Annotated in this window: 54 protein-coding genes and 1 pseudogene (2 of these 55 only partly in view); 34 read left to right on the top strand and 21 right to left on the bottom strand. The window is 63.9% G+C overall.

Translation table 11 applies throughout. From position 1 onward, the window contains the following. The 4 genes from proB to rplU form a co-directional block, all read right to left on the bottom strand. Positions 1–233: the beginning of a glutamate 5-kinase gene (proB, locus tag ACN8M7_RS16585; RefSeq protein ID WP_061240942.1), read on the bottom strand. It extends 886 nt beyond the left edge of the window; the window shows 233 of its 1,119 coding nt (coding positions 1–233); it begins with the start codon at positions 231–233; its stop codon lies off the left edge, out of view. Positions 234–314: 81 nt separating this feature from the next. Continuing rightward, positions 315–1,535 (bottom strand): Obg family GTPase CgtA, encoded by a 1,221-nt coding sequence (cgtA, locus tag ACN8M7_RS16580; protein ID WP_490261487.1) that lies wholly within the window; start codon positions 1,533–1,535, stop codon positions 315–317. Between the two features lie 215 nt (positions 1,536–1,750). Beyond that, positions 1,751–2,008: a 50S ribosomal protein L27 gene (gene rpmA / locus ACN8M7_RS16575; protein WP_061240940.1), complete on the bottom strand. Its 258-nt coding sequence runs from the start codon at positions 2,006–2,008 to the stop codon at positions 1,751–1,753. A 37-nt stretch (positions 2,009–2,045) separates the two neighbouring features. Beyond that, complete coding sequence (gene rplU, locus ACN8M7_RS16570) at positions 2,046–2,357, bottom strand: 50S ribosomal protein L21 (protein ID WP_004424548.1); 312 nt, start codon at positions 2,355–2,357, stop codon at positions 2,046–2,048. 246 nt (positions 2,358–2,603) lie between these two features. On the opposite strand from rplU, the gene ACN8M7_RS16565 reads away from it, so the two are divergent. Next, positions 2,604–3,572 carry a polyprenyl synthetase family protein gene (locus ACN8M7_RS16565; protein WP_490261486.1) on the top strand — a complete coding sequence of 323 codons (969 nt, stop codon included), beginning with the start codon at positions 2,604–2,606 and terminating at the stop codon, positions 3,570–3,572. Positions 3,573–3,736: 164 nt separating this feature from the next. Here the strand turns inward: ACN8M7_RS16565 and ACN8M7_RS16560 are convergent, their stop codons facing one another. Beyond that, complete coding sequence (locus ACN8M7_RS16560) at positions 3,737–4,495, bottom strand: SDR family oxidoreductase (protein ID WP_490261485.1); 759 nt, start codon at positions 4,493–4,495, stop codon at positions 3,737–3,739. Between the two features lie 108 nt (positions 4,496–4,603). Between ACN8M7_RS16560 and ACN8M7_RS16555 the strand changes: the two genes are divergently transcribed. The 8 genes from ACN8M7_RS16555 (at position 4,604) to ACN8M7_RS16520 (ending at position 12,294) form a co-directional block, all read left to right on the top strand. Next, positions 4,604–5,332: a HugZ family pyridoxamine 5'-phosphate oxidase gene (locus ACN8M7_RS16555; protein WP_061240937.1), complete on the top strand. Its 729-nt coding sequence runs from the start codon at positions 4,604–4,606 to the stop codon at positions 5,330–5,332. Positions 5,333–5,402: 70 nt separating this feature from the next. Next, the gene (locus ACN8M7_RS16550) at positions 5,403–5,852 is read left to right on the top strand and encodes an FxsA family protein (protein WP_061240936.1); all 450 of its coding nucleotides are present in this window, start codon (positions 5,403–5,405) and stop codon (positions 5,850–5,852) included. Positions 5,853–6,178: 326 nt separating this feature from the next. Then, on the top strand, positions 6,179–6,472 hold the full coding sequence (locus tag ACN8M7_RS16545; RefSeq protein ID WP_017675400.1) for a co-chaperone GroES: 294 nt from the start codon (positions 6,179–6,181) through the stop codon (positions 6,470–6,472). Between the two features lie 48 nt (positions 6,473–6,520). Then, positions 6,521–8,167, top strand: a complete 1,647-nt coding sequence (groL, locus tag ACN8M7_RS16540; protein WP_490261484.1) for a chaperonin GroEL — start codon at positions 6,521–6,523, stop codon at positions 8,165–8,167. A 212-nt stretch (positions 8,168–8,379) separates the two neighbouring features. Next, the gene (locus ACN8M7_RS16535; protein WP_490261483.1) at positions 8,380–9,084 is read left to right on the top strand and encodes a lipopolysaccharide kinase InaA family protein; all 705 of its coding nucleotides are present in this window, start codon (positions 8,380–8,382) and stop codon (positions 9,082–9,084) included. A 347-nt stretch (positions 9,085–9,431) separates the two neighbouring features. Then, positions 9,432–9,668: a hypothetical protein gene (locus tag ACN8M7_RS16530; protein ID WP_061240933.1), complete on the top strand. Its 237-nt coding sequence runs from the start codon at positions 9,432–9,434 to the stop codon at positions 9,666–9,668. Positions 9,669–9,966: 298 nt separating this feature from the next. Then, a complete protein-coding gene (locus tag ACN8M7_RS16525; RefSeq protein WP_490261482.1) occupies positions 9,967–10,698 on the top strand; it encodes a carbonic anhydrase in 732 nt (243 codons plus the stop codon). An 84-nt stretch (positions 10,699–10,782) separates the two neighbouring features. Next, a complete protein-coding gene (locus ACN8M7_RS16520) occupies positions 10,783–12,294 on the top strand; it encodes a SulP family inorganic anion transporter (protein ID WP_490261481.1) in 1,512 nt (503 codons plus the stop codon). Positions 12,295–12,359: 65 nt separating this feature from the next. Here ACN8M7_RS16520 and ACN8M7_RS16515 read toward each other — a convergent pair whose 3' ends face one another. Further along, complete coding sequence (locus ACN8M7_RS16515; protein ID WP_490261480.1) at positions 12,360–12,539, bottom strand: hypothetical protein; 180 nt, start codon at positions 12,537–12,539, stop codon at positions 12,360–12,362. Between the two features lie 170 nt (positions 12,540–12,709). Between ACN8M7_RS16515 and ACN8M7_RS16510 the strand changes: the two genes are divergently transcribed. Next, positions 12,710–14,500 (top strand): ABC transporter ATP-binding protein/permease, encoded by a 1,791-nt coding sequence (locus ACN8M7_RS16510; RefSeq protein ID WP_490261479.1) that lies wholly within the window; start codon positions 12,710–12,712, stop codon positions 14,498–14,500. A 90-nt stretch (positions 14,501–14,590) separates the two neighbouring features. Further along, complete coding sequence (locus tag ACN8M7_RS16505; protein WP_061240928.1) at positions 14,591–15,418, top strand: NYN domain-containing protein; 828 nt, start codon at positions 14,591–14,593, stop codon at positions 15,416–15,418. 214 nt (positions 15,419–15,632) lie between these two features. Here ACN8M7_RS16505 and ACN8M7_RS16500 read toward each other — a convergent pair whose 3' ends face one another. Further along, a complete protein-coding gene (locus tag ACN8M7_RS16500; RefSeq protein ID WP_061240927.1) occupies positions 15,633–16,460 on the bottom strand; it encodes an arylamine N-acetyltransferase family protein in 828 nt (275 codons plus the stop codon). 176 nt (positions 16,461–16,636) lie between these two features. Here ACN8M7_RS16500 and ACN8M7_RS16495 point away from each other — a divergent pair, with 176 nt between their 5' ends. Continuing rightward, complete coding sequence (locus ACN8M7_RS16495) at positions 16,637–16,843, top strand: hypothetical protein (protein WP_197432201.1); 207 nt, start codon at positions 16,637–16,639, stop codon at positions 16,841–16,843. 384 nt (positions 16,844–17,227) lie between these two features. After that, positions 17,228–17,623, top strand: coding sequence for a phosphatidylethanolamine N-methyltransferase family domain-containing protein (locus ACN8M7_RS16490; RefSeq protein ID WP_061240925.1), 396 nt, complete (start codon positions 17,228–17,230; stop codon positions 17,621–17,623). 214 nt (positions 17,624–17,837) lie between these two features. Here the strand turns inward: ACN8M7_RS16490 and ACN8M7_RS16485 are convergent, their stop codons facing one another. After that, a complete protein-coding gene (locus ACN8M7_RS16485) occupies positions 17,838–19,334 on the bottom strand; it encodes a CoA-acylating methylmalonate-semialdehyde dehydrogenase (RefSeq protein WP_490261478.1) in 1,497 nt (498 codons plus the stop codon). Positions 19,335–19,416: 82 nt separating this feature from the next. Continuing rightward, positions 19,417–20,763: an omega-aminotransferase AptA gene (aptA, locus tag ACN8M7_RS16480; RefSeq protein ID WP_490261477.1), complete on the bottom strand. Its 1,347-nt coding sequence runs from the start codon at positions 20,761–20,763 to the stop codon at positions 19,417–19,419. A gap of 189 nt (positions 20,764–20,952) precedes the next feature. Here aptA and ACN8M7_RS16475 point away from each other — a divergent pair, with 189 nt between their 5' ends. The 10 genes and pseudogenes from ACN8M7_RS16475 (at position 20,953) to ACN8M7_RS16430 (ending at position 30,892) form a co-directional block, all read left to right on the top strand. Continuing rightward, positions 20,953–21,870: a LysR family transcriptional regulator gene (locus ACN8M7_RS16475; protein WP_490261476.1), complete on the top strand. Its 918-nt coding sequence runs from the start codon at positions 20,953–20,955 to the stop codon at positions 21,868–21,870. A 123-nt stretch (positions 21,871–21,993) separates the two neighbouring features. Beyond that, positions 21,994–23,268: pseudogene (locus ACN8M7_RS16470) on the top strand (HAMP domain-containing protein); the annotation flags it as partial. Continuing rightward, positions 23,263–24,126 carry a methyl-accepting chemotaxis protein gene (locus tag ACN8M7_RS16465; protein ID WP_490261560.1) on the top strand — a complete coding sequence of 288 codons (864 nt, stop codon included), beginning with the start codon at positions 23,263–23,265 and terminating at the stop codon, positions 24,124–24,126. The pseudogene ACN8M7_RS16470 and the gene ACN8M7_RS16465, both read left to right, overlap by 6 nt. A gap of 154 nt (positions 24,127–24,280) precedes the next feature. Then, positions 24,281–24,943: a TetR/AcrR family transcriptional regulator gene (locus ACN8M7_RS16460; RefSeq protein WP_490261475.1), complete on the top strand. Its 663-nt coding sequence runs from the start codon at positions 24,281–24,283 to the stop codon at positions 24,941–24,943. Next, on the top strand, positions 24,943–25,527 hold the full coding sequence (locus ACN8M7_RS16455) for an IMPACT family protein (RefSeq protein ID WP_490261474.1): 585 nt from the start codon (positions 24,943–24,945) through the stop codon (positions 25,525–25,527). The genes ACN8M7_RS16460 and ACN8M7_RS16455 overlap by 1 nt, the downstream gene beginning before the upstream one ends. 104 nt (positions 25,528–25,631) lie before the next feature. Continuing rightward, entirely contained in the window at positions 25,632–26,318 is a 687-nt protein-coding gene (locus ACN8M7_RS16450; RefSeq protein WP_490261473.1) for an SDR family oxidoreductase, read from the top strand. A gap of 313 nt (positions 26,319–26,631) precedes the next feature. Beyond that, complete coding sequence (locus ACN8M7_RS16445; RefSeq protein WP_490261472.1) at positions 26,632–28,179, top strand: ABC transporter ATP-binding protein; 1,548 nt, start codon at positions 26,632–26,634, stop codon at positions 28,177–28,179. Between the two features lie 11 nt (positions 28,180–28,190). Further along, positions 28,191–29,288, top strand: coding sequence for an ABC transporter permease (locus tag ACN8M7_RS16440; RefSeq protein WP_490261471.1), 1,098 nt, complete (start codon positions 28,191–28,193; stop codon positions 29,286–29,288). Between the two features lie 84 nt (positions 29,289–29,372). Next, positions 29,373–30,299 carry an ABC transporter permease gene (locus tag ACN8M7_RS16435; protein ID WP_490261470.1) on the top strand — a complete coding sequence of 309 codons (927 nt, stop codon included), beginning with the start codon at positions 29,373–29,375 and terminating at the stop codon, positions 30,297–30,299. 143 nt (positions 30,300–30,442) lie between these two features. After that, entirely contained in the window at positions 30,443–30,892 is a 450-nt protein-coding gene (locus tag ACN8M7_RS16430) for an REP-associated tyrosine transposase (protein WP_490261469.1), read from the top strand. 60 nt (positions 30,893–30,952) lie between these two features. Here ACN8M7_RS16430 and ACN8M7_RS16425 read toward each other — a convergent pair whose 3' ends face one another. Next, entirely contained in the window at positions 30,953–31,369 is a 417-nt protein-coding gene (locus tag ACN8M7_RS16425; protein ID WP_490261468.1) for a hypothetical protein, read from the bottom strand. A gap of 82 nt (positions 31,370–31,451) precedes the next feature. Here ACN8M7_RS16425 and ACN8M7_RS16420 point away from each other — a divergent pair, with 82 nt between their 5' ends. The 5 genes from ACN8M7_RS16420 (at position 31,452) to ACN8M7_RS16400 (ending at position 37,231) form a co-directional block, all read left to right on the top strand. Then, on the top strand, positions 31,452–31,802 hold the full coding sequence (locus tag ACN8M7_RS16420; protein WP_490261467.1) for a MerR family DNA-binding transcriptional regulator: 351 nt from the start codon (positions 31,452–31,454) through the stop codon (positions 31,800–31,802). Between the two features lie 128 nt (positions 31,803–31,930). Next, positions 31,931–33,286, top strand: a complete 1,356-nt coding sequence (locus tag ACN8M7_RS16415) for an 8-oxoguanine deaminase (protein ID WP_490261466.1) — start codon at positions 31,931–31,933, stop codon at positions 33,284–33,286. A 336-nt stretch (positions 33,287–33,622) separates the two neighbouring features. Beyond that, on the top strand, positions 33,623–34,705 hold the full coding sequence (locus ACN8M7_RS16410; RefSeq protein ID WP_490261465.1) for a BMP family ABC transporter substrate-binding protein: 1,083 nt from the start codon (positions 33,623–33,625) through the stop codon (positions 34,703–34,705). 234 nt (positions 34,706–34,939) lie between these two features. Further along, positions 34,940–35,899, top strand: a complete 960-nt coding sequence (locus ACN8M7_RS16405) for a 2-oxoglutarate and iron-dependent oxygenase domain-containing protein (RefSeq protein ID WP_061240911.1) — start codon at positions 34,940–34,942, stop codon at positions 35,897–35,899. Between the two features lie 384 nt (positions 35,900–36,283). After that, entirely contained in the window at positions 36,284–37,231 is a 948-nt protein-coding gene (locus tag ACN8M7_RS16400) for an adenosine deaminase (protein WP_490261464.1), read from the top strand. Positions 37,232–37,306: 75 nt separating this feature from the next. Here the strand turns inward: ACN8M7_RS16400 and ACN8M7_RS16395 are convergent, their stop codons facing one another. The 9 genes from ACN8M7_RS16395 to ACN8M7_RS16355 form a co-directional block, all read right to left on the bottom strand. Continuing rightward, a complete protein-coding gene (locus ACN8M7_RS16395; RefSeq protein ID WP_061240909.1) occupies positions 37,307–37,843 on the bottom strand; it encodes a cytochrome b/b6 domain-containing protein in 537 nt (178 codons plus the stop codon). Further along, positions 37,843–38,109 carry a PepSY domain-containing protein gene (locus ACN8M7_RS16390; RefSeq protein WP_061240908.1) on the bottom strand — a complete coding sequence of 89 codons (267 nt, stop codon included), beginning with the start codon at positions 38,107–38,109 and terminating at the stop codon, positions 37,843–37,845. Before ACN8M7_RS16390 ends, ACN8M7_RS16395 begins: the two co-directional genes overlap by 1 nt. A gap of 219 nt (positions 38,110–38,328) precedes the next feature. Beyond that, positions 38,329–40,416 carry a TonB-dependent copper receptor gene (locus tag ACN8M7_RS16385; RefSeq protein WP_490261463.1) on the bottom strand — a complete coding sequence of 696 codons (2,088 nt, stop codon included), beginning with the start codon at positions 40,414–40,416 and terminating at the stop codon, positions 38,329–38,331. A gap of 43 nt (positions 40,417–40,459) precedes the next feature. Continuing rightward, on the bottom strand, positions 40,460–40,834 hold the full coding sequence (locus tag ACN8M7_RS16380; RefSeq protein WP_490261462.1) for a DUF2946 domain-containing protein: 375 nt from the start codon (positions 40,832–40,834) through the stop codon (positions 40,460–40,462). Next, entirely contained in the window at positions 40,834–41,328 is a 495-nt protein-coding gene (locus ACN8M7_RS16375; RefSeq protein ID WP_490261461.1) for a copper chaperone PCu(A)C, read from the bottom strand. The genes ACN8M7_RS16380 and ACN8M7_RS16375 overlap by 1 nt, the downstream gene beginning before the upstream one ends. 32 nt (positions 41,329–41,360) lie before the next feature. Then, complete coding sequence (locus tag ACN8M7_RS16370; RefSeq protein ID WP_490261460.1) at positions 41,361–43,385, bottom strand: TonB-dependent receptor; 2,025 nt, start codon at positions 43,383–43,385, stop codon at positions 41,361–41,363. Positions 43,386–43,480: 95 nt separating this feature from the next. Continuing rightward, positions 43,481–44,917: a PepSY-associated TM helix domain-containing protein gene (locus tag ACN8M7_RS16365; protein WP_490261459.1), complete on the bottom strand. Its 1,437-nt coding sequence runs from the start codon at positions 44,915–44,917 to the stop codon at positions 43,481–43,483. 78 nt (positions 44,918–44,995) lie between these two features. Next, on the bottom strand, positions 44,996–45,382 hold the full coding sequence (locus ACN8M7_RS16360) for a DUF2946 domain-containing protein (RefSeq protein WP_490261458.1): 387 nt from the start codon (positions 45,380–45,382) through the stop codon (positions 44,996–44,998). A 107-nt stretch (positions 45,383–45,489) separates the two neighbouring features. Next, on the bottom strand, positions 45,490–46,407 hold the full coding sequence (locus tag ACN8M7_RS16355; RefSeq protein ID WP_061240901.1) for a LysR family transcriptional regulator: 918 nt from the start codon (positions 46,405–46,407) through the stop codon (positions 45,490–45,492). Positions 46,408–46,513: 106 nt separating this feature from the next. Between ACN8M7_RS16355 and ACN8M7_RS16350 the strand changes: the two genes are divergently transcribed. The 3 genes from ACN8M7_RS16350 (at position 46,514) to ACN8M7_RS16340 (ending at position 48,253) form a co-directional block, all read left to right on the top strand. Further along, complete coding sequence (locus ACN8M7_RS16350) at positions 46,514–46,807, top strand: putative quinol monooxygenase (protein WP_061240900.1); 294 nt, start codon at positions 46,514–46,516, stop codon at positions 46,805–46,807. Between the two features lie 23 nt (positions 46,808–46,830). Further along, positions 46,831–47,847, top strand: coding sequence for a zinc-binding alcohol dehydrogenase family protein (locus ACN8M7_RS16345; protein ID WP_490261457.1), 1,017 nt, complete (start codon positions 46,831–46,833; stop codon positions 47,845–47,847). Between the two features lie 223 nt (positions 47,848–48,070). Further along, positions 48,071–48,253, top strand: coding sequence for a hypothetical protein (locus ACN8M7_RS16340; RefSeq protein ID WP_061240898.1), 183 nt, complete (start codon positions 48,071–48,073; stop codon positions 48,251–48,253). A gap of 34 nt (positions 48,254–48,287) precedes the next feature. Here ACN8M7_RS16340 and ACN8M7_RS16335 read toward each other — a convergent pair whose 3' ends face one another. Next, a complete protein-coding gene (locus ACN8M7_RS16335) occupies positions 48,288–48,944 on the bottom strand; it encodes a TetR family transcriptional regulator (protein WP_490261456.1) in 657 nt (218 codons plus the stop codon). Between the two features lie 179 nt (positions 48,945–49,123). On the opposite strand from ACN8M7_RS16335, the gene ACN8M7_RS16330 reads away from it, so the two are divergent. The 3 genes from ACN8M7_RS16330 to adeC are packed head-to-tail and all read left to right on the top strand — an operon-like array spanning position 49,124 to position 54,860. Continuing rightward, positions 49,124–50,272 (top strand): efflux RND transporter periplasmic adaptor subunit, encoded by a 1,149-nt coding sequence (locus ACN8M7_RS16330; protein ID WP_490261455.1) that lies wholly within the window; start codon positions 49,124–49,126, stop codon positions 50,270–50,272. Between the two features lie 14 nt (positions 50,273–50,286). Then, positions 50,287–53,430, top strand: a complete 3,144-nt coding sequence (locus tag ACN8M7_RS16325) for an efflux RND transporter permease subunit (RefSeq protein ID WP_490261454.1) — start codon at positions 50,287–50,289, stop codon at positions 53,428–53,430. Next, entirely contained in the window at positions 53,427–54,860 is a 1,434-nt protein-coding gene (gene adeC, locus ACN8M7_RS16320) for an AdeC/AdeK/OprM family multidrug efflux complex outer membrane factor (protein ID WP_490261453.1), read from the top strand. The genes ACN8M7_RS16325 and adeC overlap by 4 nt, the downstream gene beginning before the upstream one ends. Positions 54,861–55,051: 191 nt before the next feature. Here the strand turns inward: adeC and ACN8M7_RS16315 are convergent, their stop codons facing one another. Then, positions 55,052–55,477 carry the end of an MFS transporter gene (locus tag ACN8M7_RS16315; protein WP_490261452.1) on the bottom strand. Its footprint extends 906 nt past the window's final position, so only the last 426 of its 1,332 coding nucleotides appear in the window; its start codon lies beyond the right edge, outside the window; its stop codon occupies positions 55,052–55,054.

Raw genomic sequence — 55,477 nt, 5'->3', positions numbered from 1 at the left:
GCCTGCAGCTCGTGCATCGCGCTCGGTCGACTGGTCCAGCCGAGACGGCTCATGCCGGCCGCCACCGCGCCGGAGGACACCAGCACCAGCTCCACGCCCTGCTCACGCAGCGCCACCATCTGCTTGACCCACACGGCCATGGCCGCACGATCCAGGCCACGCCCATCGGCGGTCAGCAGCGCACTGCCGATCTTCACCACCCAACGCTTCGCGCCGGTCACCTTGTCACGCATGATCTTCCAACCTTAGCCAGAAAACGATGGGGTCCACCCCACCTACAAAAACGCCGCAATTAAGCGGCGTTGAAAATTTGCTTAATCCCGGACGTAAATGATTTCCGGGCCATCGTCGTCTTCATCGTCGAAGAAGTCATCATCTTCGTCGATGTCATCGACGCTGCGCACACCGGACTTGCGCAACGCACGCTGGTCGTCCAGCGCCTGCAGACGGGCACGCGCCTCGTCCTCGATGCGCTGATCCAGATCGGCCAGCTCCTCGGCGAACACCGGGTCCTCGGCGATACGCTCGGCGCGCACTTCCAGGTAATGCATGATGTCGCGGCTGATGCGCTCGGTACCGTCGCGGCTGATTGCAGAAACCACGTAAACCGGGCCCTGCCAGTTCAGACGGGCAACGATATCGGCCTTGCGCGCTTCACGCTCGTCCCCGGGCACCTGGTCCATCTTGTTCAGCACCAACCAGCGATCACGCTCGGCCAGCGCCGGGCTGAAACGGCCCAGCTCGTCGATGATCACCTGCGCCGCCTCGGCCGGATCGCTCTCGTCCAGCGGCGCCATGTCCACCAGATGCAGCAGCAGACGAGTACGCGCCAGGTGCTTGAGGAAGCGGATACCCAGACCGGCACCATCGGAGGCGCCTTCGATCAGCCCCGGAATATCGGCGACCACGAAGCTCTTGAAGCGGTCGACACTGACCACGCCCAGGTTCGGCACCAGGGTGGTGAACGGGTAATCGGCGACCTTCGGCTTGGCTGCGGAAACCGCGCGAATGAAGGTGCTCTTGCCGGCGTTGGGCAGGCCGAGCAGGCCGACGTCGGCCAACACTTTCAGCTCCAGCTTGAGGTCGCGCGACTCGCCCGGTTTGCCCGGCGTGGTCTGGCGCGGCGCACGGTTGGTACTGGACTTGAAGCGGGTGTTGCCCAGACCGTGCCAGCCGCCATGCGCGACCATCAGACGCTGACCGGCCTTGACCAAATCACCGATCACTTCCTGGGTCGCGACGTCGATCACCGTGGTGCCGACCGGCACCGGCAGGATCAGATCTTCGCCCTTGGCGCCGGTGCAGTCGGTGCTGCCGCCCTTCTCGCCATTCTGCGCGTTGAATTTGCGGGTGTAGCGGTAGTCGATGAGGGTGTTGAGGTTCTCGTTGGCCTCGAGGAACACCGAGCCGCCGTCGCCACCGTCACCGCCGTTGGGGCCACCCTTTTCGATGAACTTCTCGCGGCGGAAGCTCATCATGCCGTTACCGCCGTCACCGGCTTTTACAAAAATAGAAACTTCGTCGACGAATTTCATGGATATGCCTCCCGCGTCATCTGCGGGCTGGGGGAACGCTTGCCGGATCATCCAGAACTAGCGGATCTGGCAAGCGAACCAAAGATACACAAACGAAAAAAACGCCTGGAGCGTTTTTAACGTCGCCTGCGACGGCCCGCAGGGTTGCCGCCATGAATGGCGGGCCAATAAAAAAGCCCCGTCCTACGGACAGGGCTTTTCCAGCGCGCAGGCGATTAGGCCTGAACGACGCTCACGTAGCGACGGCCGAAAGCGCCCTTCACTTCGAACTTGACCACGCCTTCGACTTTAGCGAAGAGGGTGTGGTCTTTGCCCATGCCCACGCCGAAACCCGGGTGGAACTCGGTGCCGCGCTGACGAACGATGATGTTGCCGGCCTTGATGACCTGACCACCGTACATTTTCACGCCAAGGCGTTTACTTTCGGAATCGCGGCCGTTACGGGTAGAACCGCCAGCTTTTTTGTGTGCCATGAGTCAATACTCCTATAAAGGGATCGGGGCCGACGAATCAGGCCTGGATACCGGTGATTTTGATCTCAGTGAACCACTGACGGTGGCCCTGACGCTTCATGTGGTGCTTACGACGGCGGAACTTGATGATGCGCACTTTATCGTGACGACCTTGCGACACGACTTCGGCAACCACTTTAGCGCCGTCTACAACCGGAGCGCCGATCTGAACGTCGTCGCCATTGCCGATCAGCAGAACGCGATCGAAAGTCACGGCTTCGCCGGTGGCGACTTCGAGCTTCTCGATCTTGAGGAATTCGCCTTCGGTGACTTTGTATTGCTTGCCACCAGTAACAATTACTGCGTACATGGTAAATCTCCGTTGATCCTGCTCACCCAGCGCTTTAGAAAAGTCGTTATTGGCTGGCATGGCTGCTTGGGGCCGGAAGTGACACCCTTGCAATTGCGTAAGGCAGGGAAATGCCCAGGGGGAAGTTCAGGGTGCGCGATTGTACGCAAGCACCGAACGCTTCGCAAGGGCCACAGGCACTTGCCTTGACAGCCCCTACCCCGCCACCTAGCATGCCGCGCAACCTCAAAGGAGCACTAATCGCCGATGCAACCTCAGGCTTTCTACCGCGTGGTAGCGGACGATTTCACCGCCGTCGATGCCATCATCCGTCAACAGGTGGTCTCGCGCGTGCCGCTGGTGGAAAAGATCGGCGACTATATCATCTCTGCTGGCGGCAAGCGCCTGCGCCCGCTGCTGGTGTTGCTGAGCGGTCGTGCGCTGGGTTATCAGGCCGATGACCTGCGCCTGCTGGCCGCCACCATCGAGTTCCTGCATACCGCCACCCTGCTGCACGACGACGTGGTCGACATGTCCGACATGCGCCGTGGCCGCAGCACCGCCAATGCCCAATGGGGTAACGCGCCAAGTGTGCTGGTGGGCGACTTCCTTTATTCACGCTCGTTCGAAATGATGGTCGAACTCGGCTCCATGCCGGTGATGAAGATCCTCTCCAACGCCACCCGCGTGATTGCCGAGGGCGAAGTGCTGCAGCTGTCCAAGGTGCGCGATGCCAGCACCACGGAAGAGACCTATATGGAGGTCATTCGCGGCAAGACCGCGATGCTGTTCGAGGCCTCCACTCACGCCGCCGCAGCGCTGGCCAGCGCCAACGAAGCGCAGCGCGAAGCCCTGCGCACCTTCGGCGACCACCTGGGTATCGCCTTCCAACTGGTCGACGACCTGCTCGACTACAAGGGCGACGCCGCCGAGCTGGGCAAGAATGTCGGCGATGATCTCGCCGAGGGCAAACCGACCCTGCCACTGATCTACACCATGCGCGAAGGCAGCGAAGAGCAGGCTGCACTGGTGCGCCGAGCGATTCAGAAAGGTGGCATCGAAGACCTGGAAAGCATCCGCGCCGCCGTGGACGCCGCTGGCGCTCTGGACTACACCGCACAGCTCGCTCGCGACTACGCCGAGCGCGCCATCGCCTGCCTGGAAGCCCTGCCAGCCGGTGAGTATCGCGACGCCCTGATCGAGCTGAGCCGTTTCGCTGTCGCGCGTACGCACTAAGCCTGACAAGACCAGACAGGTAGCCCGGATGCAGTCCGGGGGGCGGGTTTACGGGATATAGCCATTCCCGGATTACATCCGGGCTACGGGCTCGCGATACACCGCGCTGGCAAAACAAAAACGCCCCGAACCAGTCGGGGCGTTTTTCATTTCAGCGCAGCAGATTACAGACGCAAGCCGCCGTCCAACTCCAGAATACGACCGGTGTAGTAGTCATTTTCCAGAATGTAGGCCACCGAGTGGGCGATCTCGGCCGGCTTGCCCATGCGCTTGAGGGGAATACCCGAGGTCATCTTCTCCAGGGCTTCCGGCTTCATGCTGCCGGTCATCTCGGTTTCGATGAAACCCGGCGCCACGCCCGCGACGCGAATACCGTAACGCGCCAGCTCCTTGGCCCAGACCACGGTGTCAGCAGCGACGCCGGCCTTGGCAGCCGAGTAGTTGGCCTGGCCCATGTTGCCCGCGCGGGAAATGGAGGAGATGTTGACGATCGCGCCCTCGTTATTCAGCTCGATCATCTTCGCCGCCACTTCACGGGTGCAGAGGAACACGCCGGTCAGGTTGACGTCGATCACCGCCTGCCACTGCGCCAGACTCATCTTGGTCATCTCGCCATCCTTCACGCGGATGGTCAGGCCATCGCGCAGGATGCCCGCATTGTTGACCAGGCCGTTGATGGCGCCGAAGTCATCGGCGACCTGGGCAACCATATGCGTGACCTGCTCTTCATCGGCGACGTTGCACAGATAGGCTCGAGCGTCGCCACCGGCAGCCTTGCAGGCGGCCACGGCTTCGTCGAGTTTTTCCTGGTTCAGATCGACCAGCGCCAGCTTGGCACCCTTGGCCGCCAGGTACTCACCCATGGCGCGGCCCAGTCCCTGACAACCGCCAGTGATGATGATGACTTTGTCTTTCAGTTGCATCGCTTTATCCCCTCAAGGTGCAGCATTTTCCGACCCCGCAGATGCCCGCTAACCGCTATGCTAGGGCGTCTGTCCGTTTCTGACGGATTCTTTGCGAGGAGTCATAAGGTGAGCGTGAAAGCCGGCAAGCATGCACGAGAATTGCTGCTCAAGGAATACCGTGGGGTGCTCAGCACCCACTCCAAGGCCATGCCGGGTTTCCCTTTCGGATCGGTGGTGCCCTACTGCCTGGACGCCGAGGGCCGGCCGCTGATCCTGATCAGCCGTATCGCCCAGCACACCCATAACCTCGGGCAGGACGCCAAATGCTCGCTACTGGTCGGCGAGCGTGGCGCAGAGGATGTGCAGGCGGTCGGCCGCCTCACTTTGCTCGCCGAAGCACGACAATTGCGTGACGAAGAGCAAATCGAAGCGGCCGCACAACGTTATTACCGCTTTTTCCCCCAGTCGCGCGACTACCACCGGGCGCATGACTTCGACTTCTGGCGCCTGGAGCCGGTGCGCTGGCGCTTCATTGGCGGCTTCGGCGCCATTCATTGGCTCGACCAGGTCGCCCTGGCCAACCCCTTTGCGACGGACGGCAGCGAAGCGAGCATGGTCGAGCACATGAACGAAGACCATGCCAAGGCCATTGCCCATTACGTCGAATTGGCCGGATTGCCTCAGCATGAGCCGGCACAGATGGTCGGCGTCGACCAGGAAGGCTTCCACCTGCGCATCGGCCAGAGTCTGCATTGGCTGGCGTTTCCGGTACCCTGCAACAACCCGGGACAGGTACGTGAAGCCCTGGTGACACTGGCTCGCGCCGAGAGCTGGCCGACCGACGGCGCCCCTTAAGCTTGAATTCAGGCCACGGCCCCATACTTTATTCCTACTGGAAGTCCACTTCCGCCAAGGACCCACTGAAATGCGCGCGTTTTTGTTTCTCTTCCTGCTGTTCCCGATCATCGAACTGGCATTGCTGATCAAGGTCGGTAGCGCCATTGGCGTGCTGCCCACCCTGCTGCTGATCATCGGCACTGCAATTCTCGGCAGCATTCTCCTGCGCGTCGCCGGGGTTGCCACGGCCTGGCGCGCGCGGGAAAAACTCGCTCGCGGCGAGCTGCCCGAGCAGGAGATGCTCGAAGGCCTGCTGATCGCCGTCGGTGGTGGCCTGCTGCTGCTACCGGGTTTCATCAGCGACATCTTCGGCGTGCTCTGCCTGATTCCTTTCACGCGACGCCTCATGGTCGGCAAGATTCGCCGCCGCGCCGAAGAACAAGCCCTGCGCCAGCGCGCCTTCTTCGATGACCAGGCGGCCCGCTCCGGACAGACCCGCCCAAACGTCCTCGAAGGCGAATACGAACGCCGCGAATAGGCATGCTCAACAATACTTGCCGGCGATCACCTCGAAGCCTGATCGCCGGTAGCCACAGCCTGCATGTGCCCCCCCCCCGCATAGGGCCGGCATCGGCCCGCCACCTGTAATTCCCCCCTTCTCCCGCGCAAAAAATTTCACTGCCGCCCCTTGAAATACCCTTGCCCGCCCACATGTACCAGTCACCGCAAGGTGCCTGCCCATCGAGGCAGTCCAACTTTCGCGGTGCGCCCAGCGTGCCGCGCCCGGCCTCGCCGGATTTTACAAACCCGCCGACCAAGCAAGAGTCGGCAAGTTGGCCATTCAATTGTTAGGAGAGATCGACAATGAAGCTTCGTCCTCTGCATGACCGCGTCGTGATCCGTCGCAGCGAAGAAGAGACCAAAACCGCAGGCGGCATCGTGCTGCCGGGTTCGGCCGCCGAGAAGCCGAACCAAGGTGAAGTCGTTGCCGTCGGTACCGGTAAGGTTCTGGATAACGGCGAAGTCCGTCCGCTGGCCGTCAAGGTCGGTGACAAGGTGGTATTCGGCCCGTACTCCGGCAGCAACACCGTCAAAGTCGACGGCGAAGACCTGCTGGTAATGGGCGAGAACGAAATCCTCGCTGTCGTCGAAGCCTGATTCCCACGAATCTCCGTTTAACCTTCAAGAATTTGAGGTCTGATCAACATGGCTGCTAAAGAAGTCAAGTTTGGCGATTCCGCCCGTAAGAAAATGCTCGTTGGCGTCAACGTACTGGCCGACGCCGTCAAAGCCACCCTCGGCCCGAAAGGTCGTAACGTGGTTCTGGCCAAATCCTTCGGCGCCCCGACCATCACCAAAGACGGTGTTTCGGTCGCCAAGGAAATCGAACTGAAAGACGCCTTCGAAAACATGGGCGCCCAACTGGTGAAAGACGTTGCCTCCAAGGCCAACGACGCTGCCGGTGACGGCACCACCACCGCTACCGTTCTGGCTCAAGCCATCGTCAACGAAGGCCTGAAGTCTGTCGCTGCCGGCATGAACCCGATGGACCTGAAGCGCGGCATCGACAAGGCCACTAGCGCCATCGTCGCCCAGCTCAAAGAGCTGGCCAAACCGTGCACCGACTCCAAGGCCATCGCCCAGGTCGGCACCATCTCCGCCAACTCCGACAGCTCCATCGGGGACATCATCGCCGAAGCCATGAACAAGGTCGGCAAAGAAGGCGTGATCACCGTTGAAGAAGGCTCGGGCCTGGAAAACGAACTGTCCGTCGTAGAAGGCATGCAGTTCGACCGCGGCTACCTGTCGCCGTACTTCATCAACAAGCCGGACACCATGGTCGCCGAGCTGGAAAGCCCGCTGCTGCTGCTGGTCGACAAGAAGATCAGCAACATCCGCGAACTGCTGCCGGTTCTCGAAGCCGTTGCCAAAGCTGGCCGTCCGCTGCTGATCGTGGCTGAAGACGTCGAAGGCGAAGCCCTGGCTACCCTGGTCGTCAACAACATGCGCGGCATCGTCAAGGTTGCAGCCGTCAAGGCTCCGGGCTTCGGCGACCGTCGCAAGGCCATGCTGCAGGACATCGCCATCCTGACCGGCGGCACCGTGATCTCCGAAGAAGTTGGCCTGTCCCTGGAAAGCGCCACTCTGGAGCACCTGGGTAACGCCAAGCGCGTCGTCCTGAACAAAGACAACACCACCATCATCGATGGTGCTGGTGCCCAGGTCGACATCGAAGCCCGCGTTGCGCAGATCCGCAAGCAGGTCGAAGAAACCTCTTCCGACTACGACAAAGAGAAGCTGCAAGAGCGTCTGGCCAAGCTGGCTGGCGGTGTTGCCGTGATCAAGGTTGGCGCTGCCACCGAAGTCGAGATGAAAGAGAAGAAAGCCCGCGTTGAAGACGCCCTGCACGCTACCCGCGCTGCTGTGGAAGAAGGCGTGGTGCCTGGCGGTGGCGTTGCCCTGGTGCGCGCTCTGCAGGCCATCGATGGCCTGAAAGGCGACAACGAAGACCAGAACGTCGGTATCGCTCTGCTGCGTCGCGCCGTCGAAGCGCCGCTGCGTCAGATCGTTTCCAACGCCGGCGGCGAGCCGAGCGTAGTGGTCGACAAGGTCAAGCAGGGTTCGGGCAACTTCGGCTTCAACGCCGCGACCGACACCTACGGCGACATGATCGAGATGGGCATTCTCGATCCGGCCAAGGTCACCCGTTCGGCTCTGCAAGCAGCTGCCTCCATCGGTAGCCTGATGATCACCACCGAGGCCATGGTTGCCGACGCGGCTGACGACAAGGCTCCGGCCATGCCTGACATGGGTGGCATGGGCGGTATGGGTGGCATGGGCGGCATGATGTAAGCCGACCGGCTCCCAAGCAGGAAAAAAGAACCCCGCGCCAGTCGCGGGGTTTTTTATTTGCGCAAGAAAGTGATACCGCTCGGAAACCCCGTGGACATTTCCTGTGGACTCGGGAACGTTGTTTGCTTATGTTTTGTTACAAGCTTGAACGACGCAGTACCGTTCACGAGACGAGTGCGGCGCAAACCCACCAATAGAAGAAGAACAACAACATGGCCCTATGCAGCACGAGCGAAATCCCTCAGCAGGCATTCCAGCAATGGTGGCAACAGCAAGGCGACTGGGTCGAAGAACCCAACGTTCGTCGCGGCGGTAAAAGCGGCGTGCAACGCCTGCTGGATGCAAACGGCGTGCTCTACGCCAAGAAACAGATCGGCCACATCTATCGCAGCCTGCTGCATCCGCAGGGGCGCCCCACCGTCTTGCGCGAACGCAAAGCCTTGCAGGCGCTGCCCTCTCTAGGGGTGCTGGTACCGAAAATGATCTATTGCGGCATCGACTACGATGCCCAGGAAGGCTGGCGCGGCCTGCTGGTCACCGAGGCCCTGGAAGGCTTCGAGAACATCGAGCACTGGTATGAGCAAGGTGGCCGGCAAGCCTGCGGTGAAGCCGTACACAACCAGCTGCTGCAACTTGTCGGTGTCACGCTGGCGCGCATGCACCTGGGCCGCTGGCAGCACGGCTGCCTGTATGCCAAGCACATCTTCGTACGCGTTGACGGCGAAACACCGCAAGTGGCCCTGCTGGATCTGGAGAAAAGCCGTCGTCGCCTGACCCGCGTCCAGGCCGCCCAGCACGACCTGCCCCAGCTGCGCCGCCACAGCCCCTGGTGCGACGCAGACTGGCAGCAACTGCTGCAAGGTTATCGCCAGGTCTTCGCCGACGGCGCCAAGGGCCTCGGCACAGAGCTTGCCTAGGTAAACGACTGCCGGCCCTGCACCGGTAGTCTTGTATCGGCAACATCCGTATCCCCCCACCAGGAAGTGGCTCTAGCGCGCGCCTTTGCGCCGGGCAAAGAGTGAGTCTGCAGGTGACTGCAGCTGCCAGGACCGGCCGTTACAGGGCGCCATCACGGGCACCTAAGGTTACGTTAAGACGTTACCCGCACCATGGTTGAACAAACCGACGCGGCCTGTGTCTCAGCACAGCCCCGGCGGGTGCCAGCCATGTGACAGAACCGTTCGTCGCACAGAACGGCAGTATCGAAATGGGTGATCTAGGTTTAGCGAACAGCGTTTGGCAGCGCTTTCAAGGGGTTAGGAAAATGAAGTTAGGAATAGCACGAGGTTTGTTTCTCGGCCTCGCCCTCAGCGTAACGGCGATTGCTGCCGCCGCCTGGCAGGAGCCCGGCCCGCGCGTACTGGAAACGCATGACTGCTCAGCCCTGGCCCCCTGCCCCATTGCGCCCCTGCGTAAACAGGGGCAACCAGTGGCCAAGCCCGACGCCAACCTGCTGGTGCTGATGTTCGGCCTCAGCGGCGCGCTGAAGGGCGAGCACTAAGCCACAGCACAGCCCACTGTTCGCCAGGTGATTCACCCGTATCTGCAGGTGAATCGCCTGGCGGCTCATACCCGCGCAACCCGAGCAGGCGCACCGTTCATCGATCCCCATCCCTCGCGAACGCCCTTTTGCTGCAGAAATTGCCCCCTGGAGTGGCCGGATAGTGGCGTTTTAGAGCCTCCCGTTCAGTTTTGATTAAGTAATAATCCTTATCGTTGCCCTGGAAGTGACCAATTGGTCACAGGCGTTTGGCTGGCAGTCGAGAACGTCACCGATGAAGATCACAGGAGATGCAACGATGAACTCAACCGCTTCCCGAACCGGCAACACCCTGCGTCCCGTAGCCAAGGACAATGCCCAGACCGCTCTGCACCAGCTGGTACAGGGCTTTCGGCGTTTTCGTCAGGAGGTCTACCCGCAGCAGCAGGCGCTATTCAAGCGCCTGGCCTCGGCACAGTCGCCCAGCGCGATGTTCATCACCTGCGCCGATTCGCGCATCGTGCCGGAGCTGATCACCCAGAGCGATCCCGGCACCCTTTTCGTCACCCGCAACGTGGGCAACGTGGTGCCACCCTACGGACAGATGAACGGCGGCGTCTCCACCGCCATCGAATACGCGGTACTGGCGCTGGGCGTGCAGCACATCATCGTCTGTGGCCATTCCGACTGTGGCGCGATGAAAGCCGTACTCAACCCGGCCAGCCTCGATGGCATGCCCACGGTACGTGCCTGGCTGCGCCACGCCGAAGTGGCGCGCAGCGTGGTGGCGGACAACTGCAGCTGTGGCAGCGCCCACGAAACCCTTGGCGTGCTGACCGAAGAAAACGTGGTGGCCCAGCTCGACCACCTGCGGACCCATCCCTCGGTCGCCGCGCGCATCGCCAGTGGCCAGCTGCACATCCACGGCTGGGTCTACGACATCGACAGCGGCGGCATTCGCGCCTATGACGCAGCCTCGGGCAACTTCCTGGCGCTGGACGGCGACGAGCAGCCCTGCGCCACCCCGCAACCGCGCTACGCCAGCGCCTGATCACTCGTTTCCCCCTGCCTGCGCCTGGAACGGCGCGGGTACGGGCTGCTTTTGTTCACGAGGTGGACAAGGAGAGATAGCACCATGAATGTATTTCGCACACTGCCACGGGACGCGCTGGCGTCCGTGGTGGTCTTTCTCGTCGCCCTGCCGCTGTGCATGGGCATTGCCATCGCCTCCGGCATGCCGCCGGCCAAGGGCCTGATCACCGGCATCATCGGCGGTCTGGTGGTCGGCTTCATCGCCGGCGCGCCACTGCAAGTCAGTGGTCCCGCAGCAGGCCTGGCGGTGCTGGTATTCGAGCTGGTACGCACCCACGGCATGGCCGCGCTCGGCCCGGTATTGCTGCTCGCCGGCCTGATCCAGCTGGTCGCTGGCAGCCTGCGCCTGGGCGGCTGGTTTCGCGTCACTGCGCCGGCGGTGGTCTACGGCATGCTCGCCGGCATCGGCATCCTCATTGTACTGTCGCAAGTGCACGTGATGATCGATGCCTCGCCTCAGGCATCGGGCCTGGACAATTTGCTGGCCTTTCCCAGCGCTGTGCTCGATCCCCTGAGCCTGGCCGGTGGCAATGCCATGATCGCCGGAGCGGTGGGTCTCGGTACCATCGCCAGCATCTGGCTGTGGGAGCGCTTTCGTCCGGCGCCGCTGCGCTTTCTGCCCGGCGCCCTGGTTGGCGTGACACTGGCCACGCTGATCAGTCTGTGGCTGACCCTGCCGGTCAAGCGTGTGGAGCTGCCGGCCAATCTTGGCGACGCCATCGACTGGATCACCCCGCAGGGGCTGGCCAGCCTGGCCGACCCGCAACTGCTGATCGCGGCATTGGCGCTGGCCTTCATCGCCAGCGCCGAGACCTTGCTCTCCGCCGCCGCCGTCGACCGCATGCACGATGGCCCGCGCGCGCGGTTCAACCGTGAGTTGTCGGCCCAGGGCATTGGCAACATGCTCTGTGGCGCGGTCGGTGCGCTGCCGATGACCGGCGTGATCGTGCGCAGCTCGGCCAACGTCCAGGCCGGCGCACGCGGCCGCGCCTCGACCATCCTCCACGGTGCCTGGTTGCTGGCCCTGGTCGTCCTGTTGCCCAGCGTACTGCAGAGCATTCCGGTGGCCAGCCTCGGCGCGGTACTGGTGTACACCGGCTGCAAGCTGGTCGATCCCAAGGCCATGCGCAGCCTCGGCCAGTATGGCCGCGCGCCTGTGTTCATCTACGCCGCCACGGCGCTGTGCATCGTCCTCACCGACCTGCTGACCGGCGTGCTGGTGGGCTTCGCCCTGACCCTGCTGAAGCTGGTGTGGAACGCCTCGCGCCTGCGCGTGAAGTTGGTAGCCACCGGCCCGGACAGCGCCGAGCTGCGCATGAAGGGCGCGGCGACCTTCCTGCGCGTACCGCAACTGGCGGCCGTCCTCGGCGAAGTCGCTCCGGGCACGCGCCTGCAAGTGAGCCTGGCCAACGTGCGCTACATCGACCACGCCTGCATGGAACTGCTGGAAGACTGGGGCCGCTCTGCCCGTGCCCAGGGCGGCGGGCTGGATATCGTCGAAGGCGCGGCGTTGAAGCGCCGGGTGGAAGGCCGGCAGCGCACCGCACTGGCCTGATCGCAACACATTGCGCATGGTGGCGCATACAAACCAGGCGAAATCGCCACTCTATTGAGTTGCTATCACTCGCTTGAGGCCCACCATGCGCTTGCCCCATTGCCCAGCGCCTCAACCTCGGCGCCCGTGGCGCGGGTAAAACCGCCGCCAGCGCCAGCCTGCAAGCCCAGCAGCCGATCGACCAGGCCAACGCGGCCAATACCCATCGCCTGCAACAGGCGCTGAAACAGGCGCAATAGCCACAACCGATTGCAACCTGAACGGCAGCCGTCCGACTTTCACAAAGGCCGTAGCCCCCGGAACCCACGAAGCGGCGAAAAGTCTGCAACACAGGCGTATAACTCACGCCTGCAGTCTCGGCAGCCGGCCCTCCGGCACCCCCCTCCCTGTCGAAGCATCGCGGAACCCACACCTTATGGACTGGCACCAAGCCCTTACCGACAGCCTGATCTGGCTGGCCATCGCTTCACTGTGCACCCTCGTCGGCTTCAGCCTCACCGCCCTCGCCCTGGTGCGATTCACCCGCTGGGGTCGGCAGTTCTGGCAGATCGCCGGGCCCTACCTCAACCCGCGCAACAGCTGGCGACCGCTGCTCACCTTCGCCCTGCTCCTGCTGCTGTCGCTATTCGCGGTGCGCATGAACGTGCTGTTCTCCTTCTGGTACAACGGCTTCTACAGCGCCTTGCAGGAGCTGGATCAGCAGGCGTTCTGGTTCATGCTGGGGATCTTCGCCATCCTCGCCGCCATCCATGTGACGCGGGCGCTGTTCGACTTCTACGTCAACCAGGCGCTGAGCATCCACTGGCGCACCTGGCTCAACCAGCGCCTGACCGATGACTGGCTCAAGGGCGATGCCTACTACCGTGGCCAGTTCCTCGACCAGCCGATCGACAACCCCGACCAGCGTATCGAGCTGGACGTCGCCGCCTTCGTCTCCGGCTCGCTGCGGCTCTCGCTAGGCGCGGTCAGCTCGCTGGTCTCGCTGGTGGCCTTCAGCGCCATCCTCTGGGGGCTGTCCGCACCGCTGACGGTGGCCGGCGTGGAAATCCCACGGGCCATGGTGTTCGCCGTATACATCTACGTGATCATCGCCACACTGATCGCCTTCCGCCTCGGCCGCCCGTTGATCCGCCTGAACTTCCTCAACGAGCAGCGCTCGGCCAACTTCCGTTACGCCCTGGTGCGCCTGCGCGAATACGCCGAGAACGTCGCCTTCTACCAGGGCCGCGACGTGGAGCGGCGCACCCTGCTGGGCCGCTTCGCCGCATTGGTGGAAAACCTCTGGGCGCTGGTCTACCGAACCCTGAAATTCGACGGTTTCAACCTCGGCGTCAGCCAGGTAGCCGTGGTCTTCCCCTTCATCATCCAGGCGCCGCGCTTCTTCAGCGGCGCCATCAAGCTCGGCGACGTGATGCAGACCGCGCAGGCCTTCGGCCAGGTGCAGGACGCCCTGTCGTTCTTCCGCAGCAGCTACGATGCCTTCGCCCAGTACCGCGCCACCCTCAACCGCCTGAGCGGCCTGCTCGACGCCAACCAGCAGGCCCGCGAACTGCCCCACGTCACCACCAGCGCCCAGGCCAGCGGCTTGTACGTCGAGAACCTGCACCTGCAACGCCCGGATGGCCAGTTGCTGGTCGACGGCCTCAACCTTGACCTGCACGCCGGCCAGGCCCTGCTGGTGCGCGGCCCCTCCGGTTGCGGCAAGACCACCCTGCTGCGCGCCCTGGCCGGCCTCTGGCCCTACGCCGACGGCCAGGTGGCGCGGCCCACCGGGCACCAGGCACTGTTCCTCGCGCAACGCCCCTACCTACCACTGGGCGACCTGCGCAGCGCCCTCGCCTACCCCGCCGAACCGGGCGACGACCGCGAACGCATGCAACAGGTGCTGGAACAAGTGTGCCTGCCGCACCTGGCAGGCCGCCTGGACGAACCCGGCGACTGGAGCCGCGTGTTGTCCCTGGGCGAACAACAACGCCTGGCCTTTGCCCGCCTGCTCTACAACCGCCCGGCGGTGGCTTTTCTCGACGAATCCAGCTCGGCGATGGACGAAGGTCTGGAGCAGTCGCTCTACACCCTGCTGCGCCGCGAACTGCCCGACACCCTGCTGATCAGCGTCGGCCACCGCCACACCCTCGCCGCCTTCCACAGCCACCAGCTCGACCTGGACGGCAAAGGCGCCTGGCAACTGAGTAGCCGCAACGGCTGATTCAAAGCAAAGCGCCATAGCCTTTCGGGCTATGGCGCAGAGCCTTCATTTCGCAGTAAGGTCGGTGCATCGCCCTCGCAAGGACGCACCATGGCCAGCAAACCCAGCAGCGCCCGCCAGCACAAGCACTTCGCCGTCCTGATCGATGCAGACAACGCCCCCGCAGCCATAGTCGAAGGCCTTTTCGAAGAGATCGCCAAGTACGGCGTCGCCAGCGTCAAGCGCATCTATGGCGACTGGACGCAGCCCAACCTCGGCAGTTGGAAGAAAGTGCTGCTCGAACACTCCATCCAGCCGATCCAGCAGTTCGCCTACACCAAGGGCAAGAACGCCACCGACAGCTCGCTGATCATCGATGCCATGGACCTGCTCTACACGCGGCGTTTCGAAGGTTTCTGCCTGGTTTCCAGCGACAGCGACTTCACTCGTCTGGCCGCCCGGATACGTGAAGAAGGCCTGGAAGTCATCGGTTTCGGTGAACAGAAAACACCCAAACCGTTCGTTTCGGCCTGCGACAAATTCATCTATACCGAGCTGCTGCGCAACGACGCACCGGCTGCGGAGCCTGAAAGCGCCATCAGCGACGCATCTGCCGCAGCACCGACACCTGCCGCCTCGGCGGAAAGCAAACCCGCCGCGCAACCAACACCGAGCAAGGTCAAACCACTGAAAGTGCCGGTGGACTTCATCGCCAAAGTGATCGACGACAACTCCGATGAGGACGGTTGGTGCCACCTGGGCCTGCTGGGCTCGAACATCAGCAAGATACGCTCGGACTTTGACGCGCGGATGTACGGTTTCAAGAAGCTGAGCGACCTGATCAAGGCGCAAAATGACCGCTTTGAGCTGCAAGTTCTGGGGGCGACCACGACCGGTGGTCAGGCTCTCGCCGTGCGAAATCGAAAACCGAGCAAATGATAGGAACTCACCACTCCCCCTTCGCGAGGCCTGAACGCACACCGGGCGCAAAGCCTCTCTCGTGTATGGAAAAGGGGGACTGATCGCGTTCTTTCAGCGATCTTGATTGGCTGAGAGATTTTCGCGGCTGAAGCCGCTCCTACAGATTGGGGGCTTTGGGTCGCGGCTGAAGCCCCTCCTACAAAAGCTCGACGATACCGGCCAGCCTCCGCTTTCACGCTCCGGCGATCAAACGCGCGATGATCTCTCGAAGCTGGGGATGCTCCGGCACCCGAATGCCGAACTCCTCGCGCAACACCTTCAGGACCTCGTCGACACCCTGCAACTGCACCCGTTCACTGGCCTGTCCCAGGCGATGGATGGCGAAGCTGCCATTGTTCAGCGTCTTGCGCAGGCCTGGTCCAGTGCGCGCAGCGATCATCTGGCCAAGAAAGGGCGAATCTGGGTGGGTGCACACGTACCAGTTACCCACCACGTAATCGATATCCGCCACCTTCTGCAGATCGAACAGATACATCGCCCGCCAGCTGCCGGCCACCAATGCACGCAGGGTGTAGGTGCCGTCCACCAGTGTCAGGCGATAGGGCTCATGCGGCGTGAACTGCTGCGCCTCGCTGTCGAGCAGCAAGGGCCCGGTCGGCACCATGCCGCCGAAGCCGACATCGGTGATGTAGCGCACACCATCGATGGTTACCAGCACCAGCATATGGGTGCGAGCCGGCAGAGCATCTTCCGGGCCGCCCATCACCACGCGGCCGGTCAAACCGCGCGCGTCGAAGCCCAAGGCCTGCAACAGCAGCAGGTACAGGCGGTTGAGCTCGAAGCAGTAACCGCCACGGCCCTGGCGCAGGAGCTTGTCCTGGATCGCCGCTGGCTCGACCTCCACCGGTACCCGCAGCATGCTCGCCAGGGTTTCGAAGGGAAACTCGGCGGTGTGCCGCGCCTGCAGTTCGCGCAGAGTGTCGAGGGTCGCCGGGGGCGCCGAGCAATAGCCCAGACGCCCGAGATAGGTGTGTAGATCCAGCAACAATGGCGCTGTCATCGTGCATCTCCCTTTTCTACCTGGCGACCGTTTTACCAGAGGACATGGATAGACGACATGCCACAAGCCACCTGCCGTAATCGAATCAGCGCCTTCGGTTTGCGGCAACCGGCACATACAAACCGGCAAAAATGCGCCAATCTGTCTTCCAGCACACACGCTCGTTCGAGGACTCCATGATGCGCCTGCACCGCTTCTGCACCTTTGCCCTGTTGTTCGCCCTGAGCGGCTGCGGCGCCGGGGAGACGGCCGCCACGGCCTCGCTCCAGGCGGAGCAGGCCAAACAGGCGCAGCAGCAGATGGAGCAACTCAAACAGCAGATCGACCAGGCCAATGCGGCGAGCACCCAGCGACTGCAACAGGCCATCGATCAGGCGCAGTGAGCGGCAGCCCGTGGCTGGGAACAATGCGCCGCCTGATACCAGGAAGGCCGCTCGCATGACCGTAATGCTGTTCACATAAGAAATGGTCGGACGCGATGAGTCCCCTCGCCCCTTTGGGGAGAGGGTTAGGGCGGGCCGCGTTCGGAGAGGGGAAAACTGGCAGGTTTGCGGTATTTCAGCCCTCTCCCCCAGCCCCTCGCCCATAAATGGGAGAGGCGAGCCAAACGCGTGCAACCTCAAGTGAACAGCATTACGGCCAGAGCCGGGCTTTTTCTTCAATGTCTTGCCGCTATCCACTGGTAACGGACATTCGGCACTTTCCTGATAGCCATAAGCCTTTATAGTACGCGCCCCTATCAGCACTACGACAAGGATGTATTCCGGATGTCTTCGCTCAAGTCTGCCGCCATGCTGGCAGCCGCCATCATCGTCAGCGGTTGTTCCACTGCCACCTGGGTCAAACTCCCCGACGATAGCGCCCTCATCGTCAATGAACGCCCGGCGCAGCACAACCAAGGCCTGGTCAAGACGCGTCCGTTCTCCTGGGGCGCAGCAGGCGGCGTGCCTTATCGCCTGGAAGACAAACAGTCGCATGTCATCCAGAGCGGCCGCCTGAAGACACGCTTTCGCGTTGCCTCGATCTTCTGGCCGCCGGTGGGCATCGCCTACTGGCCGATGGGCTTCGGCCAGCGCTGCTACGACCTGACTGGCCCGACGCCACAAACCTGCACCTATCAGGATCTGGTCGACCTGCGGAAAAACCACCGCCTTTCCCGCTGACGAAAACGGGGAGCCAATGGCTCCCCTTTTTTCTGCCCGTTCGAATCAACCATTGCTACCAGCGCCGTAGGGTTGGTCAGGTATTGCATCGCCGGTGCTTGCACGTTCATTCGCGGCTGAAGCCGCTCCTACGAGAAGCCCAAGCACCGCGACACTGCGACCAAGAAAAAGGCCGATCTCGCGACCGGCCTTTTGCTTCAGTGCTGCAGCTCATTCAGCCATTGCTGGGGAAGGCGAACTGCGCTGCTTCGTGGCTCTTGCGTGCCGGCCAGCGTTGGGTGATGGCCTTCTTGCGGGTGTAGAAGCGCACGCCGTCCGGGCCGTAGGCATGCAGGTCGCCGAACAGCGAGCGCTTCCAACCGCCAAAGCTGTGGTAGCTCACCGGCACCGGCAGCGGCACGTTGACGCCAACCATGCCCACTTCGATTTCGTCGCAGAACAGATTTGCGGCTTCACCATCGCGAGTGAAGATGCAGGTGCCGTTGCCGTACTCGTGATCGTTGATCAGCTGCATGGCTTCTTCCAGGCTGCCGACGCGGACGATGCACAGCACCGGGCCGAAGATCTCTTCCTTGTAGATGCGCATGTCCGGCTTGACCCGGTCGAACAGGGTGCCGCCGACGAAGTAGCCATTCTCGTGACCGGCCACGCTGTAACCACGGCCATCGACCACCAGATTGGCACCCGCGGCAACACCGTCATGGATGTAGCCCACCACCTTGTCACGTGCAGCAGCAGTGACCAGCGGCCCCATGTCCAGGCCGCACTGAGTACCGGCACCGATTTTCAGCGCCTGGATCTGCGGCACGATCTTACTGACCAGCGCGTCAGCGATCTGGTCGCCCACGCACACGGCCACCGAGATGGCCATGCAGCGCTCGCCGCAGGAGCCGTAGGCCGCGCCCATCAGCGCGCTGACAGCGTTGTCCAGGTCGGCGTCGGGCATCAGCACGGCGTGGTTCTTGGCGCCGCCGAGGGCCTGCACACGCTTGCCGCGCTTGGTGCCTTCGCTGTAGATGTACTCGGCGATCGGCGTCGAACCAACGAAGCTCAGGGCCTTGACCTCGGGCGCCTCGATCAGCGCGTCGACCGCTTCCTTGTCGCCATTGACCACGTTGAGCACGCCCTTGGGCAGACCGGCCTGCAGCAGCAGCTCGGCAATCAGCAGGGTGGAGCTGGGGTCACGCTCGGACGGTTTGAGGATGAAGCAGTTGCCGCAGACGATGGCCAGTGGGTACATCCACAGCGGCACCATGGCCGGGAAGTTGAACGGGGTGATCCCGGCGACCACGCCGATGGGCTGCAGATCGGTCCAGGCGTTGATGTTCGGGCCGACGTTGCGGCTGTATTCGCCCTTGAGGATTTCCGGGGCAGCGCAGGCGAACTCGACGTTCTCGATACCACGCTTGAGCTCACCGACGGCGTCTTCGAGGGTCTTGCCATGCTCGGCGCTGATCAGTGCGGCGATCTCGTTTTCGTTCTGCTCCAGTAGTTGCTTGAAGCGGAACATGATCTGCGCGCGCTTGGCCGGCGGCGTGTTGCGCCAGGCCGGGAAAGCCGCCTTGGCGGCGTCGATGGCCAGTTGCATGGTGGCGCGGTCGGCCAGACCCACGGCGCTGGTGGAGTCGCCGGTGGAGGGGTTGTATACCGGAGCGCTGCGATCGTTGCCGGCAACGCGTTCGCCGTTGATCAGGTGAGGGATATGGCTCATGGGAATCTCCAAAGTCAGGTGGGTGGGAGGGGCTTTCGCCGTGACCGTATGAATGTCGCGGCTCAAACCCCTGCCACAGGAATCAGTCCAGCTTGTTCAGCACGTCGCCGACGGCGTTGAAGACGCGGTCGAGGTCTTCCATCTTGGCGTTGAAGGTCGGCCCGAACTGCAGGGTGTCGCCACCGAAGCGCACATAGAACCCCGCCTTCCACAGGGCCATGCCGGCCTCGAAGGGACGGATCACCGCGTCGCCGTCACGCGGCGCGATCTGCAGAGCGCCAGCCAGGCCGCAGTTGCGGATGTCGACGATGTGCTTGGCACCCTTGAGGCCATGCAGGGCGGCCTCGAACTTCGGTGCCAGCTCGGCGGACTGCTGGATCAGGTTCTCGCGCTTGAGCAGTTCCAGCGTAGCAAGGCCGGCGGCGCAGGCCACCGGGTGCGCCGAGTAAGTGTAGCCATGGGTGAACTCGATCATGTGCTCCGGCGACGGCTGCTGCATGAAGGTGTTGTAGATCTCGCTGCTGGCGATCACCGCACCCAGCGGGATGGCGCCGTTGGTGATCTGCTTGGCGACGTTCATCAGGTCTGGGGTGACGCCAAAGAATTCCGCGCCGCTCCACTTGCCCATGCGCCCGAAGCCGGTGATCACTTCGTCGAAGATCAGCAGGATGTTGTGCTGCGTGCAGATTTCGCGCAGGCGTTGCAGGTAGCCCACCGGCGGCACGATGGCGCCAGCGGAGCCGGACATCGGCTCGACGATCACCGCCGCGATGTTCGAGGCGTCATGCAGCTCGATCAGCTTGAGCAGTTCGTTGGCCAGCTCCACGCCACCGGTTTCGGCCATGCCCCTGGTGAAGGCCACGCCCGGCTGCAGGGTGTGCGGCAGGTGGTCGGCGTCCATCAGTTGGCCGTACATCTTGCGGTTGCCGCCAATGCCACCGAGGGCGGTGCCGGCGATGTTGACCCCGTGGTAGCCACGGGCACGGCCGATGAAGCGGGTCTTGGAGGCCTGACCTTTCAGACGCCAGTAGGCCTTGGCCATCTTCACCGCCGTGTCGGCGCACTCGGAGCCGGAGCCGGTGAAGAACACGTGATTGAGCTCGCCCGGCATCAGGTCGGCGACCTGCTCGGCCAGCTTGAACGACAGCGGGTGGCCGTACTGGAAGCCCGGCGAATAGTCGAGGGTGCCGAGCTGCTTGGCCACGGCTTCCTGAATTTCCTTGCGCGAGTGACCGGCGCCGCAGGTCCACAGGCCCGACAGGCTGTCGTAGACCTTGCGGCCCTGGTCGTCGGTCAGCCAGCTGCCTTCGGCGGCGACAATCAGACGCGGGTCGCGCTGGAAGTTGCGGTTAGCGGAGAACGGCATCCAGTGCGCATCCAGCTTGAGCTGGCTGGCCAGGGACGGGGTTGCGGTCTGCGGCATGTTCATCTGGGTGGCCTCGGCAGTGGCGGCGTGATCGGGGGCTTGGTGGGAGGGGCTTTAGCCGCGACTGTCGACAGCCATCGCGGCTGAAGCCGCTCCTACAAGTAAGGGCATCAGTTGCCAGCAAAGGTGCCACGGGCATAGAGTCAGTAAAACAATACTCTTCTTATCTTCAGTTCAAGGTCCACTAAACAAATGAGCAGCCGTCGTCCCGATCCGCTGGCCCAGGTCAGCGACTTTGAAATCCGCCTGCTCAAGCTGTTTCGCAGCGTGGTGGAATGTGGCGGTTTTTCCGCTGCGGAAAGCGCACTGGGCATCGGCCGCTCGGCCATCAGCCAGCAGATGAGCGACCTGGAACAGCGCCTCGGCCTGCGCCTGTGCCAGCGCGGCCGCGCCGGTTTCGCCCTGACCGAGGAAGGCCGCGAGGTGTACCAGAGCACCCTGCAACTGCTGGCTGCGCTGGAGAGCTTTCGCACCGAGGTCAACGGCCTGCACCAGCACCTGCGTGGCGAGCTGAACATCGGCCTGACCGACAACCTGGTGACCATCCCGCACATGCGCATCACCAATGCCCTGGCGCGGCTCAAGGTGCAGGGGCCGGACGTGCGCATCCATATCCGCATGACGCCGCCTTCGGAAGTGGAACAGGGCGTGCTCGACGGCCGCCTGCACATCGGCGTGGTGCCGCAGGTCGGCGCCCTCTCCGGCCTCGAATACCAGGCGCTGTACGACGAGCGCTCGCTACTCTACTGCGCCGTCGGCCACCCGTTGTTCTACGTCGATGACCAGCAGCTCGAAGACCAGCGGCTCAACGCCCAGGAGGCCATCGCCCCGACCTTTCGCGTGCCCCCTGAAGTGCAAAGCCACTATCAGGCACTGAACTGCACGGCCAGCGCCTCGGACCGTGAAGGCATGGCCTTTCTGATCCTCACCGGGCGTTACATTGGTTACCTTCCGGATCACTATGCCCAGGCCTGGGTACAACAAGGACGCCTGCGCGCACTCAAAGCGAGCAGCCGCTACTACGACATCAACCTGGCAGCTGTGACCCGCAAGGGGCGACGCGCACACCTGGTGCTGGAGAGTTTTCTCGAAGCCTTGGCCGAGGCCTGATTCACGCACCAGCCCGGCGCACCGCGCACCAAACCAGAGCAAGACACTCAGCGCCCGCGCCCAATTCGAGGTTCATGCGCTGCGCCGCAACAGGCTTTCGAGTCGGGCAAAGCGCAGCCATTGATGCCAGCTTCTCGTCGTCATATAAATGACGGCAGGTTTCTTGCTGGCAAATCGCCAGAGAGGCTTGTACCTCCGCCCCCCAAACGCCTTGGCCGTACGCTTGGCTGTCGTGACTCCTGGTTTTCGAGGCTTGAGATGTTTTTCTTCAAACCGGTTCTGACGTTGATGAACCGCGCGCGCTATGCCCACAAGTTCCTGCTGATCTTCACCGTATTCATGCTGCCCTACTGCTGGCTGTCGATCAGCAAACTGGCCGATGTCAACGATGCACTGCAACAGTCGCATCATGAATTGCATGGCCTGCAGACCATCGAGCAGTACCTGCCGGTGTATCGCCAGGCACTGGAGCAGGCGGGCATGCATGTGATCGGCTATGCCCGTAACAAGGATGACGCCAAACAGGAAATCGAGCGGCGCAGCGAGTCGCTGGTGAACAATATCGGCGCCCTCAATGCCTGGCTCGATGGCAGCCAGTTCGCCGACATGAAACTGGCCGAAGCCGACCCTGGCAAAGCCCTGGACAAGAAACTGTCGGTACAGGGGCTGAGTTCGCAGATGATCGAACATATGGCCGCCGTGCAAGGCCTGAGCGCCAACATGCGCGAGATCGCGGCCGCCTCCAAGCTGAGCCAGGACAGCAACCCGCGCATCTATCGCAACGTGGATCTGCTGCTCAACCAGATGCTGCCGCTGTACGAGGCGCTCAACCAGACCCGCGCCTACGCCAGCTACATGACTGCCTACGGCTTCCTCGAATCCTCGTCACGCCCGGCCATCGTCAACCAGCTCAATACCCTGCAACGCTATGCCGAAGGCGCCGAGGCCAAAGGCAATGCCGAGGCGCAGCAGCTGATGCGCGACGCGGCACGCAGCGGTGCCGAACAGTACAAGCGCGAGATCATCGACACTTACACGCAGAGCGGCTACTTCGACCAGAAGGGGGTGGAGCAGTGGCTGCAACGTTACCAGTCCTACGCACCGCAGGCTGCCGAGCTGGACAAGGCCAGCAATCTGCTGCTGGAGGAAACCGCCGCACTGCTGCAAAGACGCGCCGACGCCAACCAGCGCGAGCTGGGCCTGTGGGCCGCCTCCCTGCTGCTGGTGGTAAGCGTGCTGGTGTACCTGTTCATCGGTTTCTACCTGTCGGTCCGTGGCGCCATTCGCGACCTGACCAGCGCCACGCGGCGCATGGCCGAAGGCGACCTGCGCCAACGGGTGGAAACTGCAGCACGCGACGAGCTGGGCGACCTGGCCCAGGACTTCAACGAGATGCAGGCGCGCATGAGCGAGCTGATCGCCCAGGTCGCACATTTCTCCGAAACCACCCTGGACAAGGCGCAGAGCGTCAGCGACAGCGCTTCGACCAGTCAGCGCAGCGTCGAGCGCCAGGCCAGCGAACTGGAACTGATCGCCACCTCGATGAGCGAGCTGGTCAGCAACGTCCAGGAGGTCAGCCAGAACTCTCACGTCACCGCCGACAAGGCCAACACGGCGGGTGAGAAATGCCGCGAAGGTCGGGTGCAGGTCGACCATGCGGTCTCACGCATCAACCAGCTGTTCAGCGAGATGGACAACTCCATCGGCGCCATCACCTCGGTGGAGAAGGAAAGCGAAGAGATCGCCAAGGCCGTCGACCTGATCAAGAGCGTCGCCGAACAGACCAACCTGCTCGCACTCAACGCCGCCATCGAGGCGGCGCGGGCCGGCGAGCAGGGCCGCGGTTTCGCCGTGGTGGCCGACGAGGTACGCAGCCTGGCGATCCGCTCTCACGAGCTGACCGGCGAGATCGACCAGACCATTGCCCGTCTGCGCCAGCAGGTCGGCAGCGCGGTGAAGACCATTCGAGGCAGCCACCAGAGCGCGGCGCAAAGCGTCGAGCAGATCACCCTGACGGCAAGCATCTTCGAGCAGATCACCGGCAGCATGGATCAGATCATCGACCACAACATCCAGATCGCCTCGGCGGCCGAGCAACAGGCGGCAGTGGTGCAAGGCGTGGAACAGAACACACTGGAGATCAAGAGCCTGAGCGAGAGCAACGCCCACGAAGCGCAGAGCACTGTGAACGTCAGCGACGAGATGACCGGCATGACACGCAACCTGCACGGCCTGATCGCCAACTTCAAGGTGTGACCGACGCAACCGTGGGCAGCTACTGCCCACGGCCGACCGGGCAGCGTGACGTGGCCGACTTAAACGGGCTTTTTCACGCCCAGATGCTTGTCACCCGGCCAAGGCTGGGGTATCTGTGCAATCGCTCCGCTCCCAGATCAGTCCGGAATCGCTCATGACCTTCGAAGTCCCCGCCCACAGCGCCAGCGGCAAGCCCGCCGGGCGCATCCGCCAGAAGAACGAAGAAGCCATCATCAAGGCTGCCGAGGAAGAATTCGCCCGGCATGGCTTCAAGGGCACCAGCATGAACACCATCGCGCAGAACGTCGGTCTGCCCAAGGCCAACCTGCACTATTACTTCAGCAACAAGCTGGGTCTGTATCTGGCGGTCCTGAGCAACATCCTCGAACTCTGGGACAGCACCTTCAACAACCTCAGCGTCGAGGACGACCCGGCCGAGGCGCTGGAGCGCTACATTCGCGCCAAGATGGAGTTTTCCCGGCGTCAGCCGAAAGCCTCGCGCATCTTCGCCATGGAAGTGATCAGCGGTGGCGAGTGTCTGTCGCAGTATTTCAACCAGAACTACCTGGACTGGTTTCGCGGCCGCGCCGCCGTGTTCGAAGGCTGGATCGCCGCCGGCAAGATGGACCCGGTCGACCCGATTCATCTGATCTTCCTGTTGTGGAGCAGCACTCAGCACTACGCTGACTTCGCCTCGCAGATCTGCCGCGTGAAGCAGTGCTCGCGGCTGACCAAGCAGGACTTCGAGGAAGCCTCCGACCAGCTGGTGCAGATCATCCTCAAGGGCTGCGGCCTGACGCCTGCCGCCAAAGCCTGATGGCGTTCACCCTGCTCGGCCCTTGCGAATACCGCGAGGAGATTCGCAAGAGCCGCTTCATCGCCCTCGCCGCGCCGATTGCCAGCGCGACCGAAGCGCAAGCCTTCATCGACCACCACAGCGAACCGGCCGCCTCGCACAACTGCTGGGCGTGGAAGGTCGGTAACCAGTACCGCTTCAACGACGACGGCGAGCCCGGTGGCACCGCTGGCAGACCGATACTGGCGGCCATCGAAGGGCAGGACTGCGACCAGGTGGTGGTGCTGGTGATTCGCTGGTACGGCGGCATTCAGCTCGGCACCGGCGGCCTGGCCCGCGCCTATGGCGGCAGCGCAGCCAAGTGCCTGCAGGCTGGCGAACGCCGCGAACTGGTCGTGCGCCAGACCTTTACCTGTCACCTGCAGTTCGCCGAATTGCCAGTATTCAAGGCGCGCCTGAACGACTTCGACAGCCTGATCGAAAGCGAGGCCTACGACGCCACCGGCGCGCGCCTGCAGCTGGCCGTGGCACCGGCTGAGCGCGCCACGCTGGAGCGGCTGCTGGGCGATATCAGCCGTGGCCGCGAGAGCCTGAAAGCGCCCTGAAGCGCAAGACCGGCAAACCGCTTGCGGCCGCAGCCAGGGCGCCTGGCTGACAGAGCAAGTGCGCTATGCTGACGCGCCTCACTCATCCGTCATGGAGCCTGAATATGCCTGCGCCTCGATCCATTCTGATCATCGGTGCCTCACGCGGCCTCGGCCTTGGTCTGGCCAGTGAATTCGCCGCCCAGGGCTGGGCCGTTACCGCGACCGTGCGCAGCGCCGCGCAACATGCGCCGCTACAGGCATTGCCCGGTGTTCGCGTGGAGCAGCTGGAGATGACCGATCCGGGCAGCCTCGAGCAGTTGGCCGGGCGCTTGAGCGGTCAGCAGTTCGACGTCATCTTCGTCAACGCCGGGGTTGCCGGCCCCGCACACCACAGCACCGCACAGGCCAATGCCGAGGAAATGGGCCAGTTGTTCCTGACCAACGCCGTCGCCCCGCTGCGGGTAGCCGAGCGCCTGCTGCCGCAGCTGTCGGCCGAGCATGGCCTGATCGTGTTCATGAGTTCGATCCTCGGCAGCATCGAGGCCGGCGCCGGCCTGGGCATGCCGCTGTACGGCGCCAGCAAGGCCGCGCTCAACCACCTGGTGCAGTGCTTCGTGCGTGGCCAGGACAATCCGCGCCTCGGCGTACTGCTGATGCACCCGGGCTGGGTGCGCACCGACATGGGCGGCGCCGACGCCCCGCTGGACATCGACAGCAGTTGCAAGGGCATGGTCCAACAGGTCAGCGCCGCCGTCGGCCACCCCGGCCTGCGCTATCAGGACTTCGAAGGCACTGCGCTGCCCTGGTAAGCCTTGCTGCGAACCGATATTGGTCAGTGCCATCGACCGGTTGAGCGCACGAACCCCATCGATGGCCCCGGGGTTTCGCTGCGCTCTACCCAGGCTACTGGCTGCCCCCTCAGGCGGGTGCTGCTTTTGCGGGAGGGGCTTTAGCCGCGAACGGGCGAATACGGTGCATTGAGCGCCGCGCACGGAGAGACGCGCACCAATGACAGGCACGACCGTGCGCTCGGCTATGGACGAGCGCGCAGAAAACGGTTTTCTGACTCACTGGCCAGGTTTTTGCTTTAGCCCCGCTCAGTTCTCTCCATGAGCGTTTCCCATGTCCGCCCCACCTGCTTCCCCACGTCTGCAGCTGACCGCCATCAGCAAGCAGTACCCTGGCTGCCTGGCCAACGACCGTATCGACCTGACCATCGCCCCAGGCGAAATCCGCGCCCTGCTGGGTGAGAACGGTGCCGGCAAGAGCACGCTGATGAAGATTATCTACGGCGTCACCCAGCCCAGCAGCGGCGAGATTCGCTGGCAGGGTGAGCGGCTGAGCATGCGCGACCCGGCCATGGCGCGCCGTCTGGGCATCGGCATGGTGTTCCAGCATTTCTCGCTGTTCGAGACCCTGAGCGTGGCCGAGAACATCGCCCTGGCCATGGGTGCGCAGGCCGGTACGCCGAAACAGCTGGAGGCGAAGATTCGCGAGGTGTCGCAGCGCTACGGCATGGCCCTGGAGCCGACCCGGCTGGTGCACAGCCTGTCCATCGGCGAACGCCAGCGGGTGGAGATCGTCCGTTGCCTGATGCAGGACATCAAGCTCTTGATCCTCGACGAACCCACTTCGGTGCTGACCCCGCAGGAGGCCGACGAGCTGTTCGTCACCCTGCGCCGCCTGGCCGCCGAAGGCTGCAGCATCCTCTTCATCAGCCACAAGCTCGGCGAGGTGCGCGCACTGTGCCAGAGCGCCACGGTGCTACGTGGCGGGCGGGTATCCGGCCATTGCGTGCCAGCCGAGTGCTCGGATCTGGAGCTGGCGCGGTTGATGGTTGGCGATGCCGAAGGGCTGGAAAGCACATACCCGAAAGTCAGCGGCGGCCCAGCGCGCCTGCGTGTGGATGATCTGAGCTGGCACAACCCCGACCCGTTCGGCTGCTCGCTCGAACGCATTCGCCTGGACGTGCGCAGCGGCGAGATCGTCGGCATCGCTGGCGTGGCCGGTAATGGCCAGGACGAATTGCTCGCCCTGCTCAGCGGTGAAACGCGCCTATCACGCAGCGAACGTGAGCGGATCAGCCTGGATACCGCGCCCGTGGCCAATCTGCACCCGGACGCGCGCCGTGGGCTGGGCTTGGCTTTCGTCCCTGCCGAACGCCTCGGCCATGGTGCGGTGCCGGAGATGAGCCTGGTGGACAACGCCCTGCTCACCGCCTTCGGCCAGGGCCTGGTCAAGGGCGGCCTGGTGCAGCGCGGCAAGGTACGCACGCTGGCCGAGCAGATCATCCAGCGCTTCGCGGTGAAGACGCCGAATGCCGACAGCGCCGCGCGCAGCCTGTCCGGCGGCAATCTGCAGAAATTCATCCTCGGCCGCGAGATTCTGCAAAACCCGAAACTGCTGGTGGCCGCGCACCCGACCTGGGGCGTGGACGTCGGCGCCGCTGCCGCCATCCACCGCGCGCTGATCGCCCTGCGCGATGCCGGCGCGGCGATCCTGGTGATCTCCGAAGACCTCGACGAGTTGTTCCAGATCAGCGACCGCATCGGCGCGCTGTGCAGCGGGCGCCTGTCGCCGCTGGCCGAGACGGCGCAGGTCTGCCCCGTGGAAGTCGGCCGCTGGATGGCCGGTGAATTCGATCAACCCGCCGCTGCTGCGGCCTGCTGACGGAGCCCGTCATGCTGTTATCCCTGGAACCGCGCGGCCAGGCGTCGCGCCCCATGCTCTGGCTGTCGCCGCTGCTGGCCGCCGTGCTGACACTGGTGAGCGGCATGCTGCTGTTCGCCCTGCTCGGCCATGACCCGCTGCAGACCCTGCACACCCTACTGATCGCCCCGGTCAGCGACTGGTACGGCGTGTCCGAATTGCTGGTCAAGGCGCTGCCGATCCTGCTCTGCGCACTGGGCCTGGCAGTGGCCTACCAGGCGCGCATCTGGAACATCGGCGCCGAAGGCCAGCTGCTACTCGGCGCTCTGGCCGGCAGCGCCATGGCCCTGCAACTGATCGATTGGGAAAGCCGCTGGGCGCTGGCCTGGGTCGTGCTGGCCGGCACCTGCGCGGGTGCGGCCTGGGCCGGGCTGACCGCCTGGCTGCGCACGCAGTTCAACGCCAACGAAATTCTCACCAGCATCATGCTCAACTACATCGCGCTGAACCTGCTGCTGTTCTTCGTGCATGGCCCGCTGAAAGACCCCGCTGGTTTCAACTTCCCCGAGTCGGCCATGTTCGGCGATGCCAGCCGTCTGCCGCTGGTCAGCGAGGACGGGCGCCTGCACGGCGGTCTGTACCTGGCGCTGCTGGCCCTGGTGGCGGTGTGGGTGCTGCTGCACAGGAGCTTTCTCGGCTTCCAGATCAAGGTGCTGGGCCTGGACAAGCGCGCTGCTGGTTTCGTCGGCTTTCGCGAGAAGCGCTTAGTGTGGTTCGCCCTGCTGGTCAGCGGCGCGCTGGCCGGCATGGCCGGGGTCGGCGAAGTGGCCGGGCCGATTGGCCAACTGGTGCCGCAGGTATCGCCCGGCTACGGCTATGCGGCGATCACCGTGGCCTTCCTCGGCCGTCTCAACCCGCTCGGTATCGTCGCTGCCAGCCTGCTGATGGCACTGCTCTACCTGGGCGGCGAGAACGCGCAGATGAACCTCAACCTGCCGCAGGCAATCACCCAGCTGTTCCAGGGGATGATGCTGTTCTACCTGCTGGCCTGTGACGTGCTGATCCTCTATCGGCCGCGGTTGAAGTGGAAATGGGCCAAGCGCGAGCGCCTCGCAGAAGCGACCACCTGATTTTTTGTGGGAGGGGCTGTAGCCGCGACAAAAGCTCGCCGCTGAAGCGCCTCCCACCAAGAGCATGAATGCAAAGGAATCCCCATGGATCTCGACCTGTTGACCAATATCTTCTACGCCATGGCCCGCACCGGCACCCCGCTGTTGCTGGTGGCCCTGGGCGAGCTGGTGTGCGAGAAGAGCGGTGTGCTCAACCTCGGCCAGGAAGGCATAATGCTGTTCGGCGCGGTGATCGGTTTTATCGTCGCCTTCAGCACCGGCAGCCTGTGGCTGGGCGTGCTGCTGGCGATTGCTGCCGGCATGCTGCTGTCGCTGCTGTTCGCCGCCGTGGCACTGGGCTTCAACGCCAACCAGGTGGCCACCGGGCTGGCCCTGACCATCTTCGGCGTCGGCCTGTCCACCTTCGTCGGCGCCGCCTGGGTCGGCAAGCCGCTGACCGGCTTCGAGCCCATCCTCATCCCGCTGCTGTCCGACATCCCGCTGATCGGGCGCATGCTGTTCGCCCAGGACATGCTGGTCTACCTGTCCTTCGCCCTGTTCGCGCTGGTGGCCTGGGTGCTGCTGAAAAGCCGTATCGGCCTGATCATCCAGGCCGTCGGCGAGAACCCCGACGCCGCTAGCGCCATGGGCCTGCCGGTGCTGCGCGTGCGCACCCTGGCGGTGCTGTTCGGCGGCGCCATGGCCGGTTTGGCGGGCGGCTACCTGTCGCTGGCCTACACGCCGATGTGGGCGGAGAACATGACCGCCGGGCGCGGCTGGATCGCCCTGGCGCTGGTGGTGTTCGCCAGCTGGCGGGTACTGCGCGTGCTGCTCGGCGCCTACCTGTTCGGCCTGGCCAGCATCCTCCATCTGGTGGCGCAGGGCATCGGCCTGTCGATTCCGTCGAACCTGCTGGCCATGCTGCCCTACGTCGCCACCATCGTCGTGCTGGTCCTGCTCTCGCGTGATGCGATCAAAACCCGGCTGTACGCGCCGGTATCGCTGGGCCAGCCTTGGCAGCCGGGGCATTGAGGCTTAACCGCTACTAGTCGCGGCTGAAGCCCCTCCCACAGAAGCCTGCCCACGGGTGTCATATGGCCCCGTGGGAGGGGCTTTAGCCGCGACAAGCCTTTTTCGGCTATACCTTTGTCACACCCTGATCGGTAGGCAAAGGAATGCCCCACTCATCCAGCTTGCGCGCCGGCCGTTTCTCGGAAACACAGCGCATCTATCTCCTCACTACCACAACCGAAAACCGCGAAACGCTGTTTTCGGACTTCACGCTTGGTCGACTCGTCGTCGCAGAACTACAAGCCGCCCAGCAAGATGGCCTGGCCGAATCACTGGCCTGGGTTCTTATGCCCGACCACCTTCACTTGCTGGTCGCCCTGCACAAAGGCTCACTCAGCGAACTGATGCGCCGTATCAAGGGGCGCAGCGCCAAGCGAATCAACGCATTGGCAGATCGCCAGGGAAAGCTCTGGCAGGATGGCTTTCATGATCGGGCACTGCGCCGGGAGGAAGATATTCTGCCGGCAGCACGCTATATCGTCGCCAATCGTCTAAGAGCGGGCTTGGTCAGCCGGGTGGGCGATTACCCGCTGTGGGATTCGGTGTGGCTCTGACCTTGGTAGTCGCGGCTGAAGCCCCTCCCACAAGAACAGCGCCAACCTGTGGGAGCGGCTTCAGCCGCGAAAAGCCTGTTGCGGCGATCTAACAGGCCACAACTGCGCCACGCCCCAGGCCAGTTCGAAGACCAAGAAGATCACGATCAGCGGCGTTGCGCCGAGCATCAGGGCGTAGATCTGCCAGGTGGAGAACAGCAGGCGACCGGCCGCGTCATAGCGACCGAACACCACTTGCGGGTCGCGGATACGCAGCACCGACCAGACGCAGACGATCGAGCCCATCAGGTTGGCCAGCAGCATGTGCATCGGCTCGAACGGCGGCAGTGTACCGGGCAGGCCTAAGCAGTGGTGCAGGCTCTGCAGCAGGCCATGCAACGCCATGAAACTCCAGGGCGTGACGAAGGCGGCGGTCACCAGCAGGTCGTACCAACCACTTGCGCGTACTAGGCGGCGATAGCGTTCGGGGGTCCACATGGATGCTGCTCCAATCATTGAAGGAGCACCCAGGCTAAGGCCTGGAGTATGCTCCAAGGTCAACACCCCACCGAGTGAAAAAATGCGAATCGGAGAACTGGCCGAGGCCTGCGACGTGAGCCGCGACACCCTGCGTTTCTACGAGCAACGTGGGCTGATCGCCGCACGGCGCACTGCCAACGGCTACCGAGACTACCCCGCCGAGATGGTGCAACTGGTCACCTACATCAAGACCGCGCAGCGCCTGGGTTTCAGCCTCGGCGAGATCGGCCAGCATGTCGGTGGCCTGTGGCAGACCAGCGCCCCGGATCTGGCCGTGAGCCAGCTACTGCAGGACAAGCTGTCGCTGATTGAGCACCGCATCGACGAACTGCAGCAGTTGCGCAGCGAGCTGCTGCAACGCCTGGCGACCACTTGCCCGCTACGCGCCTGACGCGGATTGCATGCTGACCTGAAAGTCAGCTATCTTGCGCCCACGTCGCGATGCCGACGCACCTGGATCAGCAGACAGGGTCAACACTGAGCTGGCTTACCTGACATCAACCTCAGAGGAGCCTGCTCATGGCAGCTACCCGCATCTGGATCAAGAACCCCCTCGCCATCTTCACCGCCAACGACCTGGACGCTTGCGGCGGCCTGGTGATCGAGAATGGCCGTATCACCGAAGTGCTCGGCAAAGGCCAGCAGCCTTCGACACCCTGCGCGCAAGTGTTCGATGCCCGCGAGCACGTGGTGCTACCGGGCCTGATCAACACCCACCATCACTTCTACCAGACCCTTACTCGCGCCTGGGCGCCGGTGGTCAATCAGCCGCTGTTCCCCTGGCTGAAGACGCTCTACCCGGTCTGGGCACGCCTCACCCCGGAGAAACTGGCCCTGGCCAGCAAGGTGGCGCTGGCCGAGCTGCTGCTGTCCGGCTGCAGCACCGCGGCCGATCACCATTACCTGTTCCCCGGCGGTCTGGAAAATGCCATCGACGTACAGGTCGAGGCGGTGCGCGAGCTGGGCATGCGCGCCATGCTCACCCGTGGTTCGATGAGCCTGGGCGAAGCCGACGGTGGCCTGCCGCCGCAGCAGACGGTGCAGCAGGGCGAGGTGATCCTGGCCGACAGCCAGCGCCTGATCGGCCAGTACCACCAGCGCGGCGACGGCGCGCAGATCCAGATCGCCCTGGCGCCCTGCTCGCCCTTCTCGGTAACCCAGGACATCATGCGCCAGAGCGCCCAGCTGGCCGATGAGCTGGACGTGCGCCTGCACACCCACCTGGCCGAAACCCTAGACGAGGAAGACTTCTGCCTGCAGCGCTTCGGCCTGCGCACGGTGGATTACCTGGACAGCGTCGGCTGGCTCGGCCCACGCACCTGGCTGGCCCACGGTATCCACTTCAACCCGGACGAGATCGCCCGCCTCGGCGCAGCCGGCACCGGTATCTGCCATTGCCCCAGCTCCAACATGCGCCTGGCCTCGGGCATCTGCCCCAGCGTCGAACTGGAGGCCTCCGGTGCGCCGCTGGGCCTGGGCGTCGACGGCTCGGCCTCCAACGATGCCTCGAACATGATTCTCGAAGCGCGCCAGGCCCTGTACATCCAGCGTTTGCGCTACGGCGCCGAGCAGATCACCCCGCAGCGCGTGCTGGGCTGGGCCAGCAAGGGCTCGGCGAAACTGCTGGGCCGCAGCGACATCGGCGAACTGGCAGTGGGCAAGCAGGCCGACCTGGCGCTGTTCAAGCTCGATGAGCTGCGCTTCTCTGGCAGCCATGACCCGCTCTCCGCCCTGCTGCTGTGCGGTGCCGACCGCGCCGACCGGATGATGATCGGCGGTACCTGGCGCGTCATCGACGGGCAGATCGAGGGGCTGGATGTAGCGCAACTGATCGCCGATCACCGCCAGGCGGCGCGTGAGCTGATCGCGGGCTGACATCGGTTGCGTAGGCTGGGGCGAGTGCAGTGAAACCCAGGCTACCGCCTGAGTCGCGGCTAAAGCCCCTCCTACAAAAGCCACGCCCACAAGAACAGCGCCAACCTGTGGGAGGGGCTTCAGCCGCGACCGTCGTTTCCTCCGTGCAAGGCTAGGAGCGACGCACCACAACACGTCATACCAGTCTGCCGCGCACCAATACCGCTCCCACTCCTGAGCAGGTACACAGACAGAGCGCCGCCGCCCCGCCTATCTGTCTTGTTGGTCAGCTTTTTGCAGTCATGGCAGCAGCCAAGCAAAGGCCATCCCAATACCAAGACTGGAGCTCCACCCACCATGTTCGAGAAGAGCAAGAAACCGCTGCTGCGCACCCTCGTCGCCGCCCTGGGCTTTGGCGCCATGCTCAGCGCCTCTGCCGCCGATCCGCTGAAGGTCGGCTTCGTCTACATCGGCCCCATCGGCGACCACGGCTGGACCTACCAGCACGAGCAGGGCCGGCAGATGCTGATCAAGGAAATGGGCGACAAGGTCACCACCAGCTTCGTCGAAAACGTGCCGGAAGGCGCCGACGCCGAGCGAGTGATTCGCAACATGGCCAAGGGTGGTTTCGACCTGATCTTCACCACCTCCTTCGGCTACATGAACCCGACGATCAAGGTGGCCAAGCAATTCCCCAAGGTCACCTTCGAGCACGCCACCGGCTACAAGCAGGCCAAGAACGTCGGCACCTACCTGTCGCGCTCGTATGAAGGGCGTTACGTCGGCGGCTTCCTCGCGGCGAAGATGACCAAGACCAAGAAGGTCGGCTATATCGCCTCCTTCCCGATCCCCGAAGTGATCCGCGACATCAACGCCATCCAGCTGGCGCTGGACAAGTACAACCCGGGTACCGAGATCAAGGTGGTGTGGGTCAACACCTGGTTCGATCCGGGCAAGGAATCCGACGCCGCCAACGCGCTGATCGATCAGGGCGTGGACGTGATGTTCCAGCACACCGATAGCCCGGCGCCGATCCAGACCGCCGAGCGTCGTGGCATCTACTCCGTCGGCTACGCCTCGGACATGGCCCACTTCGGGCCCAAGGCCGTGCTCACCTCCATCGTCAACGACTGGGGCCCGCACTACATCAAATCCACCCAGGCGGTGATCGACGGTACCTGGCAGCCACAGGACTTCTGGGGCGGCCTGGCCGAAGACACCCTCTCACTGCCGATCAGCGACCTGGTACCGGCTGACGTGAAGAGCGAGGCCGAGCAGATCATCGCCGACATTCGCAGCGGCAAGTTCCACCCCTTCACCGGCCCGATCAAGGATCAGAGCGGCGCCGTGCGCATCGCCGACGGCGTAAGCGCGAGCAACGCCGAACTGGCCTCGATGAACTACTACGTGGAAAACGTGAAGGCCGAAATGCCGAAGTAAGCGCAATGGCGCAGCCTGTGGCGGAGGCCACAGGCTATCGCGGCTGAAGCCGCTCCTACTCCCACTCCTGTAGGAGCGGCTGGGCGGCATTGCGCTTCAGCCGCGATGATCTAGAAATCACCGATGCCGTCCCTGCTTATCTCAGCAGAACCGCATCACCGTGGCGCCGGCCTTTGGTGCCACGCATCGCTGCCCTGGGTACGAGAAGACTCGCAGCAACACCCCGGAGCTTTTATGAACAGCCTACCGATCATCGACATCGCCCCTCTCTACGCCGCCGACACTTCGGCCTGGCCTGCCGTGGCCGAAGCCATCGACCGAGCCTGCCGCGACTGGGGTTTCTTCTACATCGTTGGGCACCCCATCGGCAGTGAGCGTATCGACGCCCTGCTCGGTGCGGCGAAGCGCTTCTTCGCCCTGCCCGACGAGGAAAAACTCAGGATCGACATCACCCAGACCACGCACCACCGTGGCTATGGCGCCATCGCCACCGAGCAGCTCGACCCGAGCAAGCCGAGCGACCTCAAGGAAACCTTCGACATGGGTTTCCACATGCCCGCCGATCACCCCGAAGTGCTGGCCGGCAAACCGCTGCGCGGACCCAATCGCCATCCGCACATGCCCGGCTGGGAAGCGCTGATGGAAAGCCACTACGCTGACATGCAGGCGCTGGCCAAGACCCTGCTGCGCGCCATGGCCATGGCGCTGGACATCGCGCATGACTTCTTCGACGCGCGCTTTCATGAGCCGATCAGCGTGCTGCGCATGATCCACTACCCGCCGCGCCACACCGCCAGCAGCGCCGAGCAACAGGGCGCCGGCGCGCACACCGACTACGGCTGCATCACCCTGCTCTATCAGGACGACGCTGGCGGCCTGCAGGTGCGCGCGCGCAGTGGCGAGTGGATCGACGCGCCGCCGATTGCCGGCAGCTTCGTGGTCAATATCGGCGATATGATGGCGCGCTGGAGCAATGATCGATACACCTCCACACCGCATCGGGTGATCAGCCCGCTGGGGGTGGATCGCTACTCCATGCCGTTCTTCGCCGAGCCGCATCCCGACACCTTGATCGACTGCCTGCCGAACTGCTCCAGTGCGGACAACCCGGTCAAGTACACGCCCGTGACCAGCGCCGCCTACCTGCTGTCGCGCTTCGCCGATACCTATGCCTATCGGCGGGAGGAGGCGTAGGGCTGAATGCCTCCAACTGTAGGAGCGACTTCAGTCGCGAAATTCGCGGATTAATCCGCTCCTACAGAACGTACAGCGTCGTAGGGTGGATGACGCTCTTTTCATCCACCGTTCACGCAGCCGGAATCAACGCTTTGGTGGACACGAAAAGCAATGTCCACCCTACGCCAGCCTCGCGAACGAATCGCCGCTCTTGTAGCTAGCGAAATCCGCCAGGGGAATCCATGAAAAAGTGGGAGGGGCTTTAGCCGCGACAGCCGAAATGGCCGATCTGTCGCGGCTAAAGCCCCTCATACACAGACCAGGTACGCCCACCGGCGCAGCACAATCCTGTCTCAGCGGTTAAACTTTGCCGCTACCGAAGCCTGACAACGAGAACCGACCATGCCCGAATGGCTCAACGCCCTGCCCAAGGCCGAACTGCACCTGCACCTGGAGGGCTCGCTGGAGCCTGAACTGCTGTTCGCCCTGGCCGAACGCAACCAGATCGCCCTGCCTTGGGCCGATGTCGAGACCCTGCGCGCGGCCTACGCCTTCAACAACCTGCAGGAATTTCTCGACCTGTATTACGCCGGCGCCAACGTGCTGCGCACCGAGCAGGATTTCTACGACCTGACCTGGGCCTACCTGCAACGCTGCAAGGCGCAGAACGTCATCCACGTCGAACCCTTCTTCGATCCGCAGACCCACACCGACCGCGGCATTCCCTTCGAGGTGGTGCTGCACGGCATCCAGCAGGCGCTGCGCGACGGCGAACAGCAACTGGGCATCAGCCACGGCCTGATTCTCAGTTTCCTGCGTCACCTGCCCGAAGAGGAGGCATTCAAGACCCTGGAACAGGCCATGCCGTTCCGCGATGCCTTCATCGGCGTCGGCCTCGACAGTTCGGAGAAGGGCTTCCCGCCACGGCTGTTCGAGCGGGTATTCGCCAAGGCACGCAGCGAAGGCCTGCACGCGGTGGCGCATGCCGGCGAGGAAGGCCCGCCCGAGTACATCTGGGAAGCGCTGGATCTGCTCAAGATCAAGCGCATCGACCACGGTGTGCGCGCCATCGAGGATGAGCGCCTGATGCAGCGCATTATCGACGAGCAGATTCCGTTGACCGTCTGCCCGCTGTCGAACATCAAGCTCTGCGTGTTCGAGCACATGGGCCAGCACAACATCCTCGAGATGCTCGAGCGCGGCGTGAAGGTGACGGTGAACTCGGACGACCCGGCCTACTTCGGTGGCTACGTCGGCGAGAACTTCGCTGCTCTGCACGAGCACCTGGGCATGACCGAAGCACAGGCCAAGCGCCTGGCGCAGAACAGCCTGGACGCGCGCCTGGCCTGAGCCAGAGCGTCGCGGCTAAAGCCCCTCCCACTGAGTGGGTAAAGTGTGGGAGGGGCTTCAGCCGCGACGGCAGGTTCAGTGTTCCGAAAGCTTGCGCCGCTTGCCGGTCACCATCGACAGCGGCAGGTTCTCGCGCAGCCGATAGCTCTCGAACAAGGCCGCGCCGATATGCAGGCCGACCAGTGCCATCAGGCCGTTGGCACAGAATTCATGGATTTCCAGCGGCAGATCGGCGCCCCAGAAATAGTCGACCTCCTCCATCAGGAAGCCGGTCACGCCCAGGCCGAGCATCAGCGCCATCATCAGGATCATCACCAGCGCGCCCAGCGGCGAATGGCCCAGGCGGTGATACGGCTGCCCGGAAATCAGCGCATGCAGGTGCTCGCGCAAACGCGCACGGCTCGGCCAGAAATCCGCCCAGCGCGCCGCCGGCGTGCCGACGAAACCCCACACCAGACGGACCGCCAGCCAGGCCACGGCGTAGTAACCGAGCCAGCGATGCCAGTCCTCGCCTTCTTCGGTGAAGAAGTAGTTGGCCAGGAAAGCGCCGGCCAGGGACCAGTGGAACAGGCGCACCACTGGATCCCACAAGCGCACGGTCGCGGTGCTCATCAGCCTTCCACGTTGCTCTTGACCGGCTTGCCACTGACCGGATCGAAGTAGATCTCGACCTTCTTGCCGTCCTTGTCGTGGCCGTAGATTTCGTAGCAGTTGCCACCGGTGACCTTGAACTTCTTGATCTCGTAGCCCTGGGCCTTGAGGTCGGCCTGGAACTTGTCCTGATCCTGCCACTGGGCCTTGTCGACGGTGGTGCATTCGGTAGCGGCGAAGGTCAGCGGGCTGGCCAGAACCAGAGACAGCAGAAGCAGTTTGCGCATGATGAAGTCCTCTTCGGTGCAGGGGTAAGGGTGTCTGCGGGGGCTACTTTCGCGCCGCAACCTTAAGGCCGTATTAGCGCGTACGAATATGTAGCCCGGTGCAATCCGGGGCAGTCGGCAGGGAAACGCCGCTGGGGGTCACTGCCAGGTTTGCGGCGTGCCCCCTCTCCCCCGGCCCCTCTCCCATGAATGGGAGAGGGGAGCAACAGCCCTGAAGTACTAGAAGTCGAAATCGACCTTGGCCCACAGGGTGCGGCCAGGTTCATCGATACGGCTTTCGGCCGGGAAGCCGAAACCGGCGTCGCCGGCCAGGTTGAGGTGCTCGGCGTAGTTCTTGTCGAGCAGGTTATCCACACCGGCGCTGAGCTTGACCTGCTGGCTGACGCGGTAGGCGCCGTTGAGCGAGAGCACGCCGAAGCCGGCGCTGTCAGCGAAGTCCTGCCCGACCACGTTGCCACGCCCTTCGGCGATGCGGCCCTGACCATCGACCACACGCCACAGCGCACCGACGCTCCAGTCGTCACGCTGGTAGGTCAGGCCCAGGCGCGCTTCCAGCGGCGGCATCTGCGGCAGCGCCTCGCCATCCGAGCTGTTCTTGCCCCAGGCGTAAGCCAGTGTGGCGTCGGCCTTCCAGTTGGAATCGAAGGCGTAAGCCACGCCCAGCTCGCCGCCCATGATGCGCGCGTCGACGTTGTCGGCCTGGGTGTTCATGCCCCGGTAGTCGAACAGGATGTAATCGCGGATCTGCCCGGCATAGGCCGAAGCCCAGGCCTGCAGCTTGTCGTCCTGATACTGGATGCCGATATCGAGCTGGGTGGTCTTCTCCGGCTCGATGCCAGCGAAGGCGTTGTCCGCGCCAGCCGGGCCATTGAGGCCGGCGGAGAACAGCTCCCAGTAATCGGGGAAGCGCTGCACATGGCCGATACCGGCATAGACGGTGGTCGGCGAGCCGGACAGGTCGTGTTCGTAGCGCACGAAACCGCTGGGCAGGGTATCGGCGCGGGTCTCACCCGCAGTCGGGTTGGGCCGGGTCATGCCCATCATGCTGCGAAAGTTCTGCCGGTAATCCTTGGCCGAGGAGCGATCCAGGCGCGCGCCGGAGATCAGCCGATCACGCTCGGCCAGGCTCCAGGTGGCTTCGGCGAATACGCCGTAGTTGTGCATCAGCGCGTCCTTGTCCCAGGGAAAGCGGTTGGCGTCGACATAGGGCATGCCCATCATGCCGCCGCTGGAGCTGCGCTCGCGGTGTTCGCTGCGCTGCGCATCGACGCCAGTGATCAGCTCGACGTCGTCCCACTTCCAGGTCGCGGCCAGGCGTGCGCCGAGGGTGCGGCGGTCGACCTGTGCCGCCATCGGCCCGGCCATCATGCTGCTCGGGTCCGGCACGCGCAGGCGGAAGTTGTCCATGATGTGGTCGGCGTAGTTGTAGTAGACCTTGGCCTCGAGCTTATCCAGCACGCCGCCCAGGTTGCTGCGTTCGATGCGCAGGCCGAGGCTTTCGCGCTTGAACTGGGTGCCGTCCATGCCACGCCCAGCGTAGCGCGCCTCGCCATCGCCACGGCCGGCGCTGAGTTCGACCAGGGTATCGGCATCCGGCGTCCAGCCCAGGGCCACGTCAGCGTTCCACTTGTTCCAGCGCGAGGCGATGGTGTCGCCATCACCGTTGTCGTAATCGTCCGACTGCGAGCGATTGCCCATCACCCGCAGATAGCCCTGCTCGCCACCTACGGCGCCATCGATCAGGCGGTCGAAGCGGCCGTTGGAACCGGCCAGCACGCTGGCATGCAGGCGCGCGCCCAGTTCGCCGAAACGCTCCGGCTCACGCTCGAAACGCACCACGCCGGCTGAAGCACCCGGCCCCCAGATCACGGTTTGTGGGCCCTTGGTGACGGTCAGCAGATCGAAGGTTTCCGGCGAGATGTAGGAACTGGGTGCGTCCATCCGACCGGGGCAGGCGCCGATCATCTGTCCGCCATCGGTGAGCAGCAGCAGGCGCGAGCCAAACAAGCCGCGCAGCACCGGGTCGCTGTTGCTACCGCCGCTGCGAATCGCCGAGAAACCGGGAATGGTCTTGAGGTAGTCGGCGGCATCGCTGGCCGGCACCGGCTGGCGCGGATCCTTGGGATCGGCCACCACGGTCAGCGGTGAGCTTTGCTGAATCGCCGTGATCACGCTGGGCGGCAGTTCGTGCACATGCTCTTCGGCCTGCACAGTACCGATGGAACACAGACCGCAGGCGATGGCCAGCGCGGACAGGGGAAAACGAGGGCGCACGAAAGCGGCGCCCGCAACGAAGGAAACGGACATGCGAATACCTGAAAAGTCGATTGATGAAGAGAAACCAGTGATTTCAGGCAAGCATGGGCGGTGCGCGTGATAGCGCATGAGGAAAGTGAGCGCCCGGCAGCGGTTGTTCGGGCCACGCCTGGGCGACGCAGTGGGACGGCTGCAGCCGGCTCGCGCCGATCGAACCGACGTCGGCCAGCACGGGACAATGCGAGAGCAGCGAACAGTAGCCGCACGCGTCCACCTGCAACACAGGCTCGGGGCTGCCACCGGGGGCCGGCGCGCGGCCAGCCCCGTCATGACAGCTGAGCTCGCTCAGCCAGCTCCAGTCAGCCGGCTCGGCACGCAGCTGCGACGCCAGTGGTGCCAGAACGATCAGGACGAACGCCAGCAGCCCAAGCCGGGCCGCAAGGGTTCGTCTGCGTGCCGTGAACAGCATCAGTGCGAGTGTTCGCCTTCACCGTGACCCGCAGCGTGGTCATGGTCAGCCGGCGCCTCTTTCTGCACTGCCACTTCGACGTCGACCTTGCCAGCCTTCTCGAAGTCGAGGGTCAGCGGGAAACGTTCACCGTCCTTGGCCTGCTGCTTCAGGTCGAACAGCATGACGTGATAGCCCATGGGCTCGAACTTCACTTCGCCGCCGGCGGGGATCACCACGTCCTGCACCTGCTGCATCTTCATCACGCCATCGGCATGCAGATGCTCGTGCAACTCGGCCTTGCCCGCCACCGGGGTGCTGACGCCGAGCAGGCGATCAGCCTCGCTGCCCTTGTTGTGCACCACGAAGTAGGCGGCGGCAGTCGGCGCCACCGGCGGCATCTCGCGCGACCAGGGATGGTCGATATGCAGTGGGCCGACTTCGTATTCATGCGCCTGGGCCAACAGCGCCGGCAGCAGCAGGGTCAGGCCGAGCAGGGTTTTCTTCAGGGTCATGGGTGTTGCCTCCTTGGGGGAAAACGAAAACATCAGAAATCCAGGGTCAAACCGGCATATAGCGCACGGCCGTCGCCCGGTGCATGCAGGGACTGGGCGACGCTCGCGGTGCTGTCGTACCACACGTATTCGTAGTAACGGTTGGTGACGTTCTTCATCTGCACGTCGACGCTCACCGACTCGCTGACACGGTACTCGGCGCCGAGGTTGAGCAGCGTATAGCCGCCGTACTGGCCGGTGGCATTGGTGCGCTCCAGATAGTAGTCGCTCTGGCCGTTGACCCAGGCGCTCAGCTTGAGCTTGTCGCTGGCCTGGTAATCGGCGCCCAGGGCATAGAGATGATGGGGCATGTGGTCGATTTCCTTGCCCTTGCTGGCTGGCAGGTTGGGGCTCGGTTCGAGGATCTCGGAGAACTGCCGCGAGTAGGACAGCCAGACACGCGCCAGATCGTTCGGGTACAGATTGAGCTGCAGGTCGTAGCCACGGCGCAGGGTCTCGCCGACGTTCTCCGAGTCGCCGACGGCGTCGTTGAGCTTGCGCTGCACCTCGTCGGTGGCGTGCTGCTCCCAGTAGGCCACGCGGCCGTCGAGCCAGGCCAGCGGGCTGAACTTGATGCCGGTTTCCCAGCCTTCGTTGATCGAGGGTTTCAGGTCATCGGCCTGGCCCGCCAGCTTGTAGGCGCCGGAGCCGACACCGACCTGGAAGGTACGCCCCCAGTTGGCGTAGAAGCTGGCTTCCTTCCACGGTGAGTAGACCAGGCTGAACTTGGGCTGGCGGATGCTGCCGTAGTCGTTGGCGCTGGCCCGTTCGCCGCTCAGCTCATTGCGGTAGTCGCCCTCGATACGGTCGACGCGATAGGCCGGGATCAGCTTGAGGCTTTCCCAGGGCTGAATCACGGTCTGCACATATACACCCGTGGTGGTCAGATCGAACACCTGATCACGGGTCTGCCCGGCACGCACGCGATTGACGGTGCGATAACGCTCGCTGACCACCTCCTGACGCTGGATATCCGCCCCTCCCTCCAGGGCGAAGTCATACAGGCCCTGCACCTCGGGTCGCCAGGTCAGGCTGCTGATGGCGCCGTACTGATCCTCGTCGTTGAAGCGCTCCTGCTGACTGACAGTACGCCAGTAACGCACCCAACGACGATCCTTGAAGCGGTTGTAGTAAGCCTTGCTCGACCAGGCCAGATCCTCGGCGACATCCGTGTCCAGATGCAGACTGAGCTGATCCATGCTGCGCTCGCCCTTGTCGGTGGCGTTGTTGGCATAGGACTGACGGGGATCATCGTGGGCGTCGGCGTGACTCAGGTAGCCAGCCTCCAGCGCCTCGCCCTCGTAGTGCCGAGCGATCAGCCCGGCGCGCCAGCCGGCATCGGCGGTGTAGAACCATTTGCCAGCGAAGCTTTGACGCTCGGCATCGGCGTGATCGCGATAGCCACCGCTCTTCTGGTAGGCGACGAAGTAGTTCTGCGACCAGTTGCCGGTCTCGATGCCCTTGATCGCCTGCAGCTCCTGGGTATCGAAGCTGCCGCTGCGCAGGCGCAGCTTGCCGTCGTTACCGCCGAGGCGTGTGTTGATGCTGGCGTTGCCGGCGATGTTGTGCAGGCCGTAGCGCGGATCGTTGGTGCCACGCACCACTTCGATGTCCTCGATATCCAGCGGGAACACCATGTCGATGAACGGCATGTTGCCGTCGTTGGTGTTGCTCGGGATGCCATCGATCAACAGCTTCACCGCATTGACCTCGCCCTCGCCGTTGAAGCCGCGAAACGACAGCTTGCCGGAGGTGGTGCCCTGGTTGAACTGGGTCAGCATCACCCCCGGCACACGGTTGAACAGCTCCCAGCTGTATTGCACGGGTTGTTTTTCCAGCACGTCGCTGCCGACGTAGTCCACCGAGCTGAGGATGTTGTGGCTCGACAGCGGCCCTTTTTCCTCACCGGTTACGGTAACGGTGCCCAGTGCCAAGGTGCTGTCGGCCGAGGCCGGCAGGGCCTGCAGACCAAGGGCCAGAGCGGCCAGGTGAATCGAGCGTTTGAGTATTGCTTGCATGTATTCAATTCCAGTCGCGGCAGCCCACCTCGGCAGGCACCGCAATGATCGGTCGCGGCCGGACGCCTGCATGGCGCCCGGCCAACTTCAGGAGGTCAGGCCACAGGCGCACTGGGTACCGACTGGCGACGCCACAGGCCAAGCAGCCAGTCCAGGCCCCACACCAGCAGCAACGAGGCGCCGACCAGCGGGAAGACCACACCGAGCGCCAGCATCACGCCGATGGCCGTCTTCCAGCGTGGCAGGTCGTGACGCAGCGGCGGCACCCCCAGCTGCCCAGCCGGGCGGCGTTTCCACCACAGCACCAGGCCACTGATCGAGCTGAACAGGATCAGCAGGCAGATCGCGGCCATCAGCAACTGGTTGGGCAAGCCGAACATGCGCCCCTCATGGATCATCACGCCGCTTTCCACGGCCTTGGCGACCGGGCCGTAGTCATCCCAGCGCACATCGGCTAGCACCTCGCCGCTGTACTGGTCGACATGCAGGGTGGCGTCGTTGCGTGGGTCGCTGGCGAACAGCGCGACGGTGTACACGCCCTGCTCGCCCTTGGGCAGGGTGATGCTGTAACCGGGCTGCACGCCACGCGCCTCGGCGGTATCGACCACATGCTGCAGCAGCGCAGCAGCACTGCCGGTAGCGGCAGGTTGCGAATGAGCGCCATGGCCCTGATGGTCGCCATGGCGCTGATGCGCTGCATGCGCGTCGGAAGCCGGCAGCGGCGCCGTTTCCACCGCCCAGGCCACGGTCTGCCGGGCACTGTTGTTGAGGCTGCCGGTCAATTGCCCGGACTTGGGCACGTCGTTCCACATCGCATCGGGAAACCGGTTCCACACCGCCGCGAACTGCGCGCCCCAGAAGCCGGTCCAGGTCATGCCGGTGAGCAGCATCAGCAGCAGGATGACGCTGCCCCAGAAGCCGGTGACGGCGTGCATATCTCGCCACCACAGGCGCCCACGAGCACTCAGGCGCGGCCAGAGGATGCCGGCGCCACTACGACCACGCGGCCACCACAGATACAGCCCCGAGACGACCAGCACGATGCCCCAGCCGGCGGCCAACTCGATCAGGCGGTCACCCGCGGTGCCGATCAGCAAGTCGCCGTGCAGCTTGCGCGCCACGGCCTGCAGGTTCCACAGCGCGTCCTGGGTGCCGAGCACCGCACCGCGATAGGGATCGAGAAACAGATTGAGGTCGTGCCCCTGCTCGGTGATGACGAACTGGGCGCTGCGGTCCGCCGCAGTCGGCGGCAGGTATTGCTTGATCACGGCCTGCGGGTAGGCCTCGCGTACCCGCGCCAGTTGCTGGTCAGCCGCCAGGCGCTGCCCGGCCACCGGCACCTGCAACAGGTCGGCGTACATCAGGTCATCGAGCTGCGGCTTGAACAGGTAGATCAAGCCGGTGAGTGACAGCAGGATGAAGAACGGAATGACGAACAGCCCGGCATAGAAATGCCAGCGCCAGGCCAGGTTGTAGAACGAAGGTTGCGGGCGCATGGCTGCACCTGCAGGGGTGTCGAAACGCGACGACATGAAGCCTCTCCCAAGTCGGCTGCGAGCGAGCAGACGACGACTGCGCATGATGGAAACGCCCGGTTCAGGGCGGACGGATCAGGCAGTCAGCGGAGAGGCGCGAGGATTGGCCGGTGGCCAGCGATAGCGGGTAAGACGGGGAATGTGCAGCGTCGGCAAGGGCCGTACGCTGTCACTGGCGAGCAGGCCCAACAGGCCGAAGAAGGCGGCGAGAATGATCGCGCTGAACAGGCTGCCAAGGACGCAGCCAGTGCCGGTAGCCGGATTCGGCGCGACGATACCGGAGCCGTCGAGGTCGGCGCCTGCGCCGAAGTTGCCATCGAACGAGCAGTACTGGCCGTCCAGGCCACTGAGCTGCATGCCGGCCATCTGACCATGGCTGATCGCGCAGACGAACGCACTGAACAGGACGCTGAAGTACAGCACCCAGGCGGTCAGTGAGCGGTCTTTGCGAGCCAGTTTCATGGGGCGCGACTCTAAACAGAGGATGGCAGCACGACACTGCGGTGCGTTGCCGCAGGCATTTGCGGCAGGAGTCTAGCAGAGCCGCGCGCTCATCGTTACTGCGGCACTCAGCCGCGCCAGGGCGCCGTAGCCAGCAGGGTCTCACAACGCAGCTGCACGAATTCGCGCAGCAGGTGCACCGCCTTGCTCAGCTGGGCGCGGTGCGCGCAGACCAGGTACAGCGGCGTCGGCTCGCCCAGCCAATTCGGCAGCAGCACCTGCAGGCGCCCCTCACGTACGTCTTCGGCCACATCCAGCCAGGACTTGTACACCACGCCCCGCCCGGCCACGGCCCAGCGCCGGGTGACGTCGGCATCGTCGCAAACCCGGTCGCCGGCAACGTTCATCACCGCTTCGCGCTTGCCATCCTGAAAGCGCCAGCGGTCATGCACGCGACCATGCAGCATATACAGCAGGCAATTGTGCCGATGCAGATCGTCCAGGCTCTGGGGCGAGCCGTGTCGGGCCAGGTAGCCCGGTGCCGCGCAGAGCACCCGGCGATTGTCCGGCGCCACCGGCAGCGCCACCAGGCTGGAATCTTCCGGCGCGCCATAGCGCAGGGCGATATCCACCGGCTCGCGAAACAGATCGGTCACCCGGTCGGCCAGCAACAGGCGCAGCTGCAGTTGCGGATGCTCACCCTGAAACGCGTCGAGCCAGGGCAGCAGCGTGTTGCGTCCCAGATCCGACGGTGCCGACAACTGCAGCACGCCGTGAATGCCCTGCTGACTGCCGAGCAGTTGCTGGCGCCCCTCCTCCAGGCTCTGCAACGCCAGCCTGGCGTGCACCAGATACAACTCGCCCTCGGGCGTCAGACGCAGGCTACGCGTCGAGCGCACCAGCAAACGCACCTGCAGTTGCTGCTCCAGACGCTTGAGTGCAGCGCTGGCCACGGCGGGCGAGACATCCAGCAGCCGGGCAGCTGCCGAAAGGCTTCCGGTCTCGGCCGTGCGCACGAACAGTTGCAGATCGTCGAAGCGCAGCATGGTCGCTCACTTTCAAAATAATAATGAAAGAGACTCTATTACCAGCCACTTTTTCTCGCCACACAAATAAACGAGCATGGCTGCAGTTTCACTTCCGGAGCCCGCCATGACCACCGAGCTAACGCTGATCGCCACCATCAAAGTGCTGCCAGGACATGCCGAGGCAGTGGCCGCTGGCCTGCGACAGCTGGTGATTGCCAGCCGAGCAGAGCCAGGCTGCCTGCAGTACGCACTGCACCGCAGCGAGGTCGATACGAATCAGTTCGTGATGATCGAGCGATGGCGCGATGCCGACGCGCTGGAGCTGCATCGCGCAACACCGCACTTCCTGTTGTTCACCCACGACTTCGGCGAGCGGCTGGCGGGCATCGATCTGCTCCCGCTGCAACGCCTCGCCTGATTTCTCACAGAGGACCATTTCCCATGAAAGCCGTCGCCTACTACCAATCCCTGCCCGCCGACCATCCTGAAGCCCTGCAGGACGTGCAGCTGGCCGATCCGACTCCGGGTTCACGCGATCTGCTGGTCGAGGTTCGCGCCATCTCGGTCAACCCGGTCGATACCAAGATCCGCCTCGGCGTTACCCCGCCGAACGGCAGCGCCAAGGTGCTCGGCTGGGATGCCACCGGCGTCGTCCAGGCCGTGGGCAGCGAGGTCAGCCTGTTCCAGCCTGGCGACCGGGTGTTCTATGCCGGCGCCATCGACCGCGCCGGTGCCAACAGCGAGCTGCATCTGGTCGATGAACGCATCGTTGGCCATATGCCGAACAGCCTGTCGTTCGCCGAGGCCGCCGCCCTGCCCCTGACCGCCATCACCGCCTGGGAACTGCTGTTAGAACGCCTGCAGGTCGCCGAAGGCTCCAGCGACCTGGGCCAGAGCCTGCTGATCGTCGGCGCCGCCGGCGGTGTCGGTTCGATCCTCACCCAGTTGGCCCGCCGCCTGACCGGCCTGACCGTGATCGGCACCGCGTCGCGCCCGGAAACCCAGGCCTGGGTGCGGGAGCTCGGCGCGCATCACGTGATCGATCACCGCAAGCCCCTGAGCGAGGAGCTGGCGCGTATCGGCGTCGGCCAGGTGACTCACGTCGCCAGCCTGACGCAGACCGACCAGCACTACGCGCAACTGATCGAGTGCCTGCAACCCCAGGGGCGCCTGGCGCTGATCGATGACCCGCAGCAACCGCTGGATGTCATGCAACTCAAGCGCAAGAGCCTGTCGCTGCACTGGGAGCTGATGTTCACCCGTTCGCTGTACCAGACCGAGGACATGATCGAGCAGCATCGCTTGCTCGAGCGGGTGTCCGCGCTGGTCGACAGCGGCGTGATCAAGACCACGCTCGGTGAGCATTTCGGCACCATCGATGCTGCCAACCTGCGCCGCGCCCATGCCTTGCTGGAAAGTGGCAAGGCCAAAGGCAAGATCGTACTCGAGGGATTCTGAGGCGCGATGGCGGGTTGCGGCGAATGCCGCCCCGCCCTGATGACGACAGCGCAGGGCAGGCGACGCGTTCGACTGGCCCCCTGCTCGCGGCACCGTCCATCGCAAAACAGCCCTGATGCCGGTCGCCGGATTGATCCTCGTCAGAAAAAGGTCATGCAGGCGGACTATGCTGAGCCTCCCCACAAGCGCCGACGATTCGTCGCAGCTCAAGGAGGTAGTCCGTATGAAGATTGTCGTCCAACCGCAGAAACAGGGTGACGAACGCCTCTGGCAGGTTCGCCTGGATCAGCATTGCGTGAGCTTTCGCAGCGAAGAAGAGGCGCGCCAGTTCGTAGCCAGGCTGGAAGCGCGACTGCGCGAGCCACACAGCCTGCCCGACTGGCCCGCGCAACGCATGGCGAGCTGAGAAGCAGCCATGGCGTAGGGTTCGCTGTGCGCCCCTACGCCTGGCTTGCCACTGGCTCGACTGGCTTCATGCGTAACGCCGGGCTGCGCAGCATATCCAGCACGGTATCGACCAGCGCCGGCGCCTGCTGCGCCAGGTCGAAGTTGGGCACCAGCAGCCAGTTGGCCTCGATGCCCTCCATATAGGCATGCAGGCAAACCGCAGCCCGCGAGCAATCCAGATCACCTGGCAATTGCCCCTTGTTGACGGCGTTGCTCAATGCCTTGGCGATCCGTTGATCGCATTCCAGGCTCAATGCCTGCAGGCGCTCGCGCAGACCAATTAGCTCACCGGTGTACTCGCATTTGTAACGCAGGATGTCGTGGGCGCGGTGGGTTTGCGCATCACTGGCCAGCTGCGTCAGCGCCTTGATCAGCAATTCACGCATGCAGCCCAGCGGGTCTGGCTCGTCTTCGCTCTCGCTGGCACGCGCCAGTTCCTCGAGCGGCAGGCGCAGACGTTCGAGCATGGCCTGAAACAGGTCTATCTTGTTCTCGAAGTGCCAATAAATAGCGCCACGACTGACGCCGGCCTCTTTCGCCACCTCAGCCAGAGACGCCCTGGAAACGCCCTGGGCATGGAACACCCGCTCGGCAGCGTCGAGTATGTGCACCCGCGTCGCCTGCGCTTCCTCTTTGGTTCTTCTGGCCATATGTCACCTGCATTTGCATTGCCGTAACCCTTCGGTAAAGAAGGACGGGCGAGAGTATGCAGGCGGCTTTAGGCATTTACAAACATTCACGTACGTAAGTATATTCCTCCATCGATTTTTCCCTGCCTTCGTCCCCTTCGCCCCTTGGGGCCATGATTCGATTAAAACGAGGTTCTCAGATGCACTCGAAGCCAGCCTTCGCTGTCTTGGTTTCCGCCATCGCCGTGGCAACGCTCAGTCTCACCGGCTGCCAGGAATCCAGCGCACCACAGACCCAGCAAACGCCACAGGTCGGAGTGATCACGCTCGAGGCCAAACCCTTCACGCTGACCAGTGAAGTGCCGGGGCGTACCAGCGCCTACCGCATCGCCGAAGTCCGCCCGCAGGTCAACGGCATCATCCAGAAGCGCCTGTTCACCGAGGGCAGCGAGGTCAAGGCGGGGCAGCAGCTGTATCAGATCGACGCTGCCACCTACGAAGCCGCGCTCAAGAGCGCCCAGGCGACTCAGGTCTCCGCCAAGTCCCTGGCTGATCGCTATAAGCTGCTGGTCGCCGACAAGGCCGTCAGCCAGCAGGCCTACGACGAAGCCCGGGCCGCCGGCCTGCAGGCGGACGCCGCCCTGGATCAGGCACGCATCAACCTGCGCTACACCAAGGTGCTGGCCCCGATCAGCGGTCGCATCGGCCGCTCCGCCGTGACCGAGGGTGCGCTGGTCAGCAACGGCCAAGCCAACGCCATGGCCACCATCCAGCAACTCGATCCGATCTACGTCGATGTCACCCAATCGAGCACGGAATTGCTGCGTCTGCGCCGCGATCTGGCCGACGGCCGCCTGCAGAAGGTCAGTGAAAGTGCTGCCAAGGTCGCGCTGAAACTGGAAGACGGCAGCCGCTACGCACACGAAGGCACCCTGGAGTTCTCCGAGGTGGCCGTGGACGAAAGCACCGGTTCGGTCACCCTGCGCGCCGTGTTCCCCAACCCCGATCACCTGTTGCTGCCAGGCATGTTCGTGCATGCCGAGCTGCTCTCCGGGGTCAAGCAGAACGCCATCCTTGCCCCGCAGCAGGGCGTGACCCGCAACCAACGCGGTGAACCCGTTGCGCTGGTGGTCAATGCCGAGAACAAGGTGGAGCAGCGCGTGCTCAAGGCCGACCGCACCGCCGGCAACGCCTGGCTGGTAGAGGATGGCCTCAAGGAAGGCGATCGCCTGATCACCGAAGGCCTGCAGTTCGTGCAGCCCGGCGCCGAGGTCAAAGCCGTGCCGGCCAGCAACATCAAGACCGAGCAGCCTGCCCAAGACGCCGAACCAGCCAACGGCCAGGACTAACGGAGAAGTACTGAATGTCCAGATTCTTTATCGACCGGCCGATCTTTGCCTGGGTAATCGCCCTGGTGATCATGCTGGCCGGCGGCCTGTCCGTCCTCAAGCTGCCGATCAACCAGTACCCGAGCATCGCCCCGCCTGCCGTTTCCATCCAGGTCAGCTACCCGGGTGCCTCGGCGCAGACGGTGCAGGACACTGTGGTGCAGGTGATCGAACAGCAGCTCAACGGTATCGACGGCCTGCGTTACGTCAGCTCGTCGAGCAACTCCGACGGCAGCATGGAAATCATCGTGACCTTCGAGCAGGGGGTTAACCCGGATATCGCTCAGGTTCAGGTGCAGAACAAGCTGCAACTGGCAACCCCGCTGCTACCGCAGGAAGTCCAGCAACAGGGTATCCGCGTGACCAAGGCGGTGAAGAACTTCCTGATGGTGATCGGGGTGGTTTCCACCGACGGCAGCATGACCCGCGAGGATCTGTCGGACTATATCGTCTCCAACCTGCAGGATCCGATCTCACGTGCCAAGGGGGTCGGCGACTTCCAGGTGTTCGGCGCGCAGTACGCCATGCGTATCTGGCTCGACCCGGCCAAGCTCAACAGCTTCCAGCTCACGCCGGTAGACGTGAAGAGCGCCATCCAGGCGCAGAACGTGCAGATATCCTCCGGCCAGTTCGGCGGCCTACCCGCCGTACCGGGTAACCAGCTCAACGCCACCATCATCGGCAAGACGCGCCTGCAGACCCCGGAAGAATTCCGCAAGATCCTGCTCAAGGTTCAGGCCGATGGCTCGCAGGTGCGCCTGGGTGACGTGGCCAAGGTCGAGCTGGGCGGCGAGAACTACTCGATCAACGCCCAGTTCAATGGCATGCCTGCTTCCGGCCTGGCGATCAAGCTGGCCACCGGCGCCAACGCGCTGGATACCGCCAAGGCCGTGCGGGCAACCATCGACGACCTCAAGCCGTTCTTCCCGGCCGGCATGGAAGTGGTCTTCCCCTACGACACCACACCCGTGATCTCGGCCTCCATCGAAGGGGTGGTCCACACCCTGTTCGAAGCCATCGTGCTGGTGTTTTTGGTGATGTTCCTGTTCCTGCAGAACCTGCGGGCGACCATCATTCCCACCCTGGCAGTGCCGGTGGTGCTGCTGGGCACCTTCGGTGTGCTGGCAGCGTTCGGCTTCTCGATCAACACCCTGACCATGTTCGCCATGGTGCTGGCCATCGGCCTGCTGGTGGACGACGCCATCGTGGTGGTGGAGAACGTCGAGCGGGTGATGCGCGAAGATGGTCTTTCGCCCAAGGAGGCGACGCGCAAGTCCATGGGTCAGATTCAGGGCGCGCTCATCGGTATCGCCCTGGTGCTGTCCGCGGTGTTCTTGCCGATGGCCTTCTTCGGCGGCTCCACCGGGGTGATCTACCGCCAGTTCTCCATCACCATCGTCTCGGCCATGGCCTTGTCGGTGCTGGTGGCACTGATCTTCACCCCGGCACTGTGCGCCACCCTGCTCAAGCCTATCGATGGCGATCACCACGATGCCAAAGGCGGCTTCTTCGGCTGGTTCAACCGCAACTTCGACCGCACCAGCAACGCTTATCAGCGTGGCGTCAGCGGCATGCTCAAACGCAAGGCGCCGTACCTGCTGCTGTACCTGGTGGTGGTCGGCATCATGATTTGGATGTTTACCCGCATCCCCACCTCCTTCCTGCCCGAGGAAGACCAGGGCGTACTCTTTGCCCAGGTGCAGACGCCGACTGGCTCCAGTGCCGAGCGCACCCAGGTGGTGGTCGATGAAATGCGTGAGTACCTGCTGAAAGACGAAGCGAGCACGGTCAAATCGGTGTTCACCGTCACCGGCTTCAACTTCGCCGGCCGTGGTCAGAGCTCCGGTATGGCCTTCATCATGCTCAAGCCCTGGGGTGAACGTCCGGGTGAGGAGAATGGCGTAGCCGCGCTGGCGCAGCGTGCGCAGATGCACTTCTTCAGCTTCCGTGACGCCATGGTCTTCGCCTTCGCCCCGCCAGCGGTGATGGAGCTTGGCAACGCCACCGGCTTCAATTTCTTCCTGCAGGATCAGGCCGGCGTCGGTCACGAGGTGATGAACGAGGCACGCGACAAGTTCCTCAAGCTGGCCAACCAGCACCCGGTGCTCAACTCGGTACGCGCCAACGGCCTGCGTGACGAGCCTCAGTACCAGTTGCTGATCGATGACGAACGCGCCCGCGCCCTCGGCCTGTCGCTGTCGGACATCAACAGCACCCTGTCGATCGGCTGGGGCGCCAGCTACGTCAACGATTTCATCGACCGCGGTCGGGTGAAGAAGGTCTACCTGCAAGGCGTGTCCGAAGCGCGCATGAGCCCGGAAGACCTGAAGAAGTGGTACGTGCGCAACGATCAGGGACGCATGGTGCCGTTCAGTGCCTTCGCCAGTGGCGAGTGGGTCTACGGCCCACCCAAGCTGGCGCGCTACAACGGCGTGTCGGCGGTGGAGATTCTCGGCGCTGCGGCACCGGGCTACAGCACCGGCGATGCCATGGCTGCGGTGGAGGAAATCGCCAAGCAGCTGCCGGAAGGTGTCGGTTATGCCTGGACGGGGCTGTCTTACGAGGAGCGTCTGGCTGGTTCGCAGAAGCAGGCCCTGTTTGCCATCTCCATCCTGGTGGTGTTCCTCTGCCTGGCGGCGCTGTATGAAAGCTGGTCGATTCCGTTCGCGGTCATCTTCACCGTGCCGCTGGGGATCATCGGCGCCCTGCTGTTCACCGAGCTGCGCGGGCTGTCCAACGACGTGTTCTTCCAGGTCGGCCTGCTCACCACCATCGGCCTGTCGGCGCGTAACGCGATCCTTATCGTCGAGTTCGCCAAGGCACAGTACGAACAGGGCATGACCCTCGCCGAAGCGGCCATCGAAGCCTGCCGCATGCGTTTGCGCCCGATCATCATGACCTCGCTGGCGTTCATCCTCGGCTGTCTGCCGCTGGCCATCGCCAGTGGCGCCGGCGCGGGCAGCAAGCACGCCATCGGTACCGGGGTGATCGGCGGCATGCTCAGCGCCATGGTGCTGGCGATCTTCTGGATTCCGTTGTTCTACGTGGTGGTCTGCTCGCTGTTCGAGAAAAAACGCCCCGAGCAGGCCAGTGAAAAAGAGAAGGAGGTACTGCAATGAGGCAGTCCCTGTTGTCCCTGGCCGTGGCCGCCGCTGTGCTCAGCGGCTGCAGCCTGATTCCCGACTATGAACGCCCTGACGCTCCAGTGGCGGCCGACTGGCCGCAGGGCGAAGCCTACGGCAGCGCTGCCAGTGAAGGCAGCCGCGCCGCTGCCGACCTGCAATGGCGCGAGTTCTTCCGCGATCCGGCTCTGCAGCAACTGGTGCAGCTGGCGTTGGAGAACAACCGTGACCTGCGTGTCGCCGCGCTGAACGTCGAAGCCTATCGCGCGCTGTACCGCATTCAGCGCGCCGACCTGCTGCCCTCGGTTTCCGCCGATGGCGCCGGTACCCGTCAGCGCCTGCCGGGCGACCTGACCCAGACCGGCGAAGCACGCACCAGCGGCCAGTACAGCGCCACCTTGGGCGTCAACGCCTGGGAGCTGGACTTCTTCGGCCGTATCCGCAGCCTCAGCGAGCAGGCCCTGCAACAATACCTGGCTACCGAACAGGCCCAGCGCAGCACGCAGATCAGCCTGGTGGCCAGCGTCGCCAACGCCTACCTGCAGTGGCAGGCCGATCAGGCGCTGCTGCAGCTGACCCAGGACACCCTGAAGACCTTCGAGGAAAGCTACCAGCTGACCCAACGCAGCTTCGATGTCGGCGTGGCCGATGCCCTGGCCCTGAGCCAGGCACGCAGCGCAGTGGACAGCGCACGGGTGAGCCTGGCGCAGTACCAGCGCCTGGTCGCCCAGGATCGCAACGCGCTGACCCAGCTGCTCGGCACCGGCCTACCCGCCGACCTGCCACGGGGTCTGGCGCTGAGCGCCGAACTGCTCGAGCAGGTGCCTGCCGGTTTGCCCGCCGACCTGCTGCAGCGTCGCCCCGACCTGCTGCAGGCCGAGTACCAGCTCAAGGCGGCCAATGCCAATATCGGCGCGGCACGCGCGGCGTTCTTCCCCAGCATCAGCCTGACCGCCAACGCCGGCACCGCCAGCAGCCAGCTGTCCGGTCTGTTCGACAGTGGCTCGGGCACCTGGCTGTTCCAGCCGCAGATCAGCCTGCCGATCTTCAACGCCGGTCGTCTGCGCGCCAACCTCGACTACGCCGAGCTGCAGAGCGATATCCAGGTCGCGCAATACGAGAAAGCCATCCAGGTGGCGTTCCAGGAAGTTGCCGACCGCCTCGCCGCGCGCACCACCTACCGCCAGCAACTGGACGCCCAGCGTGCCCTGCTGGCAACCACCGAGACCTATTACGACCTGGCCGAACGCCGCTATCGCACCGGCGTGGACAGCTACCTGACCCTGCTCGACGCCCAGCGTCAGCTGTTCAGCGTGCGCCAGCAGCTGATCACCGACCGCCTGGCCCAGCTCAGCAGCGAAGTGGAGCTGTACAAGGCCCTGGGTGGCGGCTGGAGCAATGCTGGGAGCAATGCCCCACAAGGTTGATTGCGCGTAACCCGCTTCAAGGACGACCTTCTACAACGCGCCGCCCCCGCAGTCTTTGCGGGGGCGTTTTTTTATGCCTATGCAATAGCGGTCAGCGCAACGCGGCAAGCTGCCTGGGGGCTCAGGCCGCGCCGACGCCGCCCTCGCGAGCGGCAGAAGGTCGTGCTGAACGGTTGCCCAGGCAAGAGTGGTCAGGCCTGCGACGATCTCAAGCCCGCCGCCTGCCTTGCCGGCAACAGCACCAGCAGGAGCAGCGCCGCCGCAACGAACACCAGGGCGAACCAGCCGTACAGTTCAAGCGGCTGCCAGCCACCATCGAGCATCAACCCGGCCACGGTCGGCGAAAGAATCGCACCACCACGACCTATGCCGATGGCCCAGCCCACGCCGGTCGCGCGAATCGATGCGCCATAGAGCAATGGCGACAATGCATACAGGCCCGCGACACAGCCATTGGAGAACAGCCCGATCAACAGCCCCATGCCCAGCGCCGCCAGGTAAGACGAACCGATCCCCGTGAACAGCAGCAGCATCACGGCCGTGATCAGCATGAAAGCAGCCAGCACCCGCGACAGAGGGAAACGCGCCGAGAGCAAGCCCAGCAGCGTGGCGCCGAA

Origin of the sequence: Pseudomonas spartinae, from assembly GCF_965197125.1 — a bacterium.
GTDB lineage: Bacteria > Pseudomonadota > Gammaproteobacteria > Pseudomonadales > Pseudomonadaceae > Aquipseudomonas > Aquipseudomonas composti_A.
Note: the sequence above shows the minus strand (reverse complement) of the source record. Positions and strands in the feature narration are given on the sequence as shown.

What these genes read in the sequence shown, in the direction of transcription:
- cgtA (WP_490261487.1), bottom strand. Translation starts at nt 1,535, where the DNA reads ATGAAATTCGTCGACGAAGTTTCTATTTTTGTAAAAGCCGGTGACGGC.
- rpmA (WP_061240940.1), bottom strand. Translation starts at nt 2,008, where the DNA reads ATGGCACACAAAAAAGCTGGCGGTTCTACCCGTAACGGCCGCGATTCC.
- rplU (WP_004424548.1), bottom strand. Translation starts at nt 2,357, where the DNA reads ATGTACGCAGTAATTGTTACTGGTGGCAAGCAATACAAAGTCACCGAA.
- ACN8M7_RS16565 (WP_490261486.1), top strand. Translation starts at nt 2,604, where the DNA reads ATGCAACCTCAGGCTTTCTACCGCGTGGTAGCGGACGATTTCACCGCC.
- ACN8M7_RS16560 (WP_490261485.1), bottom strand. Translation starts at nt 4,495, where the DNA reads ATGCAACTGAAAGACAAAGTCATCATCATCACTGGCGGTTGTCAGGGA.
- ACN8M7_RS16550 (WP_061240936.1), top strand. Translation starts at nt 5,403, where the DNA reads ATGCGCGCGTTTTTGTTTCTCTTCCTGCTGTTCCCGATCATCGAACTG.
- ACN8M7_RS16545 (WP_017675400.1), top strand. Translation starts at nt 6,179, where the DNA reads ATGAAGCTTCGTCCTCTGCATGACCGCGTCGTGATCCGTCGCAGCGAA.
- groL (WP_490261484.1), top strand. Translation starts at nt 6,521, where the DNA reads ATGGCTGCTAAAGAAGTCAAGTTTGGCGATTCCGCCCGTAAGAAAATG.
- ACN8M7_RS16535 (WP_490261483.1), top strand. Translation starts at nt 8,380, where the DNA reads ATGGCCCTATGCAGCACGAGCGAAATCCCTCAGCAGGCATTCCAGCAA.
- ACN8M7_RS16530 (WP_061240933.1), top strand. Translation starts at nt 9,432, where the DNA reads ATGAAGTTAGGAATAGCACGAGGTTTGTTTCTCGGCCTCGCCCTCAGC.
- ACN8M7_RS16525 (WP_490261482.1), top strand. Translation starts at nt 9,967, where the DNA reads ATGAACTCAACCGCTTCCCGAACCGGCAACACCCTGCGTCCCGTAGCC.
- ACN8M7_RS16520 (WP_490261481.1), top strand. Translation starts at nt 10,783, where the DNA reads ATGAATGTATTTCGCACACTGCCACGGGACGCGCTGGCGTCCGTGGTG.
- ACN8M7_RS16510 (WP_490261479.1), top strand. Translation starts at nt 12,710, where the DNA reads ATGGACTGGCACCAAGCCCTTACCGACAGCCTGATCTGGCTGGCCATC.
- ACN8M7_RS16505 (WP_061240928.1), top strand. Translation starts at nt 14,591, where the DNA reads ATGGCCAGCAAACCCAGCAGCGCCCGCCAGCACAAGCACTTCGCCGTC.
- ACN8M7_RS16500 (WP_061240927.1), bottom strand. Translation starts at nt 16,460, where the DNA reads ATGACAGCGCCATTGTTGCTGGATCTACACACCTATCTCGGGCGTCTG.
- ACN8M7_RS16495 (WP_197432201.1), top strand. Translation starts at nt 16,637, where the DNA reads ATGATGCGCCTGCACCGCTTCTGCACCTTTGCCCTGTTGTTCGCCCTG.
- ACN8M7_RS16490 (WP_061240925.1), top strand. Translation starts at nt 17,228, where the DNA reads ATGTCTTCGCTCAAGTCTGCCGCCATGCTGGCAGCCGCCATCATCGTC.
- ACN8M7_RS16485 (WP_490261478.1), bottom strand. Translation starts at nt 19,334, where the DNA reads ATGAGCCATATCCCTCACCTGATCAACGGCGAACGCGTTGCCGGCAAC.
- aptA (WP_490261477.1), bottom strand. Translation starts at nt 20,763, where the DNA reads ATGAACATGCCGCAGACCGCAACCCCGTCCCTGGCCAGCCAGCTCAAG.
- ACN8M7_RS16475 (WP_490261476.1), top strand. Translation starts at nt 20,953, where the DNA reads ATGAGCAGCCGTCGTCCCGATCCGCTGGCCCAGGTCAGCGACTTTGAA.
- ACN8M7_RS16465 (WP_490261560.1), top strand. Translation starts at nt 23,263, where the DNA reads ATGCAGGCGCGCATGAGCGAGCTGATCGCCCAGGTCGCACATTTCTCC.
- ACN8M7_RS16460 (WP_490261475.1), top strand. Translation starts at nt 24,281, where the DNA reads ATGACCTTCGAAGTCCCCGCCCACAGCGCCAGCGGCAAGCCCGCCGGG.
- ACN8M7_RS16455 (WP_490261474.1), top strand. Translation starts at nt 24,943, where the DNA reads ATGGCGTTCACCCTGCTCGGCCCTTGCGAATACCGCGAGGAGATTCGC.
- ACN8M7_RS16450 (WP_490261473.1), top strand. Translation starts at nt 25,632, where the DNA reads ATGCCTGCGCCTCGATCCATTCTGATCATCGGTGCCTCACGCGGCCTC.
- ACN8M7_RS16445 (WP_490261472.1), top strand. Translation starts at nt 26,632, where the DNA reads ATGTCCGCCCCACCTGCTTCCCCACGTCTGCAGCTGACCGCCATCAGC.
- ACN8M7_RS16440 (WP_490261471.1), top strand. Translation starts at nt 28,191, where the DNA reads ATGCTGTTATCCCTGGAACCGCGCGGCCAGGCGTCGCGCCCCATGCTC.
- ACN8M7_RS16435 (WP_490261470.1), top strand. Translation starts at nt 29,373, where the DNA reads ATGGATCTCGACCTGTTGACCAATATCTTCTACGCCATGGCCCGCACC.
- ACN8M7_RS16430 (WP_490261469.1), top strand. Translation starts at nt 30,443, where the DNA reads ATGCCCCACTCATCCAGCTTGCGCGCCGGCCGTTTCTCGGAAACACAG.
- ACN8M7_RS16425 (WP_490261468.1), bottom strand. Translation starts at nt 31,369, where the DNA reads ATGTGGACCCCCGAACGCTATCGCCGCCTAGTACGCGCAAGTGGTTGG.
- ACN8M7_RS16420 (WP_490261467.1), top strand. Translation starts at nt 31,452, where the DNA reads ATGCGAATCGGAGAACTGGCCGAGGCCTGCGACGTGAGCCGCGACACC.
- ACN8M7_RS16415 (WP_490261466.1), top strand. Translation starts at nt 31,931, where the DNA reads ATGGCAGCTACCCGCATCTGGATCAAGAACCCCCTCGCCATCTTCACC.
- ACN8M7_RS16410 (WP_490261465.1), top strand. Translation starts at nt 33,623, where the DNA reads ATGTTCGAGAAGAGCAAGAAACCGCTGCTGCGCACCCTCGTCGCCGCC.
- ACN8M7_RS16405 (WP_061240911.1), top strand. Translation starts at nt 34,940, where the DNA reads ATGAACAGCCTACCGATCATCGACATCGCCCCTCTCTACGCCGCCGAC.
- ACN8M7_RS16400 (WP_490261464.1), top strand. Translation starts at nt 36,284, where the DNA reads ATGCCCGAATGGCTCAACGCCCTGCCCAAGGCCGAACTGCACCTGCAC.
- ACN8M7_RS16395 (WP_061240909.1), bottom strand. Translation starts at nt 37,843, where the DNA reads ATGAGCACCGCGACCGTGCGCTTGTGGGATCCAGTGGTGCGCCTGTTC.
- ACN8M7_RS16390 (WP_061240908.1), bottom strand. Translation starts at nt 38,109, where the DNA reads ATGCGCAAACTGCTTCTGCTGTCTCTGGTTCTGGCCAGCCCGCTGACC.
- ACN8M7_RS16385 (WP_490261463.1), bottom strand. Translation starts at nt 40,416, where the DNA reads ATGTCCGTTTCCTTCGTTGCGGGCGCCGCTTTCGTGCGCCCTCGTTTT.
- ACN8M7_RS16380 (WP_490261462.1), bottom strand. Translation starts at nt 40,834, where the DNA reads ATGCTGTTCACGGCACGCAGACGAACCCTTGCGGCCCGGCTTGGGCTG.
- ACN8M7_RS16375 (WP_490261461.1), bottom strand. Translation starts at nt 41,328, where the DNA reads ATGACCCTGAAGAAAACCCTGCTCGGCCTGACCCTGCTGCTGCCGGCG.
- ACN8M7_RS16370 (WP_490261460.1), bottom strand. Translation starts at nt 43,385, where the DNA reads ATGCAAGCAATACTCAAACGCTCGATTCACCTGGCCGCTCTGGCCCTT.
- ACN8M7_RS16365 (WP_490261459.1), bottom strand. Translation starts at nt 44,917, where the DNA reads ATGTCGTCGCGTTTCGACACCCCTGCAGGTGCAGCCATGCGCCCGCAA.
- ACN8M7_RS16360 (WP_490261458.1), bottom strand. Translation starts at nt 45,382, where the DNA reads ATGAAACTGGCTCGCAAAGACCGCTCACTGACCGCCTGGGTGCTGTAC.
- ACN8M7_RS16355 (WP_061240901.1), bottom strand. Translation starts at nt 46,407, where the DNA reads ATGCTGCGCTTCGACGATCTGCAACTGTTCGTGCGCACGGCCGAGACC.
- ACN8M7_RS16350 (WP_061240900.1), top strand. Translation starts at nt 46,514, where the DNA reads ATGACCACCGAGCTAACGCTGATCGCCACCATCAAAGTGCTGCCAGGA.
- ACN8M7_RS16345 (WP_490261457.1), top strand. Translation starts at nt 46,831, where the DNA reads ATGAAAGCCGTCGCCTACTACCAATCCCTGCCCGCCGACCATCCTGAA.
- ACN8M7_RS16340 (WP_061240898.1), top strand. Translation starts at nt 48,071, where the DNA reads ATGAAGATTGTCGTCCAACCGCAGAAACAGGGTGACGAACGCCTCTGG.
- ACN8M7_RS16335 (WP_490261456.1), bottom strand. Translation starts at nt 48,944, where the DNA reads ATGGCCAGAAGAACCAAAGAGGAAGCGCAGGCGACGCGGGTGCACATA.
- ACN8M7_RS16330 (WP_490261455.1), top strand. Translation starts at nt 49,124, where the DNA reads ATGCACTCGAAGCCAGCCTTCGCTGTCTTGGTTTCCGCCATCGCCGTG.
- ACN8M7_RS16325 (WP_490261454.1), top strand. Translation starts at nt 50,287, where the DNA reads ATGTCCAGATTCTTTATCGACCGGCCGATCTTTGCCTGGGTAATCGCC.
- adeC (WP_490261453.1), top strand. Translation starts at nt 53,427, where the DNA reads ATGAGGCAGTCCCTGTTGTCCCTGGCCGTGGCCGCCGCTGTGCTCAGC.